This is a genomic window from Palleronia salina, assembly GCF_900141995.1.
GTDB classification, from domain to species: domain Bacteria; phylum Pseudomonadota; class Alphaproteobacteria; order Rhodobacterales; family Rhodobacteraceae; genus Palleronia; species Palleronia salina.
The window spans coordinates 1-56,406 of record NZ_FQZA01000009.1 but is presented as its reverse complement, the minus strand read 5'-3'; the positions used below and the strand labels follow the sequence as shown (position 1 = coordinate 56,406).

Genomic DNA, 56,406 nt, shown 5'->3' with positions numbered 1-56,406 from the left:
GGCTCCTTCATCATCCAGTGCGCCAGACGCCGCAGCAGCTCCAGCTGGGGGCCGCCGCCGTCGAAGCCGCGCGACCAGAGCCACGCGTGGTCCGAACCCAGAAGCGCCACGCGCCCCTCGCCCACGCGGTCGAGCACCAGGAGCGGCCCGCCATCCATGCCGGTCATGGCCACCTGCCCACCCGTGGGATCCAGCTCGATCTGGCGCAGCCAGCGGCCCCATTCGGGCTCGGCCCCGCCGCCGGTCAGGCCCTGGGTCACCGGGTGACGGCGGCCCAGCTCGGTCAGTTCGGGCAGGAACGGCTCCTCGATCACGCGCGAGGTCGGCGCGGCGGGCAGGATCTCGCCCAGCGGCGAACGATAGAGCGACGCGGCGGTGGCGAAGTCCGGGCCCGCCGCGATCAGCACGGCGCCACCGTCCTCGACATAGCGGCGGATGTTGTCGAGGTAGAGCGCGGGCAGGATCCCGCGCCGCTGGTAGCGGTCGAAGATGATCAGGTCGAACTCGTCCACCTTGTCCAGGAACAGCTCGCGGGTCGGGAAGGCGATCAGCGACAGCTCGTCCACCGGGACGCCGTCCTGCTTCTCGGGCGGGCGCAGGATGGTGAAATGCACGAGGTCCACGCTGCTGTCGGATTTCAGCAGGTTGCGCCACGTCCGCTCGCCCGGATGCGGCTCGCCCGACACCAGGAGCACGCGCAGCCGGTCACGCACGCCGTTTATCTGCACCACCGCCTCGTTGTTGCGGTCGGTGAGCTCGCCCTCCCCGGTGGCCACGCGGAACTGGATCACGTTGCGCCCGCCATGGGGCAGCGTCACCGGCAGTTCCAGGTCCTCGCCGGTGGGCACGGTGAATTCCACCGGCTCGCCCCCGTCGATCGCGATCTCGAGCGGCACGAGACCCTCTTCGCCCGCGGGCACCGCGCCCTGGTTCTCGACCCGCAGGCGCAGCAGGACCTCTTCGTCGAGGATGGCGAAGGCCGGCGCCGACAGCACGGCCAGCCGCCGGTCCCAGTCGTCCTCCTGCCCCGTCAGCAGCAGGTGCAGCGGCGCGGGCAGGTCCGGCTCGCGGTCGATGTCGTGCAGCCGTCCGTCGCTGATCAGGATGGCGCCGGCCAGCCGCGCGCGCGGCTCCTCGGCCACGGCCTCGGACAGCGCGGTCATGAGCAGCGTGCCGCTGTCGCCCGGCCCGTCGCCCAGCCGCACCACGCGCAGTTCGGTATCGGGCAGCGCGGCGACCTCGGCCTCGATCCGCTCCAGCGCCGCGGCGCTCTGGTCGGGGCGGTCCGACAGGTCCTGCGACGCGCTTTCATCCACCACGGCCACGATGATGTCGCTCAGCGGCCGGCGATCCTCGCGTTGAAACGACGGGCCCGCCAGCGCGGCCAGCACGGCAAGACCGGCCAGCCCGCGCAGCCACCAGCCCGACAGCCCGCGCCACAGCGACAGGGCCACCAGCACCGCGACCAGCCCGCCCAGCACCGCCAGCACCACCCAGGGCACCATGGGGTCGAATACGATCTCTCCGCTCAATTCCGCCTGCCCTTCATCTTTCCAAAAATACCTTTCGGGGGTCCGGGGGCAGACAGCCCCCGGGCGTGGCTACTGACCCAGCCGGTCCAGCAGCGCGGGCACGTGGACCTGGTCGGATTTATAGTTGCCGGTCAGCACGTGCATGATCAGGTTCACGCCGAAGCGCAGGGCGATCTCGCGCTGGCGTTCGCCGGCAAAGCCACGCCCCACCGGGAACAGGCGCTGGCCGCTGTCGTCGATGGCCCAGGCCGCCGCCCAGTCGTTCCCGCCGATCACCACCGGTGTCACGTTGTCGTTGAGGTTGCGGAACGGCATCCCCTCGACCGCCTGCGCGTCGGGCGGCGATGCCTCGACCCAGATGTCGCGCCCGGCGTAGCGGCCCGGGAAATCCTGCAGCAGGTAGAAGGTGCGCGTCAGCACGTGGTCGTCCGGCACCGGCTCCAACGGGGGGATGTCCAGCGGCCGGGCCAGTTCCTGCAGCTTGCGGCCCGCCGGCGTCGCCGCGCCGAAACCCGCTACGTTGGCGTCGCGCGTGTCGAACAGGATCAGCCCGCCCCCGCGCAGGTAGGTGTTCAGCTTGGCATAGGCCGCGTCCGAGGGCTGCGGCTGGTCGGCCGTCACCGGCCAGTAGAGGAACGGGAAGAAGGCCAGCTCGTCGGTCTCGAGGTTCACGCCCATGGGCTCCGCCGGCTCGATCGAGGTGCGGGCGAACAGCGTGCGCGACAGGCCCTCCAGGCCCGCGCGCGCCAGCTCGTCCAGGTCGGAATTGCCGGTCAGCACGTGGGCCAGCACGACTTCGGAGGTCGCTTCGATGGCGAAGTCCCCCAGCGGTTCGCGCTCGGGGGCCGTGCCGTCCTGCGCGCGCGCCTCGCCCACGGGTAGCAACAGCGCCAGGACCACGGCCGCGGCGCTCGCCCGCGGGCCGGTCAGCCGCCCGGCCAGCCACAGCGCGGCCAGTACGTCCAGCGCCAACAGGCCCAGCGCGGCGGCCAGCAGCCAACCCGACAGGTCCCGCTCCTGCGCGACGGCCAGCCCGTCCACGGCCACGTTCGCGGGCCAGCTGGCGGCGGCCAGTTCGGTCTCGGGGCCGATGACGTTCAGCGCGACACGGCGATCCTCGCCCGCGTAAAGGCCGGGCGGCGTCGCGGGCCCCGGCACGCCGCGGGCCAGGTCGGCGCCGGCGACCCCCGGCATCGTGCCCGCCTCGTCCACCTGTCCGAAGGCGGTGACCGCTTCGCTCAGGCTCCAGACCGTGCCCTCCAGCGCGCTGGCATCGGGCCGCGCAGCGCGTGTGCTGACGGCCAGACGCTCCAGCATCGAGACGAACAGGCCGGACAGCGGCAGGCTCGACCACTCGGCATTGGCGGTGACATGGAACAGCACGACCTGCCCGTCGCCCAGCCGCTTGCGGGTGACCAGCGGCGTGCCGTCGGTCAGCGACGCGATGGTGCGTTCGCTCAGGTCCGGGTCGGGCTGGGCCACGACCTGCGCCGTGACGGTGACGTCCCCGGGGATCTCGAGCCCGTTGAAGGGCGAGTCCTCGCCGAAGGGGCGCAGGGATTTGGGCTCGCCCCAGCTCATGGCGCCGCCGACGCTGCGCCCGCCCGCGCGCAGGCGCACCGGCATCAGGGGATCCTCGGTTTCGCGGCTCAGGTCGCTGCCGGCCACGCGCGGCCCGGCGAACCGCAGCAGCAGCCCGCCGCCCTCGACCCAGTCACGCATCTCGTCGGCCTGCGCCTGCGGCAGCGTGGCCACGTCGGCCAGCACGATCACGTCGGGATTGGCCAGCAGGATATCCGACAGGGTGCCCTCCACCAGGTCGGCCACCGGCTCCAGCGCCTGTTCCAGGTAATGGGTCGGCGACAGCAGTTGCAGCCCCTCGCGGTCGTCGCGCCCGGCGATCAGCGCCACCTCGCGCCGCTTCAGGCTGTCATCGGTCAGCGCCACCGCCCCGGCCGAGCGCACGCCGTCGATGGCGAATTGCGTCACGCGGTTGCGCAGCTCGGGCGGCAGGCTCAGCGCCAGGGTGGCCTCGTCCTCGCCCGGGCCGAAGGCCAGCGGTTCGCGCGCCAGCTCGCGTTCGATCCCGCTGGGATCCAGCCCGCGCGCGGTGATCGTCACCTCGGCCCCGCGCCCGGTGGCCGCCCGGCGCGCGGTGACGGCGATGGCCCCATCCTCGAAAGCCGGCGGCGCCAGCCCGTAGATCGGGGACGGCGATTCGAAGACGCGGACCTCCCCGCGATCCTGCAACGCCTCCAGAACGTCGCCACGCCACGGCTGCGCGGTCCCGTCCGACAGCCAGATGGTGTCGAAATCACCGTCGAGGGACGCGGCCCAGTCGGCGGCGCCCTCGGCCTGCCACGGTTGCGGCGCGAGCCCCGGAAGGGTCTGTGCCCAGTCCGATGCCGCGCGGAACGGCAGGTCGCCCTCGGGCCGGTCGGTCAGCGTGACCAGCGCCACGGGGCGGTTGTCGCGCCCGGCCTCGTCCAGCGCGCGTTCGACCCGCGCCACCCGGCGCGGCCAGTCGCGCGCGTCGGCCCAGCTGCCATCCATCAGCACCAGGAGCGGGCCACTGCCGCCGCTGCGATCCTCGGGGTTCAGCACGGGGCCGGCGAAGCCGACGATCAGGGCGGCCACCGCGAGCGCGCGCAGCAGAAGCAGCCACCACGGCGTCTTGTCGGCCTGGTGTTCGTCGTCGCGCAGGCCCAGCAGCAGCGCGACCCCCGGGAACCGCCGGCGCACCGGCGCGGGCGGCACCGCGCGCAGCAGCAGCCACAGGATCGGCAGAGCCACCAGCCCCAGCAGCAGCCAGGGCGCGGTGAACCCTATGGGCCCCACGATCCACATCAGTGATCACGCTCCAGCGCGCCGTAGATCCACAGAAGGGCGGATTGCGGCGGCGTGTCCGTGTGATGGACCGTGTATTGCCAGCCCGTGGTCCGGCACAGTTGCAAAAGGCGGTCCTTCCGCTCGGCCAGCCGGTCGAGGTAGCGATTGCGCAGCTCGCCCGCCTTCAGGGTCTCGTGGCTGAGCGTGCCGCCCATGGATTCGAAGATCGTGCGCCCGTCGAAGGGGAACGCCTCCTCCTGCGGGTCGAGCACCTGCACCAGCACGCCCGAGATCCCGCGATCCGCGGCCTCGAGCAGCGCGCCCTCGACCGGGGTCACGTCGCCCAGGAAGTCCGACAGGAACAGCGCGCGCGACCGCGACGGCATCTCGCGCGCCAGCGGCGCACCGTAATCGGGCGGTTGGGCCGCCGCGTCGCCCGCGCCCAGCGCCTGGGCCAGCCGCAGCAGCTGCAGCGACCCGGTGCGCGGCGGCAGGTCGTGGTCGCACAGCCCCACCCGCTCGCCCCCGTGGCCCAGCAGGATCGCGGTGGCCAGCGCCAGTTCGGCCGCGCGGTCGGACTTGGGGGCCTGACCCTTCGAGGCGAAGCTCATGGACGCCGACTGGTCCACCCACAACATCACCGACTGCGCCGCTTGCCATTCCTTTTCGCGGACGAAATGCCCATCCGACCGGGCCGAGCGGCGCCAGTCCACGCTGCGCGCCGCGTCGCCGGGAATGGCGGGGCGGTATTGCCAGAACTCGTCGCCCTGCCCCGGGCGCCGCCGCCCGTGGCTGCCCAGCATGACCGTCCGCGCCAGGTGCTGGGCACCCGCCAGCAGCGCCGGCAGCGGGCCGGCCAGCGTCTCGGCGCGGGATCTGAGGGCGGCGGGATCGCTCACGCGGCCTGGGCCCGGGTCTTGGCATCCACGACCTGCGCGATGATGTGCGGCAGCGTCTCGCCGCGCGCCCGGGCGGCAAAGCTCAGCGCCATGCGGTGGGTCAGGACCGGCACGGCCATGTCGGCCACGTCCTCGGCATTGGGCGCAAGGCGCCCGTCCAGCAGCGCGGCGGCGCGGACCGTCAGCATCAGCGCCTGCGCCGCGCGCGGACCGGGGCCCCAGCCCACGTGGTCGCGCACCGGCTGCGGCGCGCTGTCGTCGCCGGGGCGGCAGGCGCGGACGAGGTCGAGGATCATCTCGACCACCGCGTCGCCCACGGGCATCCTGCGCAGCAGTTTCTGCGCGGCGATCAGCTCCTCGGCGGTGAAGACGCCGTGGGCCACGTCCTCTTCGGCGCCGGTGGTGGCGATCAGGATGTCACGCTCGGTGTCGCGGTCGGGATAGGGCACGTCGATCTGCACCAGGAACCGGTCCAGCTGCGCCTCGGGCAGCGGATAGGTGCCCTCCTGCTCGATGGGGTTCTGGGTCGCCAGAACGTGGAAGGGCTTGTCCAGCGGATGCGCCTGACCGGCCACCGTCACCGCCTTTTCCTGCATCGCCTGGAGCAGCGCCGACTGGGTCCGCGGGCTTGCGCGGTTGATCTCGTCGGCCATGAGCAGCTGGCAGAAGATCGGGCCCTCGATGAACTTGAAGGCGCGGCTGCCGTCGGCGCCGGTCTCCAGCACTTCCGAGCCCAGGATGTCGGCTGGCATGAGGTCGGGGGTGAACTGGACGCGCGACCCGTTGAGCCCCATCACGGTGCTGAGCGTGTCCACCAGGCGCGTCTTGCCCAGTCCCGGCAGACCGATCAACAGGCCGTGGCCACCGCAAAGCAGCGTGGTCAGCACGAGATCGACCACGCGGGTCTGTCCGATGAACCGCCGGGTGATGCTGCTGCGCGCCTCGGCCAGCTTCCCGCCCAATGCGTCGATTTCGTCCAGAATGGGATCCGCCATGACAATCCTACCTCGCCCGCTATGCTCAATCCATGATGTAGATCGAACGCGGCAGGCACAAATGTCAAAAGGCTCCCCTGATGGAAATGTGAGTGCGGCTTCCGACGCTTTGGCCGACGCTGCCCGAAAAGCGGGCGCGCGCGGACTGCCGCCGGTCGACAAGTGGGATCCGCCCTATCGCGGCGAAATGGACCTGGTGATCCGGCGCGACGGCACCTGGATTCACGAAGGCACGCCCATCCAACGGACCAAGCTGGTGCGGCTGTTCTCGACCATCCTCAAACGCGAGGGCGACGACTATTTCCTTGTCACGCCGGTGGAAAAACTGGGCATCAAGGTCGAGGACGCGCCCTTCGTCGCGGTCGACGTGGCCGAGGTCGATGGCGGGCTGCATTTCACCACCAACGTGGGCGACACGGTATGCGCGGACGCCGATCACCCGATCCGTGTGACCCGCGACCCCGACACGAGCGAGCCTTCGCCCTATGTGCTGATCCGTCGCAACCTCGAGGCGCTGATCGACCGCAAGAGCTTCTACCGGCTGGTCGACATGGGCGAGACCGCCACGCACGAGGGCGAGGAATGGTTCGGCGTGCATTCGGCCGGTGTCTTCTTCCCGATCATCCCGGCGGCCGAACTGCCCTGAGCCGAACGTTCAGCCGTCGTGTCCGGTCAGCCGCGAGGCCTCTTCGTCGATGGCCTGTTGAAGCACCCGGCGATAGTGCAATCGCCGGAAGTAGGACGACGCCTGGTCGGTCTGCGGCCGACGCGGGATGAACATGCGCGTGCCGTCGGCCCAGCCCACTCGGAAGGACCGGCTGGCTGCCACCAGAAGGTTCGAATGGCCCGAGTTGCACAGGACCGTCAGGCGCAATTCCACCACCTGTCCGTCCTGATCGGCCAAGGCCAGGTGATCCAGCGCTCGTTTAACGATCGTACCGAAATTCCCGGCATCCAGGTAACTGCCTGAATTAAGGGGGCCCTGGTTTGTCGCATCCCCGGGGCTTTCCACGTCATCCGCGCTCAGCTCGTCCCGGTCGGTGACGAAGCTGCGATATTGGGTGTCGTCCACCCAGACATCGGCGATCAGCGCCGTCAGGTAGATCGGCTCGGCGCCCATGTTCGACACGAAGCACCGCGCGCTGTCCCCCGTACCGGCCGTGCGGCTGATCAGGACGATGGGCCGCCGCTGGCGCAGGTAGCCCATGGCGAAGATCTGCAGGTAGACGATCCAGATAAGCGCCATGAGCGCCGAGAGCGCCAGGCTCAGGATCTCGCTGTTTTCGGATATCCAGTTCATGCCGCCCAACTCGGGCGGGGGCGCGACGGTTTCACGCAGGTCGCGGCGTCAGTCCTGCTGCGGCTCGACCGTGGCGTGGGCGATGCCGAACTGGTCGTGCAACTCCGCCTTTACCGCTCGCGCCGTCGCCACCGGATCGGACCCCGCGATCAGCACGACGCGGGCCTCGACGCTCGTCTTGCCCTCGTCGATCTGCCACAGGTGCAGGTGGCTGATCCGCGCGACCCCCTCGACCTCGTCGATGGCCTCGCGCACGGCCCAGGTCTCGACCTCGGGCGGCGTGCCCAGCATCAGCAGGCGAATGGCCGGGCCGATCTCGGCCACGCCGTGCCACAGGATGTAGGCGGCGATGCCCAGCGTTACGATCGGGTCCACCAACCGCCAGTCGTAGAGCAGCACGAGTGTGCCCGCGACGATCACCCCGACCGACCCCAGCGCGTCGGCCAGATTGTGCAGGAACGCCGCGCGGATATTCATCGACCCTTTCGCCATGGCGTAGGTCAGGAACGCCGTGACCAGGTCGACCACCAGCGCGATCGCCGCGAGGATCACCACGATCCAGCCATCGATGGGCTGCGGGTCGAACAGGCGTCCGATCCCCTCGTAGATCAGGAAAAGACCCAGCACGATCAGCGTGGTCAGGTTGACCAGCGCCGCGACCACCTCGGCCCGGCCATAGCCGAAGGTCATCTGGTCGTCGGCGGGCCTTCGGGCGATGCGGCGCGCCACCAGCGCGATGATCAGGCTCAGCGCGTCCGACAGGTTGTGCAGCGCGTCCGCGATCAGCGCGAGCGACCCGGACAGAAGCCCCCCGACCACCTGCGCGACCGTCAGGACGATGTTGACCCCGACGGCCAGCGCGACGCGTCGGTCGCCATCGGGTCCCGCGTGATGGACGTGGTCGTGGGGCATGGCACAGCCCTAGCAGGGAACGCGCGGCGAGGGCCACCCGCCGCGCGCCGGGATCACGCCGCCTTGGTGCCGCGCGCCGGGTAATCCTCTTCCTGGATGAAATCGACCTTGTCGAGCAGCTCGGCCAGGTCGGGCCGCGCGAAGGGCGAATTCGATACCGAGGCCAGGTAAAGCTTGCCGTCCGGGCGCACCCAGAAGACGGCCGGCTCGGCGAAGACGTCGGCCTCGGCGTCCTTGATGGCCCTGGAGACATACAGCCCCCAGTCAGCCGCCTGCGCCTCGGTCAGGCCATAGCCCATGGGGATCGGGTCGAGGCCCCAGTTCTCGTGCGCCTCGCGCGCGCGGTCTTCCGTGTCCATCGAGACGTGGATCGTCTCGACGCCCTTGGCAAGGAAGTCGTCGTAAAGCTCGCGCACCTGCGACAGGTACTTCTTGCACATGGGGCAATGCAGCCCGCGATAGACGATGATCTGCGTGAACGCCTTGGGCGACTGGTCTTCCAGCTTCCAGCGGGTGCCGATGATCAGCGGAATGTCGAGCGCGGGGGCTTTCTGTGCGGCTTCGGGTGTCTGGGGCATCGGGTGTCCTTTCGGTCGTCTCAGTGTTTGTGCGACCAAGGCCCGCGCCCGAGATGCGGTTCCTGCGGTGTTTTCGCCCACCTTGCCGCTCAGCGCCGCGTGGGTCGCGGTCCCGCTCTTTTGCCGCCCGGCCCCGACAGGCCGAGATCGGCCGGGTCGACCTCGCGCCACTGGCCCGGCTCGAGACCGTCCACCAAGACATTGCCGATGCGCCAGCGCACCAGCCGCAGGCAGGGAAAGCCCACCGCGGCGCACATCCGGCGCACCTGCCGGTTGCGCCCCTCGCGCAGGTCAAGCCGCAGCCAGCTGTCGGGGACGGTCTTGCGCACCCGCACCGGCGGGTCGCGTTCCCACAGCGCGGGCGGGTCGATGGCCTCGGCCCCCGCGGGGCGCGTCGGCCCGTCCTTCAACTCCACGCCGATGCGAAGCTGCGCCAGCGCGCCGGCGCTGATGCGCCCCTCGACCAGCGCGAGATAGCTTTTCTCGACCCGGGCCGAGGTGATGCGCGCCTGCAGCCGCCCGTCATCGGTCAGCAGAAGCAGCCCCTCGCTGTCGCGGTCCAGCCGCCCGGCCGCATAGACGCCCTTGGGCAGGTCCAGGCCCGACAGCCCCTGCCAGCGTCCCTCGTCGGTGAACTGGCTCAGCCGGTTCATGGGCTTGTTGAGCGCGATCAGCATGAAGGCGCTCAATCCGCGCCGAACGGGACGGCACGGCGGGGCCCGAAGGCCGCCACCCACGCGCAAAGGCCGGTCGCCACCCCCAGCGCGCCGAACAAAGCCACGATCGGAATTGGCCCGATCAGCGCACCCGCTAGGGCGCCCAGCACGCCGCCGCCCGCGCCCGCCTGCCACCACGTCGCTGTCGCACGGCGCCGCGCCGCCAGCCAGGCGGCGAGCAGCGCGATACCGGTCAACGGCAGCGAAAGAAGGAACGCGGCGCCGAGAACGGTGGGCAGGATCCGCCCCCATTCGGGCGGCTCGGGCGACAGGGCCGCGGCCGCCGCCACGATCAGCAACAGCGCGCAGAAGGCTCCGGCCGTGCAGGCAAAGATGCAGCCACGGATGACCGCAGCCGCGTGCATCAATGCGCCTCGGCCCAGGTGGCGCCCTGCCCCGCGTCGACCTCCAGCGGCACGGACAGGTCCACGGCGGGCAGCGACGCGCCCTCCATCACCTCGCGCGCGGCCTTCACCAGGTCGTCCTCGGCGCCCTGGTCCACCTCGAACAGCAGTTCGTCGTGGACCTGCAGCAGCATGGTCGCCGGAAGGTCCGCGATCGCGTCCTCCATGCGGATCATGGCGCGGCGGATCACATCGGCGGCCGTGCCCTGGATCGGCGCGTTGATCGCCGCGCGCTTGGCAAAGCCCGCGCCGGGGCCCTTGGCGTTGATCTCGGGCGTGTTGATCCGGCGGCCGAACAGCGTCTGGACGAAGCCGTGTTCCTTGGCGAACTTCACCGTCTCGTCCATGTAGTCGCGGATGCCGGGGAACCGCTCGAAATAGCGGTCGATGAAGCCCTGCGCCTCGTCGCGCGGGATGCGCAGGTTGCGCGCCAGGCCGAAGCCCGAGATGCCGTAGATCACGCCGAAATTGATCGCCTTGGCCTGGCGGCGGATCTCGGGCGTCATCTGGTCCAGCGGCACGTTGAACATCTCGGACGCGGTCAGCGCGTGGATGTCCTGCCCGTCCTTGAAGGCCTGCTTGAGCTCGCCGATCCCGGCGATGTGGGCCAGGATGCGCAGCTCGATCTGGCTGTAGTCCAGCGCCACCAGCGTGCGCCCCTCGGGCGCGACGAAGGCCTCGCGGATGCGGCGGCCTTCCTCGGTGCGGATGGGAATGTTCTGCAGGTTCGGCTCGGTCGAGGCGAGACGCCCGGTATTCGCCCCCGCGATGGAATAGGACGTGTGCACCCGGCCCGTTTCCGGGTCGATATGGTCCTGCAGCGCGTCGGTGTAGGTGCTTTTCAGCTTGCTCACCTGCCGCCAGTCCAGCACCAGCCCAGGCAATTCGTGCTCGGTCGCCAGGTCTTCCAGGATATCGGCGCCGGTCTGGTAGGCGCCGGTCTTGGTCTTCTTGCCGCCCGGCAACCCCAGCTTGTCGAACAGGATCTCGCCCAGCTGCTTGGGGCTCGAGACCTTGAAATCCTCGCCCGCCAGTTCGCGGATCTGGTCCTCGAGCCCCGCCATCTTCTGTTCGAACGCGCCCGACATGCGGCTCAGCACGTTGCGGTCGACCTTCACCCCGGCCATTTCCATCCGCGCCAGAACGGGGATCAGCGGCCGCTCCAACGTCTCGTAGACCGTGGTCACGTGACTGCGGTGCAGCTGCGGCTTGAACAGGTGCCACAGCCGCAGCGTGACATCTGCGTCCTCGGCGGCGTAGTTCACCGCCTTGGCGATCTCGACCTTGTCGAAGGTGACCTGGCTCTTGCCCGTGCCGATCAGCTCCTTGATCGGGATCGGGCTGTGGCCGAGGTAGCGTTCGCTCAGCGTGTCCATGCCGTGGCCGTGCAGGCCGCCGTTCATCGCGTAGGACATGAGCATGGTGTCATCCACCGGCGCCACCTGCACGCCCAGCCGCGCCAGCACCTTGCAGTCGTACTTGGCGTTCTGGAGGATCTTCAGGACCGACGGATCCTCGAACAGCGGCTTCAGCAGCCCCATGGCCTCGTCGAACGGGATCTGACCGTCCGAAAGCGCGTCGGTGGCGAACAGGTCGGCCTCGGCGTTTTCCTTGTGGCCCAGCGGGATATAGCACGCCTCGCCCGGCTCGATGCACAGCGACACGCCCACCAGCAGCGCCTGCATCTCGTTCAGGGACGTCGTCTCGGTGTCGATGGCGACGTAGCCGCGGGCATGGGCGCGCGCGATCCAGTCCTTCAGCGCGTCGGTGTCCTTCACCCAGGTGTAGCTTTCGGGAAAGGCGACCTGTTCGGCCTCCTCGCGGGGGGCCGCGCCATCGTCGGTCTGGTCGCGGATCACGGGCGCCTCGATGCCCAGAGCGTCGGACACGCGCTTGGTCATCGTCCGGAATTCCATCTGCGTCAGGAAATCGAGGAGCTCCTGCGTCACCGGCTCGCGCACCTCGAGACTGTCGAGATCGTAATCCAGCGCCATGTCGCAATCGAGCTGGACCAGCTGTTTCGACAGGCGGATCTGGTCGGCCTTCTCGATCAGCGTCTGGCGCCGCTTGGGCTGCGGCACTTCATGCGCCCGTTCAAGAAGTTCGTCCAGGCTACCGAATTCATTGATCAAAGTGGCAGCCGTCTTGATGCCGATCCCGGGTGCGCCGGGCACGTTGTCGGTGCTGTCACCGGCCAGCGCCTGCACGTCGACCACCCGGTCCGGGCCGACGCCGAACTTGGCGCGCACGCCCTCGTCGTCGATGCGGGTGTTCTTCATGGCGTCGAACATCTCGACCCCGCCGCCCACCAGCTGCATCAGGTCCTTGTCCGAGCTGATGATGGTGCAGCGCCCCCCGGCCTCGCGCGCGCGGCAGGCCAGGGTCGCGATGATGTCGTCGGCCTCGAATCCCTCCTGCTCGAGACAGGCGAGGTTGAAGGCGCGCGTGGCCTCGCGCGTCAGCGGAATCTGCGGGCGCAGGTCTTCGGGCATCTCGTCCCGGTTGGCCTTGTAGGCGTCGTAAAGGTCGTTGCGGAACGTGTGGCTGCCCTTGTCGAATACCACCGCCGCGTGGGTGGGGGCGTCGGGGCCTTTGTTGTCCTCGATCATCTTCCAGATCATGTTCACGAAGCCCGATACGGCCCCGATGGGCATCCCGTCCGACTTGCGCGTCAGCGGCGGCAGCGCGTGGTAGGCGCGGAAGATGAAGGCCGAGCCGTCGACCAGATGCAGATGATGTCCCTTGCCGAAGGCCATGGCGTTCTCCGTCGCTGCTGGCCCGTGTCATCGCGCGGGCGCGCGGCGGAGTCCAGCGTCAGCCGCCGAAGAGACCGTCGAACAGCCCCGAGAAGAACCCGCCGATCCCCGTGAGAAGATCGCCGACCGGTCCGAAGATGTCGCCCACCGCCTCGACGATCGAGATCAGCAGCGCCACGCAGGCCATGAGCACCGCCAGCCACCAGATGAACTGGAAGGTGATGGCCGACAGGCCAAGCCCCGTCGCCATGGCGGCCAGCCGCGTCGACCCTCTGCGCGAGACCGAGATAGCCGCAAGCCCGATGGCCAGCGCCCCGATCACCGGCCCGGCCAGCCCCAGCACCCGGTCGATGTCCCAGCCGCGCGGGACGGGCGCGGGCTGCGGCGCACCGGTCACGGCCCGCCAGGCCGACGCGCGGATGTCGCCCGCGATCTCACCGATGCTCACACCCACCGGCTGCTGCGGGGCGAACGGTCCGCCGAAGATGTGGATCATCGCGACCAGCAACGCCGTCGCGCCCATCAAGACCGCCAGCATCCCCAGGCGCATGTCGCCCGCCGGCCTGAAACCCTGTGCCATGCGCATATCCTCCGAAAATCCGGAGGCGAAATTACCCGTCGATTGGGTCGAAACTGCGGCGCGCGGCGGGGCCGTCGCACAGGCGTTCGCGCAACTGTGGCCCGGGGACACGGTCGGGCCGTTCGGGGTCCCCAAGGGGCAGCCGCCAGTAGTCGCGCAGATCCCGCCAGTCGTCGGGATCGATCCGGCGCGACTGGCAGAAGGCGATCGGCTCGGGCGCGCCCAGGTCGCCGCCGCGCAGGTCGATGCTGTGCCCGACCTTGCGGCTCAACCCCTCGATCCGGAAGGTCAGCGGCTGCGGGTAAAGGTACGGCGCCCCGCCCTCGGGCGTGATTTCGAGAACGTAGGTGCCGACCGGGACCAGAACGCGGAAGAAGGCGCCGCCCTCGACCCGCGCGGTATAGGCCACGTCCCAGCTGTCGGGTTCGCGCAGCGCGATCATCAGGTCACGCCCCGGGTCAGACTTGATCGCCAGCGGAAAGACGAGCGGCAGGCCGCTGTAGTTGCGCAGGATCCCGTATTTCGGCTCGGCCGCCACCGCCGGTGCCAGCAGGCACAGGCACAGCAGGGCCAGGCGGATCAATGGTCGTCCGCGCCCTCGGCCAGCACGAAGCGCTTGTCGCAATAGCCGCACTCGACCCAGCCGCGTTCCTCGGGGATCTGGAGCCAGACCCGGGGATGGGTCATCTCGCCGTCGCAGCTGACGCGGCGCGTGGTCACGGTTTCGGTCTCGGGCGCGTCGAATGCGCCGGTGGGCGGCAGGTCGCCTTCGAGGTCGACGGGTTTCTCGGACATGGGTCCCCTTGCGCAAGCAGCTTGCCCCGCCGTGTCGCGGGGCCTAGGTCTGTGCCGATGATAAACATCGCGCCACCGCCGACAAGGGGAGCCGGACTGCAATGACCGACAACGCCATCGAGATTTCGGGGCTGTCCAAGACCTATGCCGGTGCGGGCTCCGAGCCGCCGAAGCAGGCGCTGAAGAACATCGACCTGACGATCCCGCGCGGATCCATCTTCGGGCTGCTGGGGCCGAACGGTGCGGGCAAGTCGACCCTGATCAACATCCTCGCCGGTCTTGTCGTGAAATCGGAAGGCAGCGTGAAGATCTGGGGCTTCGACCAGGACGTGAACCCCCGTCAGAGCCGCGCCGCCATCGGCGTCATGCCGCAGGAACTGAACCTCGACCCGTTCTTCACCCCGCGCGGCAGCCTCGACGTGCAGGCAGGCCTTTACGGCGTGCCCCGGTCGGAGCGCCGGACCGACGAGATCCTCGACATGATCGGGCTTGCCGACAAGGGCGAGGCCTATGCCCGCAACCTGTCGGGGGGCATGCGCCGCCGGCTGCTGCTGGGCAAGGCGCTGGTCCACTCGCCGCGCATCCTGGTGCTGGACGAACCCACGGCCGGCGTCGATATCGAGCTGCGCCAGATGCTGTGGCGCAACGTGCGCAAGCTGAACGAGGACGGGATGACGATCATCCTGACCACCCATTACCTCGAAGAGGCCGAGGAAATGTGCGACGAGATCGCCATCATCAACCAGGGCGAGATGCTGATCCGCGACACCACCGCCCGGCTCATCAGCCTCATCGACACCAAGACCCTGGTCATCAAGCCCGACGACACGCCGCCCGCTGATATCCCCCTTCCCCCGGACGCCGAGCTCGAACGGCGCAGCGGCGGGATCCTGGCCATCAACTACGCCAAGACCAAGACATCGCCGGGCGACATCCTGGCCGCGCTGCGCGACGCGGGCGTGACCATCGCCGACGTGTCGATCGAGGAGCCGCATCTCGAGGACGTGTTCCTGGACCTGACGCGAAACGCGCAGACCCGCGCGGCCTGAGCACGGGGACCGAGGAAAGGGGAACGGAACATCGGCTCGCCATTCGCAGTTTGGATCAGCCAAGGGCCGGAACGGCCCACCACTGCCGCAGGAATTGCCCGATGTTCGTCACCCCCTCGATCCGCCAGGCCCCCTCCACCGAAGATCACGTCTTCGCCTTCCATATCATGGGCGAAATCACGTCCGACGAGATGGAGGCCATGGGTGCCTACATGAACGAGCAGTTCGAGCACCACGACAACGTGTCGATGCTGCTGATCTTCGACCGCTTCGAAGGGTCCGAGGCAGGCGCGGGCCTGAACTGGGAAAGCCTGAAGGCGCAGCTCAAATCCGTGACCAAGGTCGACCGCTATGCCGTTGTCGGCGCGCCCTCGACCCCGTCGCGCCTGGTCGAGGTCTTTGGCAAGGTCCTGCCCCTGAAGGCGCAAAGCTTCGACCGGGGCGACGAGGACGCGGCGTGGCAGTTCGTGGGCGCGCGCCCGGCCTGACAGGCCGAACCGCGCCCGCCCCTGCCGACCGGCAGTCCCGCGGGCGCGCCTTTGGCGATCAGGCCTTCGCCAGCATCCGGCCCAGCGGCCGCCCCGCCAGGATGTGCAGGTGATAATGCGGCACCTCCTGCACCCCGTGCGCGCCCGCGTTCGAGATGGTGCGATACCCCTCGCCCGCGTCGCCCGGGCTGATCCCCGCCTCGGCCACGATCCGCGCCGACACCCGCATGAAATCGACCAGCTCGGCGTCGCTGGCATTGGCGGCGAAGTCGTCGTGGCAGACATAGGCGCCCTTCGGGATCACCAGCACGTGCACCGGCGCCTGCGGCTGGATGTCGTTGAAGGCCAGCGTGTGCTCGGTCTCGAGCACGGTGTCGTTGGGGATCTCGCCGCGCAGGATCTTGGCGAAGATGTTCTGGTCGTCGTAGGCGAAGGGCATCTGCGGCTCCGTTCTTGATGGATTGGGTGCAGCTTTCCGGATCCCCGGGCGGGGATCAATCGGCAAACAGGTGATCGGTTTCGGCAAGCGCGCGGGCGGTGTTTTCGTCCACGGACAGGAAGCCGGCCAGCGCGGCCGCGTTGGATGGCGTCGGATGATCCTCGCGCAGGCGTGACAGGTGCTCGAAGCCGCCGCCCTGTATGGCGTCGCTTTCGAACTGGAAGTCGGCGCGGATCGTCGGCAAGAGCCTGGCCAGGGTGGCTTCGGGGCTCGAGGGTCCGGCCAGCCCGACACGGCGGGCGTGACCCACGAGGTAGTCGTCGGAGAAGCCGCACTCGATTTCGAGGATGCGGGTGCGGGCGCTGTCGCTTTCGAAGTCGCGCAGGAAGTCCAGCGCCGAGGGATCCAGGCAGATCAGCAGCCGGTCGGACTTGTGATAATCGAACAATAGCCGGATCAGCGCCCGGCGGTGCCGCGCGCGCTTCTGCATGCTGTTCTCGATCCCGCCCAGGTCGGGAAGCGGGCAGCTATCTTCGTGGAACAGATACTCGATGCAGGGGATTTCGGTCCGATCGCGGATCGCGCCCAGCAGGCGCTTCGCCACGTGCCATTTCTTGCACACGACGATCAGCAATTCCCGGTCGCGCCCCATGGACGCCTCGCGCTCCCAGAACCGCGGGGCGAAGCGGCGCCCGTGCCGGCCCCGGTTCGTCAGGAAGTGGTACAGGCTTCGCCCCTCGTTCGAGATATGGAACTCGGTCCCGCGACTGATATAGAGCTTTCCCAGCAACGACTTCAGATCGGTCGCGCCCGGGCTGATCTTGCGCGCGAACAGGTAGTCCTGCGCGCAGAGCAGGTCGAAATGGTCGTTATAGAACGACACCGGCATCCCGTAATCGGAAAAGATCAGGAAGGTCGGGGTGCGGTTGCGCAGCTCGACCCGGGGCACGAGGTGACACACCAGCGTCTGGAAGAATGTCTCGTCCGGGATCCAGGTGGTCCGGAAAAACCGCACGATATCGGGACGCTGGTCGATGAAGTCCAGCACGCGTTGCAGGCTCGAGCGGCGCAGGCACCACCATTGCGACCCGATCATGATCAGCAAGTCGGCCGGTGTCCGGCGGGTCAGCCGCAGCCGTTCCTGAAGACGAAAGGATGCGTAGAACAGCCGCTTCTGGGACCGCTCGTTGAACAGGTGGCGATAGACCAGCCGTTCGTCCTTGAAGCCGGTCTTGATCCAGTCCGAGGTGAAGAAATCGTTGTGTTCGATATAGTCGCAATCGTCGCGGTCGAGAAACGCGCGACAATACTCGGCCGACTTGATGGGCATGCAATCGCCGGACAGCATGTAGAAATGCGTCGCCCGCGGGAATGCCTCCATGGCGCTGCGGGCGGCCAGGATCGTCGCGGCCACGAGGCTCCATTCGCCCCAGCCGCATTTCACCCGTCGCGGGGTCAAGGCCACCCGCGGGTTGTCGGCCAGTTCCGACGCGATGGTGGCGTGGTCGGCGTCGGACGCACGGCCGTCGAAATGGATCGCGACGAAATCGCCGGCGGCGGTGATCCGTCGCGCCTGGGCCACGATGGCGGGCGCATCTTTATGGCAAAGTAGCAGATATGCGATATTCGCCATCGGCCCGCCCCAATCTGGTCTCGGTCTTCTCTTTGGGTTTGATAGCCCGGTTGGGCAGTGCAATAACAGTCTTGAACGGCGCAATCGGCAACTGCGGTCGCGATTGAACGCGCGAGGCGTCGCGGGGGATGGCGAGAGAATGGGATTTCCGGGAACCTGGATGACCTCCAGCGAGAGCATGGTCTACCGTGTCGTGCCGAAATGTGCCTGCTCGACCATCGGTCAGATCATGTTTTATTCCGACCACGGTGAATTCTTCGACGGCGACATCCACGACGCCAAATCGGGAATGCACAAGTGGGGCATCGACGAAAGCCAGCCCGAGATCACCCGCAACGTGAAGGCCCATGACAGCCTGACATTCACCTGCGTGCGCAATCCCTACACCCGCGTGCTGTCCAGCTTCTTCGACAAGATCTGCGGCATACAGCGCAACGGCCGGCGCTATCGGGGGAACCTCGTGCCGCTGCTGATCCAGAAATACGGGATCGAGGTCGGCGGCGACGACGGCAAGCAGGAATTCGACCAGATCGCGTCGTTCCGTCGGTTCCTGCTGTTCGTCCGCGACACCATCCGGTTCCGCAAACCCATGGATCCCGACATCCACTGGTCCGCCGTGGCGGGCCACGTGGGCACGCTGGTCGCCAATGGCGGGCGCTACGACCAGATCTTCTGGACCGAGGATTTCAATACCGGCATGCAGCGGGTGCTGGACGCGGTCGAGACGCCGCATCCGGTCGAGCTTTCACAGATCCCGCGGTTCAACGAATCCGAAGGCCACGGCCCCAAGCGCGCGCACCCGGTCGAGGCCTATTTCGATGACCTGTCGATGCACCTGATGTGGGAAATCTACCACCGTGACTTCAAGCTGTTCCGCTATGATTTCGACAACCCGGCCAACAAGATGCCGGTGGGCGAGATCGACCTGGACGAGGTCCACGCCAAGCTGGGCGACTGACCGCGGACGATCCCGGATCGCCGGGGCATGTTCATCCGGGGTGGTCTTCCGACAGGACCCCCGAATGACCTCGCCCGACGGCAACCGCGAGCGGTCTCAGACCAGCCCCGCCTCGCGGAACAGCGCCATGACGTTGGCCTGCGGGCGCGGGCCCACGTGGCCGATCACCTCGGCCGCCGCGATCACGCCCATGCGACCGCAGGTCTCGGCCGGCAGGCCCAGCGCGTAGCCGTAGATGAACCCGGCGGCGAACTGGTCGCCCGCACCCGTGGCATCCACCGGCGTCACGCGATGCACCGGCACCTCGACCCGTTCGCCGTTCCGGATCACGACGACGGGATCGCCCGAGCGGGTGCAGACCACGGTGTCGCAGGCTTCGGCCGCCTGCGCCAGCGCGTGCCCAAGGTCGCATTCGTAAAGCGTCGTCCACTCGGCCTCGTTGCCGATGACGTAGTCGAGCTCCCCCGAGATCAGCGCCTTGAAGTCCGACCGGTGGCGGTCGGCGCAGAACGGGTCGCTCAGGGTCAGGCCCGCGCGGCCGCCGGCGGCGCGGATCAGCTGCGCGGCGCGCCGGAACGCCGTCTTCCCCTCGTCCTTGTCGAACAGGTATCCTTCCAGGAACAGGATGCCGCCGCCGTCGAAGGTCGCCTCGGGCACGTCGTCCTGCGACAGGTCGGCGCCCGCGCCCAGATAGGTGTTCATCGACCGCTCGCCGTCGGGCGACACGAAGATCATGCTGCGTGAGGTCGGCAGCTCGGCGTTCTCGACCGGCGCGTTCGGGAAGGCGATGCCGTCGTCGCGCATCCCCTGGGCATAGGACCGGCCCAGCCCGTCGTCGCGCACCTTGCCGATGAAGGCGGCCTCCATCCCCAGCCGACCCAGCCCCGCGATCGTGTTCGCGACCGACCCGCCGGGCGTCTGGACGCGGTCGGACATGGCGGCATACAGCAGCTCGGCCCGCTCGCGCTCGACCAGCTGCATGATGCCCTTCTCGATTCCCATGTTCTCGAGGAACGAGTCGTCGGCGTGGCTGATGACGTCGACGATGGCGTTGCCGATGCCGATGATGCGGGGGGTGTCGGTGGTCATTCGGTCTTCTCCTCGAAGGGGCACAGGTCACGGATCAGGCAGGCGGGGCACTTGGGCTTGCGCGCCACGCAGACGTACCGGCCGTGCAGGATCATCCAGTGATGGGCGTGAAGTTGATAGGGCGCGGGCACGTTGTCCTCGATGGCGCGCTCGACGGCGACGACATCCTTGCCCGGCGCGATGCCGGTACGGTTGCCCAAGCGGAAGATATGGGTGTCGACGGCCTGGGCGGGATGCTTCCACCACATGTTCAGCACCACGTTGGCGGTCTTGCGGCCCACGCCCGGAAGGCTTTCCAGCGCGGCGCGCGAACACGGCACCTCGCCGCCATACTCGTCCACGAGGATGCGGCTCATCTTCAGGACGTTCTTGGCCTTGTTGCGATAGAGGCCAATCGTCTTGATGTGCTCGATCAGGCCGTCCTCGCCCAGGTCCAGCATCTGCTGCGGCGTCGTCACCTTGGCGAAGAGCGCGCGGGTGGCCTTGTTGACGCCCGCGTCGGTGGCCTGCGCGCTCAGCGCGACGGCCACGACAAGGGTGTAGGCATTCACGTGTTCCAGTTCGCCCTCGGGCGTGGGTTCGGCCGCGGCGAAGCGGGCGAAGATCTCGTCGATCACGTGATATGGCAGCGGCTTGCGCATGGCGGGTTTCATGCCCCACGCGCCGCGCTGCCGCAACCGGCGATTGGCGGCGGCTCAGCAGGCCTGGCTGTAGCGTCCCGGCCCGGTCTCGGCGGCGCTGTCGATCCGGTGGGCCACCAGCCGGGCAAAACGGATGTCCTCCAGTTCCAGCACGCCGTCCTTGTCCAGCCGTCCGGCCCCGGGCAGCGCGTCCAGCGCGGCGTGCGCCCGCGCGATCATGTCCGGGGCCAGATCACCCGTCAGCCCCGGAAGATCGGCCCGGCCGTCGCACATCAGCGCCGCGATCACGCGCCCCATGGCGCGGGCGGCAGGCCCGACGGCGATCCCGCGGGCGCCGGGAAGCTGCCCCTGTTCCACCACCTGCGCCCACAGCGCCGTCGCGGGCGCGTTCTGGACGAAGCCCTGCGGCAACTGCGAGATCGCCGAGGGCCCCAGCCCCACCAGTGGCAGGTCGGCATCCACGGTGTAGCCCTGGAAATTCCGCCGCAACGCGCCCTGCGCCGCGGCCAGCGCCATCGAATCGCCCGGGCGGGCGAAATGGTCGATCCCGATCGGCACGTAGCCTTCCGCGATCAGGCGGCTGCGCGCCGTGTCGGCCAGCAAAAGCCTCTCGCGCGGCCCCGGCAGGGCCGTCGCGTCGATCAGCTTCTGCCGCTTCGCCGCCCAGGGCACGTGGGCATAGCCGTAGAGCGCGATCCGGTCCGGCATGAAGCCCAGCGTCGTATCCAGCGTCGCCAGAAGCCGCGCGGGCGTCTGGTGCGGCAGGCCGTAAAGCAGGTCCACGTTCAGCGACCCGATACCGCCCCCCCGGATCAGGTCGACCGCGCGCGCGGTCTCCTCGGCCGATTGCAGCCGCCCGATGGCGCGCTGCACGAGCGGGTCGAAATCCTGCACCCCGATCGAGGCCCGGCTGAGACCCAGCCGCAGCAGGGCATCGCGTCGCGCCGGCCCGAAATCGCAGGGATCGATCTCGACCGAGACCTCGGCGCCCGATGCAAAACAGAATCCTTCCCCCAGCAATGCGCCAAGCCGGTCGAGCTGATCGGCCGACAGGATCGTCGGCGTGCCCCCGCCCAGGTGCAGGCTGGCCACCTCGACATTGTAGGGCAGCGCGGCGCGGGTCAGCGCGATCTCGTCCGCCAGCGTGTCGAGATACCGCTCGAGCGGTGCCTGCGCCTGCGTCCCCTGCGACCGGCAGGCGCAGAACCAGCACAGCCGGCGGCAGAACGGCACGTGGAGATAGAGCGCGATCCGCGCGCCCGGTCGGATCTCGCCGAGCCAGCGCGTCTTCGCGGCGCTGCCCACTTCCGGTCCGAACCGGTCCGCGGGCGGGTACGAGGTATAGCGCGGGACGCGCGCCGTCAGGAGGGCGGTGGTGAGCGGATCATCTGTCATGTCGCGATCCTGCCGCCCGCGACGCCGCGATGGCATTGATCCAAGTCAAGCGGACGCATAATCTGGCGCCATGACAGCCCATGATCCCGTTATCGCCTGCGGCAATTGCCCGATCCGCCACAACGCCATCTGCGCCGAGTGCGAGGCGGACGAGCTTTCGATGCTGGAGCGCGCCAAAAGCTACAAGACCGTCCCGGTCGGCACGCCCCTCGCCCGTGCGGGCGAGCCGCTGTCGCATTTCTCGTCGTTGGTGAAGGGCTGCGCGGCCATGTCCCGCACGCTCGAGGACGGGCGCCGCCAGACCGTGGGGCTTCTGCTGCCGTCGGATTTCATCGGCCGCCCGGGGCGCGCCACGTCGCCCTTCGACGTCACCGCCCTGAGCGAGGTGACCCTGTGCCGGTTCGAGCGCACGGCCTTCGAGCGAATCGTCCGCGACACGCCCCACGTGGCCTCGCGGCTTCTGACCATGACCCTGGACGAGCTCGACGCCGCGCGCGACTGGGCCGTGGTGCTGGGCCGGATGACCGCGCGTGAGAAGCTGGCCGCCTTTCTTCTGAACCTGGCACAGCGCCAGCGCTCGATTCGCGGCATGGCGCGGCCATCGGGCAAGATCCTGGTCGCGCTGCCCATGTCGCGCGAGCAGATGGGCGATCACCTGGGCCTGACGATCGAGACCATCAGCCGCCAGATCACCGCCCTGCGCAAGGACGGCCTGATCGAGGTGCCCAGCCGCCAGGACATCCGCATCCTGGACTACGACGCGCTGGCCTTCGAGGCCGGCGATGACGGGGACGGCGCGCCCATCGCCTGACATTTTGCCGCGGGCCTCGTCGGCCCCGACGCCAAACGCATGGCGCCCGGCGCGCCCCAGGGGTCCTTGCCGAAGCGGCCGATAGCCCGATTTTTCAAAGAAAACCCGCCAGAATTTCGGATCGAAATTCCTGACACCCCGTCGGGACGCGCCCCGCCGGGGCGCGATCCATCCCTTGATCCATGTCAATGTTGCGCCGTCGCGGATGTGCGACCTCCCGCCTGAACGGTCCCCTTTCGCGGGACGACCGGCATTCAGGGGACGCCATGCAGTATTTTCGCCTCACCGCCTACGCGCTTGTCGCCATCTTCGCCGCCGTGGCGGCCGACTGGGGACGCGACCTGGCCTATTCTGTCCATGCCGTGCTGATCATGCTGATCGCCGGCGGCCTGTTCCTGTGGGAACTGCGGTCGGTGGACGATCCGCCCCCCCTGGCCGACCAGGGCAGCTACATGGACGGCCCCATCCGCGCGGGCGTCATCGCCACCGCCTTCTGGGGCCTGGCGGGGTTCCTGGTGGGGACCTTCATCGCGTTCCAGCTGGCCTTCCCGGTGCTGAATTTCGACTGGTCGGAAGGCTACGCCAATTTCGGTCGCCTGCGCCCGCTGCACACCTCGGCGGTGATCTTCGCCTTCGGGGGCAACGCGCTGATCGCCACGTCCTTCTACGTGGTCCAGCGTACCAGCGCCGCGCGGCTCTGGGGCGGGAACACGGCGTGGTTCGTCTTCTGGGGCTACCAGCTCTTCATCGTGCTGGCCGCCACCGGCTACCTGCTGGGATCCACGCAATCCAAGGAATACGCCGAGCCCGAGTGGTACGTGGACATCTGGCTGACCATCGTCTGGGTGGCCTACCTGGCGGTGTTCCTGGGCACGATCATCAAGCGGCGCGAGCGGCACATCTACGTCGCCAACTGGTTCTTCCTGGCCTTCATCGTGACCGTGGCCATGCTGCACGTGGTCAACAACCTCAGCATCCCGGTCAGCATCTGGGGCTCGAAATCCGTGCAGGTCTTCGCCGGCGTGCAGGACGCGATGGTGCAGTGGTGGTACGGCCATAACGCCGTGGGCTTCTTCCTGACCGCGGGCTTCCTGGGCATGATGTACTACTTCGTGCCCAAGCAGGCCGGGCGCCCGATCTACAGCTACAAGCTGTCGATCATCCACTTCTGGGCGCTGATCTTCCTGTATATCTGGGCCGGTCCGCACCACCTGCACTATACCGCGCTGCCCGACTGGGCCTCGACGCTGGGCATGGTGTTCTCGATCATCCTGTGGATGCCCAGCTGGGGCGGCATGATCAACGGCCTGATGACGCTGGAAGGCGCCTGGGACAAGATCCGCACCGACCCGATCATCCGGATGTTCGTGGCCAGCCTCGCCTTCTACGGCATGTCCACCTTCGAAGGCCCGATGATGTCGATCCGCGCGGTCAACAGCCTCAGCCACTATACCGACTGGACCATCGGCCACGTGCATTCCGGCGCCCTGGGCTGGAACGGGCTGATCACCTTCGCCTGCATCTACTTCCTCACGCCCAAGCTCTGGGGCCGCAAGCAGATGCACTCGATGGCGGCGATCAACCTGCACTTCTGGCTCGCCACGATCGGCATCGTCTTCTACGCGGCGTCCATGTGGGTCACCGGGATCATGGAAGGCCTGATGTGGCGCGAGGTCGACGCGAACGGCTTCCTCGTGAACTCCTTCGCCGACACCGTGGCGGCCAAGTTTCCCATGTACCTGGTGCGGGGCCTGGGCGGCGTTCTCTACCTGACCGGCGCGCTGGTGATGGTGTGGAACATGTGGATGACCATCCGCCAGCCGCAAGCCACCCCCGTCACCACCACCGTTCCCGCGGAGTGATCCCATGACCGACGACAACAAGAAAATCCCGAACCCCGAGGACGACCCCAAGGTCACCCAGCCCGGCGATGGGGGCATCCCCAACGAGCTTCCGCATCACTCGAGCTTCATCCAGAAGCACGCGATCCTCGAACGCAAAGCCACGCTGCTGCTGGTCGCCTCCTTCGCGGTGGTCACCATCGGGGGCCTGGTCGAGATCGCGCCGCTCTTCTGGCTGGAGAACACCATCGAGGAGGTCGAGGGCGTGCGCCCCTACTCGCCGCTGGAGCTCGCGGGCCGCGACATCTACCTGCGCGAGGGGTGCTATGTCTGCCACAGCCAGATGATCCGCCCCATGCGCGACGAGGTCGAGCGCTATGGCCACTACTCGTTGGCCGCCGAGTCCATGTTCGACCACCCGTTCCAGTGGGGCTCGAAACGCACCGGGCCGGACCTGGCCCGGGTGGGCGGTCGCTATTCCGACGCGTGGCACGTGGACCACTTCATCGACCCGCAGACGGTCGTGCCCGAAAGCGTGATGCCCAAGTACGACTACCTGCTGCGCACGCCCCTGGACGGCGCCCATATCGACGAGGTGATGGAGACCCACAGCATCGTGGGCGTGCCCTATACCGAGGAGATGATCGCCGAGGCCAAGGCCGACTTCCGCGTGCAGGTCGACCCGTTCGGCGACATCGACGGGCTGCTGGAACGCTATCCCGGCGCGCAGGTCCGCAATTTCGACGGCCAGGATCAGCTGACCGAGATGGATGCCCTCATCGCCTACCTGCAGATGCTGGGCACGCTGGTCGATTTCTCGACCTTCACCGCAGACGCCAGCCGGTAAGGAGACCGCCATGCAGGACACCTATTCCCTTCTGCGCGAATTCGCGGACAGCTGGGCGCTCCTGGCGCTGACGCTGATCTTCCTCGGGGTCATCGGCTGGGCCTTCCGGCCCGGCTCGCGCCCCCTCCACGACGACGCGGCGATGACGCCCTTCCGCAACGACGCCGCGACGGTGCCGGTTGCGCGCGCGCCCTCTGGCCCCGCCGCTCCGCGCATCGCGGGCTGCGCCAACGCCTGCCCCGACTGCACCTGCGCCAAGACCCTCGAGGCCCTGAAATGAGCAACAAACGCATCGATCCCGTCACCGGGACGGAAACCACCGGCCACCAGTGGGACGGTATCGAGGAACTGAACAACCCGCTGCCGCGGTGGTGGCTCTGGACCTTCTACGCCACCATCCTGTTCGGGGTGATCTACGTGATCCTGTTCCCCGCCTGGCCCATGGTGACGTCGGCCACCGGCGGCCTGCTGGGCTGGTCCACGCGCGGCGACGTGGCGGCCGAGATCCAGGCCGTCGACGACGCCCAGGCCCCCATGCGCAACCGCCTGGTCGAGACCGACCTGGCCGCGCTGGGCGACCACCCCGAGGTCCAGGACTTTGCCCGGGACGCGGGCGCGGCGGTGTTCCGCACCAACTGTTCCCAGTGCCACGGCGCGGGCGCGGCGGGCGGGATCGGCTATCCCAACCTGCTGGACGACGCGTGGCTCTGGGGCGGCGACATCGACACCATCGCCACCACCATCCGCCACGGCATTCGCAACGAGGACGACCCCGACGCGCGCTGGTCGCAGATGCCCGCCTTCGGCGAGATCCTGAGCGAAGAGGAAATCGCCACGCTGACCGCCCATGTCATGTCCCTGCCCGACGGCACCGACCCGCTGGCTGGCCCGGGGGGCGAGCTTTTCGACATGAACTGCACCTCGTGCCACGGGATGGACGGCAAGGGCGACCAGTCGCTGGGCGCGCCCAACCTGACCGACGCCATCTGGCTCTACGGCGGCAGCGAGGACCAGATCGCCCACTCGATCTCGCGCGGGCCGTTCGGGGTGATGCCCGCTTGGGGCAAGTTCCTGAGCGAGGCCGAGCTGAAGGCCGTGGCGGCCTATGTCCACGGGCTGGGCGGGGGCACCGAGGAGGACCCCGCGACGAACTAGGGGCTTGCGCGCACGTCCAGCGCAGGCGGGCGTGCCCCCTGGGGGCGGCGGGAAGTGGAGAGCCCGCCGCCCATTTTTTTGTCCGGCGCCGGCGCGCGGCCGCGGCGGCGCGTGCATGGCGCATCCCGGCGGCCCCGCGCGACAGGGCGCCGCAGGCGGATGCTCCGGTCGCGCCAATTCCTTTGATCCACATCAAGGCGAAGGCCGGCGCGAGGCGCCATTGAGGGGCCGATATGAAGGACTCTCCACACATGTCCCACAAAGACACCTCGCTTTACGCTGCCCGCGTGCCGATCTTCCCGCGCCGGGTGAACGGCAAGTTTCGCCGCCTGAAATGGGCGATCATGGCGGTGACGCTGGCCATCTACTACATCACCCCCTGGCTGCGCTGGGACCGGGGGCCGAACCTGCCCGACCAGGCGGTGCTGATCGACCTGGCCAATCGCCGCTTCTATTTCTTCTGGATCGAGATCTGGCCCCACGAATTCTACTTCGTCGCGGGCCTGCTGGTCATGGCGGGGCTGGGGCTGTTCCTGTTCACCGCGGCCCTGGGGCGGGTCTGGTGCGGCTACGCCTGCCCGCAGACGGTGTGGACCGACCTGTTCCTGGTGGTCGAACGCTGGATCCAAGGCGACCGCAACGCCCGGATGAAGCTGCACAACGCCCCCTGGACAGGGCGCAAGCTGCGGCTGAAGGGCACGACCTGGGCCGCGTGGCTGCTGATCTCGGTCGCCACGGGTGGCGCGTGGGTGTTCTATTTCGCCGACGCACCCACGCTGGCACGGGACCTCTTCACGCTGCAGGCCCCGCCGGTGGCGTGGTTCACCATCGCCATCCTGACCGCCACGACCTTCACCTTCGGCGGCTTCATGCGCGAACAGGTCTGCATCTACATGTGCCCTTGGCCGCGCATCCAGGGCGCGATGATGGATGACGGCACGCTGACCGTGGCCTATCGCGACTGGCGGGGCGAGCCGCGCGGCAAGGGGCTCAAGCGGCGCGAGATGGCCGAGGAGCTGCGCGTGACCGGCCCGCAGCTGGGCGGGCGCGCGCCGCTGATCCCCATGCCCGGCGTGCCCGACACGACCACCACGCCGCGCCTGTCGGTGCCCGACCGGCTGGCCCAGCCCGGCGACTGCATCGACTGCAACGCCTGCGTGAACGTCTGCCCCATGGGCATCGACATCCGCGACGGCCAGCAACTGGCCTGCATCACCTGCGCGCTGTGCATCGACGCCTGCGACCAGGTGATGGAGAAGGTCGGCCGCCCGCGCGGGCTGATCGACTACGTCGCGCTCAGCGATGCCCCGCGCGAGGCGGCGGGCGGCGCGCCCGTCTCGGCGTGGCGCCACATCCTGCGCCCGCGCAACATCGTCTATTTCGCGCTTTGGTCGCTGGTGGGCGTCGCGCTGGTCTTTGCCCTGTTCGTCCGCCCCGAGATCGAGATGACGGTCGCGCCGGTGCGCAACCCCACCTTCGTGACCCTGTCCGACGCCAGCGTGCGCAACGCCTACGACGTGCGGGTGCTGAACAAGAACGGCGAAGAGAGATCGTTCCTGCTGTCCCCGTCGCTCGACACCACCGTCGCGCTGTCGGTCGAGGGCGCGCCGGGCCAGATCGTCACCGTGCCCGCCGACACGCAGGAACGGGTCCGCGTCTACCTGACCGCCCCGCCCGACGCCCCCGCAGCGAACCGCGACCGCACCGACCTGCGGCTTTGGGTGCAGGACCTCTCCAGCGGCGAGCGCGCCCATGTGGACACCAACTTCAACGGAAAGGACACGCCATGACCGAACTGAAAGGGCGCCACGTGGCCGCCATGTTCGTGGGCGGCTTCGGCATCATCATCTCGGTCAACCTGGCGCTGGCGGTGAATGCCGTGCGCAGCTTCCCGGGGCTGGAGGTCGCCAATTCCTACGTCGCCAGCCAGTCCTTCGAGGACCGGCGCGACGCGCAGGACGCCCTGGGATGGGAGGCGCAGGCCGCCTATCGCAAGGGGATGCTGCACCTGTCCATCTTGGACGCGGCCGGTACCCCCGCCCCGGTGCGCGACCTTTCGGTGCATGTGGGCCGCCCGACCGAGCAACGCGACGATGCGGCCCTCGAGCTCGACGCGGCAGGCACCGCGCGGGCCGTCCTCGCGCCGGGGATCTGGCGGCTCGACATCGCGGCCAGCGCGCCCGACGGCACGCCCTATCGCCACGCGCTGCGGATCCGGGTCAACCCATGAGCGTCGCCGCCTGCCCCGCCTGCGCGGGTGCGGTCCCCGGGCCGCGCGCCGCCACGCCGGACGCCACCCACCTGCTGCACCTGCCCGACATCCATTGCGGCGGCTGCATCTCCAGCGTCGAGCGGGCGCTGACCGCCCTGCCCGACGTGCTGTCGGCGCGGGTGAACCTGACGCAGAAGCGGGTCTCGGTCGCCGCGCCGGGCCTGTCGTCGCAGGTGCTGATCGACACGCTGGCGCGGGCGGGCCACCGGGCGCAACCGCTGGACAGGGGCCGCCTCGGCCCCCGCGACGCGGAACTGCGCCGCCTGCTGACCCGCATCGGGGTGGCGGGCTTCGCGATGATGAACGTGATGCTCATGTCGGTGGCCGTCTGGTCCGGCGCCACGGGGGCCACGGCGCAGGTGTTCCACCTGGTCTCGGCCATGATCGCCATTCCCGCCGTCGCCTACGCCGCGCAGCCGTTCTTCGGCTCGGCCCTGTCGGCGCTGCGCGCGGGGCGGCTGAACATGGACGTGCCGATCTCGCTGGCCATCGTGCTGGCCTCGGGGGCGTCGCTGGCGCAGGCCTTCGGGCTGTCGGACCGGGCGGGCTGGTTCGACGCGGCGCTGGCGCTGACATTCTTCCTCCTGGTGGGCCGCTACCTGGAACGCGCGGGCCGCGGCGCCGCCCGATCCGCCGCGGCCGAGCTGGCCGCGCTCGAGGCGCCGCAGGCCCTGCTGGTCACGGCCGACGGCACGCGGGTCGTGGCCGCCGACAGCCTGGTGCCCGGCGACCGCATCCGCCTGCTGCCGGGCGACAGGCTGCCCGCCGACGGCACCATCCTGTCCGGCGCGACCGACCTGGACCGATCGGCCCTGACCGGCGAAAGCGCGCCCGCCCCGGCGGGGATCGGCGACGCCGTGCAGGCGGGCGAGATCGCGCTGACCGGCAGCGTCGAGGTCCGCGTCGACCGCGCGGGGCGGGACACCGCGCTCGCCCGCATGGCCGAGATCGTGGCCACCGCCGAGGCGCAGCGCACCCGCTACGCCGGCATCGCCGACCGGGCCGCGCGGCTCTACGCCCCGCTGGTGCACGGGCTGGGCGCGGCGACCTTCGCGGGCTGGCTGCTGGTCACCGGCGACGCGTGGCTGTCGCTGGACGTGGCGATCTCGGTGCTGGTCATCACCTGCCCTTGCGCCCTGGGCCTGGCCGTGCCGGTGGTGTCGACCGTCGCGACCGGGCGGCTGTTCCGCGACGGGATGCTGGTGAAGTCCGACACCGCGCTTGAGCGGCTGTCGCAGATCGACACGGTGGCTTTCGACAAGACCGGCACGCTGACCACGGGCGAGGTGCGGCTGGCGACGGAACTGGCCGACGACGACCTGGCGCTGGCCGCCGGCCTCGCCCGGCACTCGCGCCACCCGCTGGCCCGCGCCATCGTGGCAGCAGCCGACGCCCGCGACATTTCACCCGCCCAAGTGGACGGGCTGACCGAGCACCCGGGCCTGGGTCTCGAAGCCACGCACGGCACCCGCCGCATCCGGCTGGGGCGCCCCGGCTGGGCCGGTCCCGAGAGCGACGGGCCCTCTGCCTTCCTCGACACCGGCGACGGCGCCCCCCGCCCGCTGGAAACGGCCGAGCGGATCGCGCCCGAGACCGAGGCGACCGTCACCGCCCTGCGCGCGCGCGGCATGGACATGGCGCTTCTGTCAGGAGACGGCCCCCGCGCCGTCGCGCGCATCGCGGGCGCGCTGGGCATCGCGGCGGCGCAGGCGCGGCTGACGCCCGAGGGCAAGGTCGACTGGATCGCGGACCGCCGCGCCGCCGGGCACAGGGTGCTGATGGTGGGCGACGGGCTGAACGACACCGGCGGGCTGGCGGTGGCCGACGCCGCGATCAGCCCGGGAAGCGGGCTCGACGCCGCGCGCTCGGCCGCCGACGTGGTGCTGCTGCGCGGCGGGCTGGGCGGCGTGACCGATGCGCTCTGGACCGCGCGCGGGGCCATGGCGCGGATGCGCCAGAATATCGGGCTGGCCGTCGCCTATAACGTGGTGTCGGTGCCGCTGGCGGTGCTGGGCTATGCCTCGCCACTGGTGGCGGCATTGGCCATGTCCCTGTCGTCGATCACGGTGACCCTGAACGCGGTGAGACGGTTCAAATGAACGTTCTGACGATCCTGATTCCCGTCTCGACCGGGCTGGGCCTGCTGGGCCTCGGGGCCTTTCTCTGGACGCTGCGCGCCGGCCAGTACGAGGATCCGGCCGGCGACCAGGCCCGCGCCCTGTCGGACGAGCATGACGACCACCCGGCGCCATAGGCACGCGGGTCTTCGTAGAAAAATCAGCGCGGGGGCGGATCATGCGCAGCACGATCCGCCCCCGCCCGTTTGTCAGCCCTTAGTCAAGGGCGGCGTCGCAGCGGCCGCAGACATCGTCATGCGCGTGGGTGCCCACGTCCGGCAGCACTTTCCAGCACCGCGCGCATTTCTGTCCCTCGGCCCGGTCGAAGACCACGCCCACGCCCGGCACGTCGTCCAGCGTGAAGGCGCCTTCGGGCGCGGGGTCGGACGACAGGGTGATCTGCGACGTGATGCACAGGTCCGCGAAGGTTTCGGCGTCGCGGATGGTGGCCGCGTGCTCGCCCGACAGGTGCACAACCGGCGCGGCCTCGAGGCTCGAACCGATGACCTTGTCCCGCCGCGCCTGCTCCAGCGCGCCCAGAACCACGCGGCGCGCGCCGCGCACGATGCGCGACCGGTCGGCCAGTGCCGGATCCAGCCACGTCTCGGGCGTCTCGGGCATGTCCAGCAGGTGCACGGACGCGCCCGCCTCGGGGTGCCGCTCCAACCAGACCTCTTCCATGGTGAAGACCAGGATCGGCGCCAGCCACGTGACCAGCCGCTGGTAGATCTCGCCCATCACGGCCTCGCAGGCCACGCGGCGCGGGCTGCCTTCGGCGTCACAATAGAGCGCGTCCTTTCGCACGTCGAAATAGAAGGCCGACAGGTCCAGCGTGGCGAAATCGAACACCGTGCGCCACGCGCGCTGGAAGTCGTAGGCCTTGTAGGCGGCGCGCACCTGTCCGTCGATCTCGGCCAGCCGGTGCAGCATCAGCCGTTCGAGCTCGGGCAGCTCGGCGGGCAATGCGGGCACCTCCTCCGGCAGCGATCCCAGCAGGAACCGCATGGTATTGCGCAGCCGGCGATAGCTGTCGGCGACACCCTTCAGGATCTCGGGCCCGATGCGCTGGTCGGCGGTATAGTCGGTCTGCGCCACCCACAGCCGCAAAATGTCGGCGCCGTATTGCTTCACCACCTCTTCGGGCACGATGGTGTTGCCCAGCGACTTGGACATCTTGTTGCCCTTCTCGTCGAGCGTGAAGCCATGGGTCACGACCGCGCGGTAGGGCGCGCGGCCGATGGTGCCGCAGGCCTGCAACAGCGACGAATGGAACCAGCCGCGATGCTGGTCGGTGCCTTCCATGTAGACGTCGGCGATGCCGTCCGCCGTCCCGTCGGGCCGGTCGCGCAGCACGAAGGCGTGGGTGCTGCCCGAGTCGAACCACACGTCCAGGATGTCGAACACCTGCTCGTACTGCTCGGGGTCGGCCGCGTCGCCGATGAACCGTTCCTTCGCGCCCGGCGCGTACCAGGCATCGGCGCCCTCGGCCTCGAAGGCGGCGAGGATGCGGGCGTTCACGTCGGCGTCGCGCAGCAGGAACGCCGGATCGTCGGGCTGGGTGTCCTTCTTCACGAAACAGGTCATGGGCACGCCCCAGGCGCGCTGGCGGCTCAGCACCCAGTCGGGCCGGCTTTCGATCATGGAATACAGCCGGTTGCGCCCGCGCTTGGGTGTCCATTCCACCAGCTGGTCGATCGAGGCCAGCGCCCGCTCGCGGATCGTCCGGCCATAGTCGTCGTGACCGTCGCCCACGGGCCGGTCGATGGCCACGAACCATTGCGGACGGTTCAGGCGGATCACCGGGGCCTTCGACCGCCACGAATGCGCGTCGCTGATGGTCAGGCGCGACCGGGCCAGAAGGCGCGCGCTCTCGACCAGCTTGCCGATCACCGCCTTGTTGGCGCCGCCCGGCTTGCCGTTCTGCCTGATGATCTGCTCGCCCCCGAAGAACGGCAGGTCGGCGCGGTAGCTCGAGTCGTCCAGCACGTTGTAGGTCATGGGCAGCCCGTGCTTGCGCCCGATCTGGAAGTCGTCGTCACCGTGGCTGGGCGCGGTGTGCACGAAGCCGGTGCCGGCGTCGTCGGTGACGTGGTCACCGGGCAGCAGCGGCACGTCGAAATCCCACTCGCCCTCCGCGCCCGCGGCTCCGCGCAGCGGGTGGGCACAGACCAGCGCCTTGATCTCGTCGGTCTGCACGTCGCGGAGGCGGCGATACTGCCCCTCTTCCAGCCGCGCGGCCGACAGGGTCTGCTCGGCCAGCGCATCGGCCAGCAGGTACAGGTCTCCCACATTCGCCCAGCACTCGTCCGGGGTGCCGGTGACCTCGTAGAGGCCATAGCCGATCTCGGGGCCGAAGCAGATCGCGCGGTTCTGCGGGATGGTCCAGGGCGTGGTCGTCCAGATCACCACCGACGCCGATTCCAGCTGCGCCTGCCGCTTGTCCACCGCGGCGCGGATCGCCTCGCGCTCTTCCAGGGGCGCTTCTTCCGCGGCGACGGCCGCTTCGCTGTCCAGCGCGTCGGACTGGGCGCTGACCACCGGGAACTTGACCCAGATCGCGTCGACCTGGCGGTCTTGGTATTCCACCTCGGCCTCGGCCAGCGCGGTCTTTTCCACGGGCGACCACATGACCGGCTTCGAGCCCTGGTAGAGCGTGCCGTTCATCAGGAACTTCTGGAACTCGCCCGCGATCACCGCCTCGGCGTGGTAATCCATGGTGAGGTAGGGCTCGGCCCAGTTGCCGGTGATGCCCAGGCGCTGGAACTCGTCACGCTGGATGTCCACCCACTCGGCGGCGAAGTCGCGGCACTCCTTGCGGAACTCGACCACGTCGACGGCATCCTTGTCGCGGCCCTTGGCGCGGTATTTCTCCTCGATCTTCCACTCGATGGGCAGGCCGTGGCAGTCCCAGCCGGGGATATAGCGCGCGTCGAAGCCCATCATCTGGTGCGACCGGACGATCATGTCCTTGATCGTCTTGTTCAGCCCGTGACCGATATGCAGGTGCCCGTTCGCATAGGGCGGGCCGTCATGCAGGGTGAAAGGCGTCCGCCCGTCCTTCTCGCGCAGGCGGTCGTAGACGCCGATCTCCTGCCAGCGGGCCAGCCACTCGGGCTCGCGCTTGGGCAGGCCCGCCCGCATGGGAAAGTCGGTCTGCGGCAGGTTCAGCGTGTCTTTGTATTCGGGCGTGGTCTTGGTGTCGGTGGTGTCGGCGCACATGGGATCGGTCCCCGCAAGTGGATGGTCTGGGCAGGATTGGAATGAGGGCGGCGCGCCAGTCGGTCATGCGCCTTGTCCCGGCAGCCTGAGACGATCAGGCGACCGGGCGGATAATTCGTATGATGCGAAAGATCCGGGCCATCTTGCGCCCGCTTATAGGCACGATGGCGCCGGGCGGCAAGAACGCTCAGGCGGTCTCGGGCGCCGCCTCGTTTCGCACGCTCAGGTCCGACGAGCCGAGGAAATGGCCCCAGGTCTTCATCCGGTCGATATTGTCGCAGATCACCTTCACGGCCACCAGGAACGGCACCGCCATCAGCGCCCCCGCGATGCCCCAGAGCCAGCCCCAGAAGACGACCGTCACGAAGACCGAGACGGTGTTCAGCTCCAGCCGTCGGCCAAGGATCGCGGGCGTGATGATCTGCCCTTCCAGCGACGTGGCCGCGAGGTAGAGAAGCGGCGGCGTGATCGCCGCGCCCAGCGTCGGGAACGCGAGAAGCGAGAAGACCGAAACCAGGAAGACGCCCGCCATCGCGCCGATGAAGGGCAGGAAGTTGAAGGCGAAGGCCACGATCCCCCAGACATAGGCGTTGTCCAGCCCCGACGCCCACATCAGCCCCCAGATGATCAGGCCGAGCCCCGCATTGATCAGCGTGATGGTCAGCAGGTAGCGCGAGATCGCCTTCTCCACGCCCATCATGATCCGGTAGGCGCGCTTCTTGTCGGACATGCTGGGCAGCGCCTCGACGATCTTCACGCGGAACATGTCGCCCGAGGCCAGCAGGAACAGCGCCAGCACCAGCGTCACGGCGAAGGTGGTGCCGACCGAGGCCGCGTTGCTGACGGCCGAGTCAAGCAGGCCGGGGCTTTCGATGGAAACCTTCTGAACCCTTTCGCCACCGCCGTTGGATTCGGCCATCTCCTCGACCTCTTCGCTGGCCTCCTTGACCTTCTCCACCGACTCGGTCAGCCCCCGCAGCTTCAGTTGAAGCTCGCGCCCCATCTCGGGCGCCTCGGCCAGCCATCGGCTGACGGGACCCGACGCCGCGTAGCCCGCGGCGCTCAGCCCCACGCCGATGGTCACGATCAGAAGGACCGCCGTCACCGGCGCGGGCACGCCGATGCGCCCCGCTGTGCGCACGATGGGGCTGAGCGTCAGGGCCAGCATGAGACCGAGGATGATCGGCAGCAGCACGTCGCGGGAGAAGTAGCAGGCCACGACCACCGCCACGAAGGCCAGCAGGATCAACGCGCGCCGGATGCGGTTCAGCTGGCTCAGCACCTCGATCCGCCAGCTCGGGTCGCTCATCTGGTCAGGGTCGATCTGATCGACCGGGGGAAGGGCCATGGGCGACACCACGCGAATGTGAATTTGGTTCCAGCGTCAACTTGCGACCAACGGACGCGGTTCCCTCAGCGGCTCCGCAATCCGTCCACGTGCGACCAGACCGCGCTGATCACGACCGACCCCTCGCCCACCGACGAGGCCACCCGCTTGACCGACCCCGCGCGCACGTCGCCCACGGCGAAGATGCCGGGCGTCGAGGTCTCGAAGGCGGTGCGCCCGCCGGTCGCGGGGCCGGTCACCACGTATCCCGCGCGGTCGAGCTCGACCAGGCCGCGCAGCCAGCCGGTATTGGGCGCGGCGCCCACCATGACGAACACCGCCCCGGTCTCGAGCTGCCAGTCGCGCCCCTCCAGCTTGTCGCGCAGGGTTATCGCTTCCAGCTGGTCCCTGCCGTGCAGCGCCGTCATCTCGGTGCGGTAATGCAGGGTGATGGCCGGGTCGGCCTCGAGCCGCCGGGCCAGGTAGTCCGACATGCTGGCCGCAAGGCTGTCGCCGCGGATCAGGACATGCACATGCGACACGCTGCGCGACAGGTACATGGCGGCCTGCCCCGCCGAGTTGCCGCCGCCGACCACCACCACCGGGCGGCCCCGGCACCAGCGCGCCTCGACATCGGTGGCGGCGTAGTAGATCCCGGCGCCCTCGAACGATTCCAGCCGGTCCAGCGGCAGGCGGCGGTACTGCACCCCCGCCGCCACCACGACCGCGCGCGCCGTGACGCCGCCCCCGTCGTTCAGTGTCGCGCGGAACAGGCCGTCCGCGCCCTTCTCCAGCGCCGTCACCCGCGCGGGCATGGCGAAGCGGGTGCCGAATTTCATCGCCTGAACCTCGCCGCGCCAGACCAGGTCGCCGCCCGAGATGCCGGTGGGAAAGCCCATGTAGTTCTCGATCCGGCTGGAGGTGCCCGCCTGCCCGCCCACGGCGGTATCCTCGACCACCACGGCGCTCAGCCCCTCGGCGCCCGCGTAGACCGCCGCCGCCACGCCCGCCGGGCCGCCGCCCACGATCAGCACGTCCAGAACCTCGTCCGCGTCGATCTGCAATTCCAGCCCCAGCACGCGGGCGAGTTTCGCGGGGCTCGGATCCTCGATCACCACGTCGCGCCCGAAGATCACCGCCGGGCGATCCGTCGCGATGGCGCAGAGCTCCGCCTCGGCCGTAGCCCGCGCGCTGCCCAGCGGCAGGTCCTCGAACGGGATGCGGTTGCGGCTGGCGAAGGCGGCGATATCGCGGATGGTGCGGTCCACGTCCGAGCCGATCAGCTTCAGCGCGCTGTCGCCGGTCTCGATCTGGCGGCGCCGCCGTGCGGCCAGCACGGTGATGACGATGTCGCTCATCTCGGGGATCTGCCGCATGAGCGCCAGCATCTCGGCCCGCGGCACGGCGAGGGCGGTGGTCGGCGCGCAGGCCCGCAAGGTCATCGACGCCACCGCCCCGGTCAGGAACGCGATCTCGCCCACGAACTGCGTGGGACCCAGCGTGTGCGGCAGGTGCCGCGCGTCGGTCCAGGGATTCACCACCTCGACCTCGCCCTCGGTCAGGAAGATGAACTCCTCCTGGACCTCGCCCGCACGAAGGACCGTCTGGCCCGCCTCGTACCGGATCTCGCGCCCCGCCTTGCGCAGGGCGGCCACGTGGCTGTCGTGCAGCGGCGTGCGCTGCATCTCGGCCAGGTCACGCGCCAGGCTCTCCACCCGCGTCCTCCTTCCGACCCGGGAACAGGCCCGACAGGGCCCGCCCCACCAACCGCGTCACCTGCGGGCGCGGCGCGGCGGCGAAGGGCAGCGGGCGGCAGACCTCGATGGCCGCCACGCCCACTCGCGCCGTCAGCGCGCCGTTCACCACGCCCTCGCCGAAGCGGCGGCTCACGCGGCTCAGCACCGATCCCCCGGCGACCGAGCTGATCAGGTCGTCGCCGACCGCCACGGCGCCCGTGGCCACCAGGTGCGTCATCACCGCCCGGGTCAGCCGCCAGCTGCCCAGCGTTCCGGCCCGCCCGCCATAGATCTCGGCGATGCGGCGGATCATGCGCAGGTTGGCGGTCAGCGCGGCGGCCACGTCGGCCAGCGCCAGTGGCACCACGGCGGTGACGGTGGCCACCTGCCGCGCCGCCGCCTCGACCTCGATCCGCGCGGCGGCGTCCAGCGGTGCCAGCAGCTCGGTCTCGGCCAGGGCGAACAGCGCGTCGGCGTCGAACACCTCGCCGCGCCGCTCCTCCACCCGCGCCACGTGCCAGCTCAGCGCATCGCGATCCCGGTAAAGCGCCACGATCCGGTCCAGCACCACCCGGGCCCGCGCCGTCGTGCCCTCGGCCAGGGCGGCCTCGGCCTCGGATTGCAGCCGTCCCATGCGTGCCAGCCGCGCCAGCGCCGCCAGTTCCCGCAACGCGATCAGGACCGCGACCAGCGCCAGCCCCCCGGTCAGCACCAGCGCCACCCAGCCCAGCACGGCATTGCGCGCCAGCAGCGCGTCGATGGCCGCCCAGGCGGTCAGGGACAGGGTGAAGACGAACAGCGCGCCCGCCAGCCGCCAGAACCACCGCCCCAGGGCCGAACGCTCGCGCGCGGCCAGCGCGGCGGCGGTGCGCATAGCGCGCCCGTCGGGCCGGTCGTCCCGGCCGCCCGTCTCGGGCACCGGCGGCGCCAGCGCGGGCGAGGCCGCGGGCCCATCGCCCGGCTCCTCGATCAGGACGGGTCCGCGCCGTTCAGCCATGGAACGCCCCCGATCGCGCCGCGCCCCGCACATCACTGGTCCCCAAATACTCTTGCGCCGCCGTCGGAACGGGCGCGACGCCGGGCGGATGAAACGCGCTCACAACCGGTCCCCGATCAGGAACTCCGCCGCCCGGTCCAGGCGGATATGCGGTGGCCCCTCGCCGGGCTTCAGGCTCAGGGGCTGGGGGGCGAAGCGCATGATGGCGTAATCCTCGTCCAGCCAGGCGGGCGCCCCCTGCCGCGCGGGGGTCAGAAGATGCGCGGGATCCTCGGGCAGATGGCCGGGATGAAACGCCGCGCGGCGGCCATCCTCCAGCAACACGCCGCGCACCACGTCGAGCTCGCGCCCGTCATGGGTCACCGTATCCTCGGTGGTGGCGCGCAAGGCGGCGATGGACATGGCGGCGGTTGTCGCGCCGGCGTAATCCGCGCGCCGCTTGGCGTCCGACAACAGCGCCTCCATGATCGCGGTCAGCTTGGCGTGCTGGCTGTGGTGCAGGTGATCGGCCTTGGTGGCGGCGAAGAGGATCCGCTCGATCCGGCGGCCAAGGAAGATCTGACTCAGGAAGTTGTTCTGCCCCGGGCGGAAGGCGCCCAGGATATCGCCCATGGCGCGGCGCATGTCCTCGACCGCCTGCGGACCCGCATGGATCGCGCCCAGCGCGTCGACCAGAACGACCTGCCGGTCCAGCCGGGCGAAATGGTCGCGGAAGAACGGCTTCACCACCTCGCGCTTGTAGGCTTCGTATCGCCGCGCGAACTCGCGCCCCAGCGAGCCGCGCCCGTGCTCGCCGGGCGGCAGGGGCGCGAAGGTCAGGACGGGGCTGCCCGCCAGGTCGCCGGGCAGCAGGAACCGCCCCGGCGTACAGTCCGAATACCCGTCCTCGCGCGCCGCGCGCAGGTAGCCGGTGAAGGCCGCAGACAGCGCCTGCGCCTGCGGCTCGTCCAGCTTGGCGGCCGGGTCCGCCCCGGCCAGCGCCGCGCGAAAGGCCTCGGCCTGCGGGCGGTTCTCGAGCCGCTCGAGCGTCTCGCGCGACCATTGCGCGAAATCCTTCTCGATCAGCCCCAGGTCCAGCAGCCATTCGCCGGGATAGTCCACGATATCCAGGTGCAGCGTGCGCGGCCCGCGCAGGCCCGCCACCAGGCCGGTGGGCTGCACCTTCAGCGACAACCGCAGCTCGGAAATGGCGCGGGTGCTGTCGGGCCAGTGCGGCGCGGGGCCGGTCAGCGCGGCCAGGTGCGTCTCGTAGTCGAAGCGCGGCAGGGTGTCGTCGGGCTGGGGCTGAAGATAGGCCGCGCGGATCGCGCCCTGCGCCGCCGCGCGCAGCTGCCCCATGCGCGCCCGGTTCATCAGGTTCGCCACCAGCGAGGTGATGAAGACGGTCTTGCCCGCGCGGCTGAGCCCGGTCACGCCCAGCCGGATGGTGGGTTCGAGGAACGCGCCCGACACCGCGCTGCCCGCGCGCTCGACGCGCCGTGCGACTTCGTCCGCGATGTCACCGATGATCAAGCTGCACGCCCCCGCCTTTGCCAATCCACAACATAGGCAGCACCCCCCGCGCCTTCCAGCCCGCGCCGGTCTCGGACCAAGACGCCGACGCCCCCCCCTCGCCTGCGCCTCTCTTTCCCCGTTCACCGCTCGAAGCCGGCAATCTCGCCGCCCCGCCCGCCATTCGAGGCGCCCGGGCATTGCGACGGCGCCGGATGCGTGGGACCATCCACGTCATCCGCGATGAAAGGCCCCCGGCATGGCAAGCGACACCCCGAAGCGTGGGCAAGGTTTCGATCTCAAGAGCGGGACGACGGATGCCGATGCCGTCTCCGGCTATTACGACGCCTGGGCGTCCACCTATGACGAGACGCTGGACTCCTGGGACTACCGGGCGCCGGCGATCGCCGCGGAACGGCTCGCCCGGCACGTGCAGGCCGGTGACGCCATCCTGGATGCGGGATGCGGGACCGGGCTCTTCGGGCGCGCCATGGCCCGCCACGGGGCGTTCCGCATGGTCGGGCTCGACATCTCGTCGGCCAGCCTGGAGCGGGCCGGACAGCGCGATCTATACGACCGGCTGATCCAGCATGACCTTCAGCGGCTGCCCCTGCCCATCGACGACGACGCCATGGCCGGCGCCGCGTCTGTCGGGGTCCTCACCTATATCGAGAACGGCGCCGGTTTGCTGCGCGACCTGTGCCGATGCGTGCGTCCCGGCGGCGTCATCACCTTCACGCAGCGCACCGACCGATGGGAAGAGCGCGCCTTCGCGACGATCGTCGAGGCGATCGCCGAAGACGGCGCGTGGCGCGTGCTCGAGATCAGCGAGCCGCTCGACTATCTGCCCGGCAACCAGGATTTCGGCCACGACATCAAGGTGATCCATACCCTCTGCCGGGTGACGTGACGGGGCCGCGCGGCCGATCCGACGGGACATGCGGCGAGACCTGTTTCAAGCCTCCCCAGACCGGGTGATGAGCGCGATGGAGTCGCGCAGCCGCAGCGTGAACGACAGCGCCCAGCCCACCAGGACGTAGACCAGGAACCCCGCCAGCGCGAGAAGGATGGCCAAGCCCATCCAGAGCAGCTGCATGAGGAAAAAGCCGAAATCGCGCGCCATCGCCCGGGCGTCGCGCATCAATTCGGCCCGCCCCGCCGACAGCTTGTGGCCCAATGCGGTGACGTCTTCACCGATGCGCGTGATCTCGCCAAGCTCGGCCCTCACGGCGTCGATGTCCTTGCGGGCCAGGGTCTTGATCTGGCCCTCGAGCGCCTTGAGATTGGCCAGCGGCTGGACGAAGGGCTTTTCCATGGTCGTGATCAGCTGCGTGCCGATGCCCTTGAAGAAATCTCCAAGCTTCAGGTCCAGGTGCGGCACCAGCTTCTTCAGCATTCGGCCGATCCCCAGGTCCATCTTTCCGAAGATCCCGAAATCGAGCGAGAACATCCCCGATATCTTGTCGACCTCCTTGCCGACGGCGGTCTTCACCGTCTGCACGGCCTCGTGCTCGACATCGACGATACCCTCGCTGATCGCGTGATAGCTGCTGCGGACCTCGCTGCCGATGACGCGCATCTCGTTGCTCACGTCCCGCACCAGCCGCTGCTCGAGCGCGTAGACATCCATGGCGATGCGGCGGAATTGCCGGCTTTCGTCGTGGACGAAATCCCGGATCACGTCGAACTCGCGCTCTGCGGCGGTGACCAGTTCCTGCTCCTCCAGCTCCAGCGTGTGGATTTCAGGGGCGCTGCGCCCGATGAAGACCATCACGGCGACCCCCAGCAGGCCCACCAGCAAAAGCGGCATCAGGGTGTGAAACAGCAACAGGTGGCCCAGCGCGCGGTCCGTCAGGCGCCGGGTGAACCCCGTTCCCCAGCGTATCTCGGCCAGGTGCCACAGCGACAGCACCAGCCACGTGGCCAAGCCCAGGGGGATCAGGAGAATCCAGAAGGTCTTGCCCGATTGGTTGGTCACCATCGCCTTGCGGTCCCGCACCACGTGGGAAAGCGTCTGGCGGGCCTCGGTCAGTTCGTAGAGTTCCTGCGGACTGCGGCCGGGGGGCGTCGTCAGCGCGCGATACCGGCGATTGTTTTTGACAAGGTCGCGCACGTCGTCCAGCAACGCGAAATCGCGCGGCCCCGACCGCTCCAGCCCCGCGGTCTGGAGTGCGGTCATCCGGTCCTCGAAGGCGCCCGTTTCCGCGACGGCAACGTAGATCTCGGCGTAGAGCCGGTAGTCGAAGGCAAAAAGCGTGCGGACGCTGAAGCCGTAGGGCGCCAGGTGCCGTTTCAGATCCTCGGCCGTCGTGCTGCCCCTGCGCAGCATCCGGGTCTGCACGCTGTCCATGATGAACTGGCCGCGTTGGATCACCGACTCGATCTGGGCCATCTCGTCGGGCGTGACCGGATCCCCCAGGTTGGCGAGATCCTCGTTCGCCTTGGCCACCCGGTGGTCGGACGCGGCGATGCCCGACACCACGTGCCAGGCCGACAGACCGGCCGTGATCGACAGCATCCCGGCCATCATCCCGACGAACAAGGCCGGCGCCAGCAGCCAGGACCGCCAGAACAGGAACGCGAGGACCAGCCAGGTCAGCGCGAGGATCCCGAACAGCAGGTGAACCGCGCTGACGGTGCTGAGAAAGGCCATCTCCGCCACCGACGGGTAGTCCCCGTCGTTGAAGGCCTGCAACCGCATCCGGACCAGGAATAACGCGACGGTCCAGGCCACGAGGACCAGTCCGACGCGCAGGAGCGACTGGCGCCACCCCTCGAAAGGGCCGCGCCCGTGCCGCAGCATCCCCCACACTTGCCTCGCCACGGGAATGCCCACCAGGACAAGGACACCGATCAGCCAAAGCAGCGTGGCCACGTCCGGGTCGAATTCCGCATCCGGCCGCGGCTCGGGATCGGCGCCCTGGGCCATGAGCGGCGCGGCCACGAGGCATGACAGGGCCGTCCAGGCGGGAAGAGCTTGCCGGACCGCCCTCATTCCGCGTCCTCGAATGCGGGCAGATCCGTGCCCGCCCGGGCCATGCGGATACTACTGCTCTTGTAGCCGCTGCGCTTGTTCTTCCAGTCGTGGTAGCCCAGCCAGCACCCGAAAAGCGTTGCGATCAGGACCACGGAAAACCCGATGAAGAAGAACGTGTTCGGGGGGGCGTCCTCGGCTAACAGCGTCCACAGGATATGGGCGAAGATCAGGCCGATCCCCAGCAGGACCGTGCCGCGTTTCATCACCGCGATCTTCGAGCGGTCGTTGTCCTCGGCGATCCCGAACCCTTCGAGCAGCGCCCAGACGCCCAGGCCGATCAACGCCAGGATCCCTCCGGCCAGGATGGTCCCCTCGGCGTCCGGCGTCGACCAGAACAGCGATAGCGGCGGCAGCAGCGCGGCGACCAGCGTGGCGATGGCCAGCAGAAAGGTCAGCGCAAGGGGACCGAAGGTCGTCGCCCCCCGGCCCTCCTCGTCCGACGACCCGGAATACAGAACCTTGCCCTGCCAGCCGACCAACAGGGCCATCAGCACGCCGTAGATCGGCCAGATCCCGACCGTGAACGCGTTGGCCCGGCTGTCCAGGCCGATCAGCAAGGCGGCGACATAGCTCAGGCCCGAGACCACCGCGATGGCGGCGCCGACCCGCAAGTAGAACGTCGCCTGTTCAAGCTCGTGTGGCGTGACGCCCGCGTCGTCCCGGTGCCTGGAGCGAAACGCCCAGGCCAGCAGCGCGAGCGTGCCCGAGGCGATGGCGACCAGCATCAGGATGACGACCGACGGCGCCGTGTTGACGGTGCCGAAACCGATGATCGAGAGCACGGCGAGAAAGTTGAGAAAGTCCGCGGCAGCCTTGCCGGTAAAACCCTTGGTCATGAGAAAATCCCGAATTTGCCAATGAAATTTCGCCGGAACGCCTCGGCGGAACACAACTTTCCGTAGCGTCAACATCCCGCAAACAACGGTCAATTGTTTTGCGGCCCGAAACGCGCGTGGCGATTGAAATGCCGGCAAACGCCCGGGCCCGGGCCGTTGCGGCCCGGCAATTCTGGATCAAAATGCAAATATTTTAGGCAACGCGGCGCCGTAGCCTCACCCGGCGGTATTGCGGAGTGCCGGCGCGGGCGCCGGACATCTTCGGCGGCGCGGGGCGGACCGGTCGGCCCGTTCCCCTTGAGCCGGTCACGCGGCGAGGATTGCGAAGCCGTTCGGCTCGATTCGTGCGCCGCCTGCCTCGGGCTGCAACCCTTCCGAAACAAGCTCCGGGCCGACATCCCCGTCCCACCGCGCGGGCGCGTCCGACAGGTTGAACACGCACAGCGTGCCCGCGCCCCGGCGATAGGCCAGCACACCCTCGGGCGCGTCGAGAAACGCCATATCGCCGTCGCGCAATTCGTCGCGATCCGCCCGCAGGGCCAGCATGCGCTTGTAGAACGCCAACACGCTGCCGGGGTCATCCGCCTGCGTGTCCACCGCCCGCGCGGCCTGCGGCGGCTTCATCGGCAGCCACGTCGACCCGGCGTCCGAGAATCCGGCATTTTTCGCCCCGGACTCCCACGGCATCGGCGTGCGGCAGCCGTCGCGGCCCGGATTGTCGGGGAAGAAGGTCTTGCCCTCGGGGTCCACCAGCTCGTCATAGGTCAGCTCGGTTTGCGGCAGGCCCAGCTCTTCGCCCTGGTACAGGCACACCGACCCCCGGATCGACAGCAACAGCGCGCAGGTCATCCTGGCGAAGCGGTCCGCATCGCTCCAATGCGCGCCCCAGCGCGAGACGTGGCGCGGCACGTCGTGGCTGGAAAACGCCCAGTTGGGGCACCCCTCATAGCCGTCGCGGAACATCGCCGTCAGCTGGTCGCGGAAGAACGCGGCGCCGTAGGGCTTGTGCATCAGCGCCGTGTGATAGGCCTGATGCAGCCGCCCCGGGCCGGTGTAGTCGTGCAGCCGCTCGATCGGGTGGTGCGCCTCGCCGATCTCGCCGATCAGGGTGCGCGCGTCGTATTCGTCGGTCAGCGCCCGCACCCGCTCGATGAAGGCCAGGTTCTCGGGCCGGTTCTTCGAATGGATCGGGTACTGCATCTCGAAGGTCTTGTAGTCCGGCTCGGTCTTCTCGCGGATGTCGGGCGGGTTGTCGCGCAGCCGGTCGTCGTGGACATAGTGGTTCACCGCGTCCAGTCGGAAGCCGTCCACCCCCTTGTCCAGCCAGAAGCGCAGCGTCTCCAGCGCCCAGTCCTGCACCTCGGGATTGTGGAAGTTCAGGTCGGGCTGCTCTTTCAGGAACTGGTGGAAATAGTACTGCCTCCGCCGCACGTCCCAGGTCCAGGCCGGGCCGCCGAAGATCGACTGCCAGTTGTTGGGCGGGCTGCCCTCGGGCTTGGCATCGGCCCAGACGTACCAGTCGGCCTTCGGGTTCGCGCGCGACGCCCGGCTTTCGGTGAAGAACGGGTGGCGGTCGGACGAATGGCTCAGCACCTGGTCGATGATGACCTTCAGGCCCAGGTCGTGCGCGCGGGCGACCAGCGCCTCGAAATCGGCCATGGTGCCGAAGGTCGGGTCGATATCGCGGTGGTCGCTCACGTCGTAGCCCATGTCGGCCATGGGCGAGGTGAAGATCGGCGACAGCCAAATCGCGTCGACGCCCAGATCGGCCACGTGCGGCAGCCGGCGGATGATCCCCTTCAGGTCGCCCATCCCGTCGCCATCGTCGTCCTGGAAGCTGCGCGGATAGATCTGGTAGGTGACCGAGTTGCGCCACCAATCCTGCGAATGCGCCATGATTTCACCTTTCCGAAACGTTTCGGTCTTGGTGAAAGTTGACCCGAAACGTTTCGCGTCGCAAGTCATTTCGGCACAGGAAGCGGAGGAAGCCGTGCCGACCCTCAAGGATGTCGCCCGCCACGTGGGCCTGTCGGTGACCCAGGTCAGCCGCGCCCTGAACGACCACGCCGATGTCAGCGCCGAGACCAAGACCCGCGTGCGGCAGGGCGCGCTCGAGATCGGCTATCGCCCCAACCTTGCGGCCCGCACCCTGAAATCCGGGCGCTCGGGCAGCGTGGCCATGATCGTGCCCGGCCGGTCCGAGACGGTCGAGGTCGAGTTGCTGATGGAATCGGTGATGGGCCTGTCGGCGGAGTTCTCGCGCCGCGGCCTGCGGTTCCTGCTGCACGTGCTGGGACCCGGAGACGACCCGGTCGCCGCGCTCGAAACGCTGGTCCACGGCGGCGGCATCGACGGGTTCGTGCTGACCGACCCGGTGCTGAACGATCCCCGCGTCGCCAGCCTGACCGCAAGCGGCACGCCCTTCGTGCTGCACGGGCGCGACCGCGCCGATGCCGCCTACCCTTTCGTCGATATCGACAACCGCGCCGTGGGCCACGCGCTGGCCTCGACACTCACGACACGCGGCGCGCGGCGCATCGCGCTGGTGGGCGGCCCCGAGGATCGGCCCTACACGCTGTTCCGCCGCGAAGGCATCGACGCGGCGCTGGCCACGGCCGGCGCGCGGCTGGTGGCCGACCTGCCCGGCCCGATGACCGAGGCGCGCGGCCGTGCCGCCGCCGACAGCCTGCCGCCGGACGGAATCGACGGGGTGATCGCGGGCAACATGATGCTGGCCGCGGGCCTGCGCGCGGCCCTGCCCGACATCCCGCTGGCGGTGCATGACGACCGGCTGTTCGCCTTCGATCCCGCGCGCCTGTCCGGCCCCCTCATGCGCACCGAGGCGCCGCTGGACGCCGCCTGGGCACCGCTCTGCGACGCGCTGGTGCAAGCGATCGACGGCGAAATTCCGCAGGTCATCCTGCCCTTCCAGACCCACGGCTGAACGCGTCCCTTGACAGGTCGAGCGCTAACATGCTTTTTATCCGAAACGTTTCGGATACCCTGGGAGGATACCATGAAGACCCGTTTCGCGCTTTTGGCGACCACGACCCTGCTTGCCACGCCGCTCGCCGCGCAGGACCTGATCCAGCCCATCGGCGAAGGGCCGTTCAGCTGGGACGCCTTTGATGCCTTCGCGGACGAATACCAGTTCGACGGCGAAACGCTGGTCGTGCTGGGGGCCTCCACCGGGGCCGACAAGGACAAGCTCGACAACTTGTTCGCCTATTTCGAGGAAGCGACCGGCGCGACCGTGCAGCTTTCGGGCTCGGAAAGCTTCGAGCAGGACATCGTCATCGCGGCCCAGTCCGACACCCTGCCCGACATCGCCATGTTCCCGCAGCCGGGCCTTGCCGCCGACATGGCCCGGCGCGGCGTCGTGCGCCCGCTGGATGCATCCAACCGCCAATGGTTCGCGGACAACTTCGCCGCCGGGTCGTCCTGGGCCGATCTCGTGACCTTCGAAGGCCCCGACGGGTCGGAGAACATCTACGGCACGATCTTCGGCGCCGACGTCAAAAGCCTGGTGTGGTATTCGCCCGAGAATTTCGACGAGGCCGGCTACGACATCCCCGAAAGCATGGAAGAGCTGAAGGCGCTGACCCGGCAGATCGTCAACGACGGCGGCACGCCGTGGTGCATCGGCCTCGGCTCGGGCGCGGCCACGGGCTGGCCCGCCACCGACTGGGTCGAGGAATTCGTCCTGCGCACCCAGCCGCCCGAGGTCTATGACCAGTGGGTGACGAACGAGATCCCGTTCGACGATCCGCGCATCGTGGCCGCCATCGAGGAATACGGCTGGTTCGCCCGCAACGACGACTTCGTGCCGCAGGACGCCGCCGCCGTCGCGACCTCGGACTTCCGCGACAGCCCCGCCGGCCTCTTCTCGTTCCCGCCCGAATGCTACATGCACCGGCAGGCCAGCTTCATCCCGAACTTCTTCCCCGAGGAAGTCGAGGTCGGGACGGACGTGGATTTCTTCTACTTCCCTGCCTACGCGGACCGTGACCTGGGCCAGCCGATCCTCGGCTCGGGGGGCGTCATCTCGGTCACCTCGGACCGCGAGATCGCGCAGGCCTTCATCGAGTTCCTGAAACTGCCCACGGCGCACGAGATCCAGATCAGCCAGGGCCAGTTCCTGACCCCGCACCTGGGCGCCAATACCGACGCCTACGCCAACGACACGCAGGCCGCGCAGGGCGAGATCCTGACCAACGCGACCACCTTCCGCTTCGACGGGTCGGACCTGATGCCGGGCGAGATCGGCACCTCGGCCTTCTGGCAGGGCATGGTCGACTACCAGACCGGCGCCTCGGCCGAGGATGTCGCGGCCGAGATCCAGAACCGCTGGTCGCAGATCCGCTGAGCCGGGCGATAGTCGAGCCCCCCGGGCGCGCCGCATCCCCTTGCGGCGCGCCTTTCGCCCGGGCGGCGCGGCCCTGCCCCGCTTGCCCCGCGCGCGCGGCGCGAATAGATGCACCGCCATGCCCCGCTTTGCCCTCAAGGTCGACTACCACGGCGCGCCCTTCGCGGGCTGGCAGCGGCAGGCCGACCAGCCCTCGGTCCAGGGCGCGATCGAGGCCGCGCTGGCCCGGCTGGAACCCGGCCCCCACACCATCGCCGCCGCCGGTCGCACCGATGCGGGCGTGCACGCGCGCGGACAGGTCGCCCACGCGGACCTCTCGCGCGACTGGGATTCTTTCCGGCTGTCCGAGGCGCTGAACTACCACCTGAAGCCTCAGCCGGTCGCCATCACCGCCTGCGCCCGCGTGGAGGACGACTGGCACGCCCGGTTTTCGGCCACGTGGCGGCAATACCTGTTTCGCATCGTCAGCCGCCGCGCGCCCCTGGTCCACGACGCGGGGCTTGCATGGCAGGTGAAACAGCCGCTGGATGCGGGCGCCATGCAGGCCGGCGCGCGGCATCTTCTGGGGCGGCACGACTTCACCACCTTCCGCGCCGCGCTCTGCCAGGCCAAGTCGCCGGTCAAGACGCTCGACCGGCTGGATGTGGAAGAGATCGCGAGCCCGGACCAGACCGAGATCCGGCTCCACGTCCGCGCCCGCAGCTTCCTGCACAACCAGGTCCGCAGCTTCGCGGGCACGCTCGAGCGGGTGGGCAGCGGCGCCTGGGCGCCTGACGACGTGAAGGCGGCGCTCGAGGCGTGCGACCGCACGCGCTGCGGCCCGGTGGCGCCGCCCCAGGGGCTCTATCTCGTGGGGGTCGGGTATCCGTCGGACCCGTTCGACCGCTCGACCACGTAGGCGCCCTGCGCCGTGAAGCGGCGCATCATCAGCACCCCCGCCACCGCCAGACCGGCCGCAAGGCCCAGCCACACGCCGATTCCGCCCAGCCCCAGCGTAAAGCCCAGCAGGTAGGCCACCGGCACGCCCACGACCCAGTAGCTGATGACCGCCAGCAGCATGGGCACTTGCGTGTCCTGCACCCCCCGCAACAGGCCCAGCGCCATGACCTGCAACGCGTCCACCAGCTGGAACAGCGCCGCCGCCGCCAGCATCGCCACGGCCAGCCGCATCACCTGACCGTAGGCCGGGTCGGCGGGGTCGAGGAAGGCCGCGATCATCGGGCGCGGCAGCAGCAGGAACAGCGCCACGCAGACCAGCGCGAAGACCAGCGACACGGCCACCACCGCCCGCGCGCCGCGGCGCAGGTCCGGCCCGTCGCCCCGGCCCAGCGCGTTGCCCGCGCGGATCGTCGCCACGTTCGACAGGCCGATATGCACCATGAACACTGCCGACGTGATGTTCAGCGCGATGCCATGCGCCGCCAGCGGGATCGCCCCCAGCCAGCCCATCATCACCGACGAGGCCGAGAACAGGCTGACCTCGGCCACCGAGGTCAGGCCGATGGGCAGGCCCAGCCGGAACACCCGCGCCAGGATCGCCCGGTCCACCCGCCAGAAATTGGCGAAGACCGCGTAGGACGCCATGGCCCGCGCGGTATAGGCGACCATCACCGCGCAGCTGAGCGCCGTCGACACCAGCGACGCGATGGCCGCGCCCCGGATGCCCAGCTCGGGCGCGCCCCAGTTGCCGAAGATCAGCGCGTAATTCGCCAGCGCGTTCACGACCACCGCGGCGACCGTGGCCCACAGCACGACCTGCGTGCGCTCGATCCCGGCAAGGGTGGATTTCAGCACCATGATCCCCAGCGCGGGCACGATGCTCCAGCCCTGGATCCACAGGTAGTCGGCCGCCATCTGCGACAGCGCGGGCGCCTGCCCCAGCGCGCGCAGGATGGGCCCCGCGCCCAGCAGCAGCGGCAGGCAGGCCAGCGCGAAGCCGCCGGTCAGCCACAGCGCCATGCGCGTGGCGCGCCGCACCACGGTCTCGTCGCCGCGCGCCGCCGCCTCGGCCACCAGGGGCATTACCGCCCAGCCGAAGCCCGAGCCGAAGATCAGCAGGATGAAGAAGAAGGTCGCCGCCAGCACCTGCGCGGCCAGCACCTCGATGTCGTACCGGCCCAGCATCACCGTGTCGGTCAGCTGGATCGCGAACTGCGACAGGTGGCTGCCGATCAGGGGCAGCCCCAGCACGGTGATGCGGCGCAGGTGGGTGGCGTAGTCCATGCGCCCGCCCTACGCCCCGGCACGCGGGGCGGCAAGATGCCGCCCGGCGGCAGGCGGTGCGCCGCCCTAGCCCAGCACGTCGCGCCAGTCGTGCTTGGGCGCGAAGCCCACCATCTCGCGCGCCTTGTCGATGCTGTAGAACGTCTCGTGCTCGCCCATCTCGCGCTTCTGCTCGACACCCTGGTAGAACCGCGCGATCACCTCGTCGCTGGGGATGCCCACGGACGTGTTGGGATTGGCGACGTTGAACACCTCGTATCCCAGCCCGTCGGTCTTCAGGCAGCAATCGACCATGTGGCCCAGGTCGCGCGCGTCGATATAGGCGAAGATGTTGCGCCGGCGCAGGGCGGGGTCGTCCATGAAGGCCGGAAACATCTCGGCGTATTCATGGGGTTCGATCACGTTGTTGATCCGCAGCCCGTAGATATCCGCGCCCGAGCGGTGCTGGAAACAGCGCGCGGTATCCTCGTTGCAGACCTTCGACATGGCATAGCTGTCGCCCGGCACCGTCGGGTGCGCCTCGTCCACGGGGATGTAGTCGGGCTTGCGCTCGCCATCGGCGAAACAGATGCCATAGGTCGTTTCCGACGACGCGAAGATCACCTTGCGGATGCCCAGGCCGAGCGCCGCCTCGATCACGTTGTAGGTGCCCATCGTGTTGGTGCGGAAGGTCTCGTTATCCGTGGTGATCATGATCCGCGGGACGGCGGCGAAATGCACCACGGCATCGTAGGCCGGCACGCCGCGCGGCAGCTCCAGGTCGCCCCAGCTCGACGGTTGGGTCAGCGCGCCCCAGACCTGGCCCGGGTCGGTCAGGTCGGCCTGCAGGTTGTGCACGCCCTCGGCCTCCAGCGGCTCGAGATCCAGGTTGGTGACGTAATGGCCCTGCTCGATCAGGTAGGGGACGACATGCCGCCCCGCCTTGCCGCTGCCGCCGGTGAACAGAATACGCATGATGCTTCTCCATGATGTGTTGCGGGGGCAGCTAGTCCGGCGGGCGCGGCTTGGCCACCGCCACCGGCATCGGGCGCGCCGCCGGGGGCCGGTTCAAAACGTCCCTTGCAGTCCCGACCGCGCGGCCCGATCAAGCGCGGATGCACCACCTTCGATCCGCCCGTATCGCCGCGACCTCGGCCTTCTGCATGAACGGTCTCCTGTTCGGTCTCTGGGCCGCGCGCATTCCCGCCTTCGTCGAGCGCTTCGGCCTCGATCACGACGCGCTCGGCCTGCTGCTTCTGTGCATCGCGGGCGGTGCCATCGTGGCCTTTCCGCTGGCCGGGCGGGCCTCGGACAGGATGGGCGCCAAGCGGCTGACGCGGCTGCTGATCCCGGTCCAGATCTGCACGCTCCTGGCGCTGCCGCTGATGCCGTCGCTCTGGCTGCTGGCCCCCGCGCTGTTTCTCTTCGGCGCGGCCTATGGCGCCACCGATGTGGCCATGAACGGCTGGGCGACCGAGATCGAGCGCGCGGGCGGCCGGCCCATCCTCAGCTCGTTCCATGCCGCGTGGTCTCTGGCGTCGGGCGCGGGCGCCGCCAGCGGTCTCGTCTTCGCCGGGGGGCCGGTCCTGCTGCATTTCGCCGTAGTCGGGCTGCCCGCAGCGGCCCTGGGCTGGTGGCTGACCCGCGTGCCGTGGCAATCGGACCTCAGCGATGACGGCCCAGCTTTCGCCCTGCCGAAGGGCGGCCTCGTGACGGTGGGGATCGTCGCCCTCGCCGCGGCGCTGGGCGAAGGCGCGGTCGCCGACTGGTCGGCGGTGTACCTGATCGAGGCGCTGTCCCAGACCGAACGGGCCGCGCCGCTGGGCTATGCCTGTTTCGCCGCCGCCATGGTGACGGTCCGCCTGGCCGGCGACGGGCTGGTGGCGCGCTTCGGCCCGACCGCCATGACCCGCGCCAGCGGCGTGCTTGCCGTGACCGGGGCAAGCCTGGTCGCCCTGGCGCCGGGCCTTGGCCTTGCCCTGCCCGGCTTCGTGCTGTTCGGCCTGGGCCTCGGCGTCATTTTCCCGCTGGCATTTTCGCGCGCCGCCGCCTCGCGGTCGATGCCCGCGGGCCAGGCGATCGCGGCGGTGGCGACGCTGGGATATGGCGGCATCCTGATCGGACCGCCCCTGATCGGGCTGGTGGCCGCGGCAACGAGCCTCAGAATCGGCATGGCGCTTCTGGCCGTGCTGGCGCTGCTGATCGTGGCGCTGGCCAGGGCGATGGCGCCGCCCCCCGCGCCCTGAGCCGGCGCGCGGGGTGGCGGCGCCCGCGTCGCGCGGTCAGTCCAGCTCGTCCAGCATCCCGGCGAGCATGTCGATCTCCTCGGCGTCCAGCGGCATCAGCGGACGCGGCAGCGGGGCCGCGCACAAGCCGCGCAGCCCGACGATGGCGTGGGCCACGCGCAGGCTGCCCCGCCGCGCCATCAGCCCGAACAGCGGCGCGAGCGCAGTCTCCTGCGCCTCAACCGCCTCCGCATCGCCCGCCTGCGCCGCGCGCACCAGGGCCAGCGCCGGGCCCGGCAGGCTGCCCGCAAGGCTCGAATGCCAAGCGTCCGCGCCCGCCAGCATCGCCCGACCGCACCCGGCCATGCCGCTGGCCCCCAGCGCCGCGTCGCCCAGCCCGTCGCGCATCCGCGACAGCTCGGCCGCGGGGTCGTCGCGCGGCACCGGCACCTTCACTGCCGCCACGCCGGGCAGTTGGGTCAGCCGCGACAGCAGCTCGGACGTGAACCGGAAATGGGTCGTGCCGGGGATGTCGTAGACGCACAGCGGCAAGTCCCCCGCCAGCGACACGGCGCGGAAATGGGCGTGCACCTCGGCCTCGGTCAGCGGCTGGTAGGACACGGGCGCCAGCAACAGACCGTCCGCCCCCGCCCGCGCCGCGTCGCGCGCCAGGTCCTCGGCCCAGTCGGTGCGCATGGCGCCCACACCCACGACCAGCGGCACGCGGCCGTCGAGCGCCTCGACCGCCGCCGCCAGAACCCGCTTGCGGGCGGGCAGGTCCAGGTAGGCATAGTTGCCGGTGCTGCCCAGCAGGCCCACTGCATCCACGCCCGCATCGACCAGCGGCGCAAGCACGCGGCCCAGCGCATCGAGGTCGGGCGCGCCGTCGGCATCCATCGGGGTCACGGGATAGGCCAGCAGGCCGTGAAAGGGAGTCATGCGCGCAGCATTGCGCCCGCCGCCGGGAAACGGCAAGCGCGATCAGGCGGCCTGGTCGTCGCGTCCCATCAGCCGCACCACGTCGTCCAGCGTCACGCGCCGCACGACGGGGATCTCCGGCCGGGCCTCGTCGTTCTCGCGGTCGCGGCGGGCGCGGGCACGCGCCAGCAGGGCGCGGATATGGGTCTGCTTTTCCATGGCGCCACCCTGCCCCGCAAACATGGCGCCATCGGGGCCGCAGCGCGGCATTGCCCCGGCGCGGGCTTGGTGCGATGCTACGATCCAATCAAGAAAAGCAAGGTGAGCAGCATGTCCGAAGACCTTCTGAAGGGGAACGCCGCCCCCGCCTACGACGCCTCGTCGATCGAGGTGCTCGAGGGGCTCGAACCCGTGCGCAAGCGCCCGGGCATGTATATCGGCGGCACCGATGAACGCGCGCTGCACCACCTGGTGGCCGAGGTGCTGGACAACTCCATGGACGAGGCCGTCGCCGGTCACGCCAACCGCATCGAGGTCGAGCTTCACGCCGATCACTCGGTCACCATCCGCGACAACGGCCGCGGCATTCCCACCGACCCGCACCCCAAGTTCCCCGACAAGAGCGCGCTGGAGGTCATCCTGTGCACGCTCCACGCGGGCGGCAAGTTCTCGGGCAAGGCCTACCAGACCTCCGGCGGCCTGCACGGCGTGGGCATCTCGGTGGTCAACGCGCTGTCCGATCACGTCCGGGTCGAGGTCGCCCGCGACCGCAAGCTGGTGGCGCAGGAATTCACCCGCGGCAAGCCCGTGGGCCCGGTGGCCGACGCCGGCGCCGCGCCCAACCGCAAGGGCACCTCCGTCACCTTCCACCCCGATGCCGAGATCTTCGGCGCGCTGAAATTCAAGCCCGCCCGTCTGATGAAGATGGTCCGCTCCAAGGCCTACCTGTTCTCGGGCGTCGAGATCCGCTGGAAGACCGCGATCGAGGATGGCGACACCCCGAAGGAAGCCACGTTCCACTTCCCCGGCGGGCTGGCCGATTACCTGAAGGAAACGCTGGGCGGCGCGGCCACCTATGCCGACGCGCCCTTCGCCGGCAATGTCGATTTCCGCGATGCCCCCGGCAAGGTGGAATGGGCCATCAACTGGACCCCCGCGCGCGACGGCTTCGTGCAATCCTACTGCAACACCGTCCCCACCCCCGAGGGCGGCACGCACGAGGCCGGGTTCTGGGCCGCCATCCTCAAGGGCATCAAGGCCCACGGCGAACGGTCGGGCATGAAGAAGGCCAAGGACATCACGCGCGAGGATCTGACGGCGGGCGGCTGCGCGCTGGTCTCGTGCTTCATCGCCGAGCCGGAATTCGTCGGCCAGACCAAGGACCGGCTCGCCACCTCCGCCGCCCAGGGCCTGGTGGAAAAGGCCGTGCGCGACCATTTCGACAACTGGCTGGCGTCGGACACCAAGGCCGCCGGCGCCATCCTCGACTACCTGATCCTGCGGGCCGAGGAACGGATGCGCCGCCGCGCCGAAAAGGAGACGCAGCGCAAGTCCGCCACCAAGAAGCTGCGCCTGCCCGGCAAGCTGGTCGATTGCTCGACCTCGGCCCGCGACGGCACCGAGCTCTTCATCGTCGAGGGCGACAGTGCGGGCGGCTCGGCCAAGATGGCGCGCGAGCGCAAGACCCAGGCGCTGCTGCCGCTCAGGGGCAAGATCCTGAACGTGCTGGGCGCGGCGTCGTCCAAGCTGGGCTCCAATGCCGAGATCAACGACCTCTGCCAGGCGCTCGGCGTGGGCATGGGCACCAAGTTCAACCTCGACGACCTGCGCTACGACAAGATCATCATCATGACCGACGCCGACGTGGACGGCGCCCATATCGCGTCGCTGCTGATGACGTTCTTCTACACCCAGATGCGCCCGCTGATCGACGCGGGCCACCTCTACCTCGCCTGCCCCCCGCTCTTCCGCCTGACGCAGGGGGCCAAGCGCGTCTACTGCCTGGATGAGGCCGAGAAGGAGGCGTGGCTGCAAAAGGGCCTGGGCGGCAAGGGCAAGATCGACGTCAGCCGCTTCAAGGGCCTGGGCGAGATGGACGCCAAGGACCTGAAGGACACCACCATGGACCCGAAGTCCCGCAAGCTGATCCGCGTGAAGATCGTCGACGAGGTCACGGGCGAGACCGGAGACCTGGTGGAACGGTTGATGGGGAAAAAGCCGGAACTGCGGTTCGAGTATATCCAGCAGAACGCGCAGTTCGTGGAGGAGTTGGATGTGTAAAGATGCATTTCTTTTATTTTGATGAAGCTGGCTGTACCGGCGCTGATCTTAACAATGCGGAACAGCGGGTCTTTGTGTTAGGGGGCTTGTCAACCAAGGATCAAGGCTGGCACAAGACTGTTGATTCTTTTCGTTCGATATTACAGAGCGCGATTGGAGATCTGCCGCCGGGATTTGAACTTCACTCGACTGACCTCTTGAACCGCAAGAACGCCTTTCAACACCTATCTTTAATGAAGTGAGTATCCTGGTTGATCGTATTCTGGAAATTCTGATTGATCGCAAACATCCGGCTCACTTCGTGGCACTTGATAAGGATGCCCTCCGAGAGGCAGACCTTTTGGACGCTGAACACTCTATAATTAATTTAAAGATTCCTTATCAGATTGCCTTTAATTATCTAGGCTCAGGACCCATTGATCTGAGCGGAAGGGCGTGATTCACCGCCAGAAAACTGAGCGGTGACATGTCTGATCTCTTCTGGCTCAGCGATGCGCAGATGGCGCGTCTGGAGCCCTACTTCCCGAAGTCCCATGGCAAGCCCCGCGTCGATGATCGACGCGTCCTGAGCGGGATTATCTTCATCAATCGCAATGGCTTGCGCTGGCGAGATGCACCGAAGGAATATGGCCCGCACAAGACGCTCTACAACCGCTGGAAGCGTTGGAGCGACAAAGGCATCTTCGCGAAGATGATGGCGGGGCTGGCTGCCGAGCACGGCGAGAAGAAGACTGTGATGAT

At 69.1% G+C, this 56,406-nt stretch carries 51 protein-coding genes (1 of these 51 only partly in view); 21 read left to right on the top strand and 30 right to left on the bottom strand.

Going from position 1 to position 56,406, the window contains the following annotated elements; translation table 11 throughout:
- The 4 genes from BUB76_RS12705 to BUB76_RS12690 form a co-directional block, all read right to left on the bottom strand.
- Positions 1–1,532 carry the 5' portion of a hypothetical protein gene (locus BUB76_RS12705; protein WP_073129171.1) on the bottom strand. The gene continues 523 nt to the left of window position 1, outside the view, so 1,532 of the gene's 2,055 nt are visible here — the first part of the coding sequence; it begins with the start codon at positions 1,530–1,532; its stop codon lies beyond the left edge, outside the window.
- Positions 1,533–1,601: 69 nt separating this feature from the next.
- Positions 1,602–4,379, bottom strand: a complete 2,778-nt coding sequence (locus BUB76_RS12700; RefSeq protein ID WP_073129170.1) for a DUF4159 domain-containing protein — start codon at positions 4,377–4,379, stop codon at positions 1,602–1,604.
- The gene (locus BUB76_RS12695) at positions 4,379–5,260 is read right to left on the bottom strand and encodes a DUF58 domain-containing protein (protein WP_073129169.1); all 882 of its coding nucleotides are present in this window, start codon (positions 5,258–5,260) and stop codon (positions 4,379–4,381) included. The genes BUB76_RS12700 and BUB76_RS12695 overlap by 1 nt, the downstream gene beginning before the upstream one ends.
- On the bottom strand, positions 5,257–6,255 hold the full coding sequence (locus BUB76_RS12690; RefSeq protein ID WP_073129168.1) for an AAA family ATPase: 999 nt from the start codon (positions 6,253–6,255) through the stop codon (positions 5,257–5,259). The genes BUB76_RS12695 and BUB76_RS12690 overlap by 4 nt, the downstream gene beginning before the upstream one ends.
- Before the next feature lie 61 nt (positions 6,256–6,316).
- On the opposite strand from BUB76_RS12690, the gene BUB76_RS12685 reads away from it, so the two are divergent.
- Positions 6,317–6,901 (top strand): DUF1285 domain-containing protein, encoded by a 585-nt coding sequence (locus BUB76_RS12685; protein WP_073129167.1) that lies wholly within the window; start codon positions 6,317–6,319, stop codon positions 6,899–6,901.
- Between the two features lie 9 nt (positions 6,902–6,910).
- Here BUB76_RS12685 and BUB76_RS12680 read toward each other — a convergent pair whose 3' ends face one another.
- From BUB76_RS12680 to BUB76_RS12640, 9 genes are all read right to left on the bottom strand, one after another.
- Complete coding sequence (locus tag BUB76_RS12680; protein WP_073129166.1) at positions 6,911–7,555, bottom strand: hypothetical protein; 645 nt, start codon at positions 7,553–7,555, stop codon at positions 6,911–6,913.
- A gap of 48 nt (positions 7,556–7,603) precedes the next feature.
- Positions 7,604–8,467: a cation diffusion facilitator family transporter gene (locus BUB76_RS12675; protein WP_073129165.1), complete on the bottom strand. Its 864-nt coding sequence runs from the start codon at positions 8,465–8,467 to the stop codon at positions 7,604–7,606.
- 53 nt (positions 8,468–8,520) lie between these two features.
- Positions 8,521–9,045, bottom strand: coding sequence for a redoxin domain-containing protein (locus BUB76_RS12670; protein WP_073129164.1), 525 nt, complete (start codon positions 9,043–9,045; stop codon positions 8,521–8,523).
- A gap of 89 nt (positions 9,046–9,134) precedes the next feature.
- A complete protein-coding gene (locus tag BUB76_RS12665; protein ID WP_073129163.1) occupies positions 9,135–9,722 on the bottom strand; it encodes a pseudouridine synthase in 588 nt (195 codons plus the stop codon).
- Positions 9,723–9,730: 8 nt separating this feature from the next.
- Entirely contained in the window at positions 9,731–10,126 is a 396-nt protein-coding gene (locus tag BUB76_RS12660) for a hypothetical protein (protein ID WP_073129162.1), read from the bottom strand.
- Positions 10,126–12,921 (bottom strand): DNA polymerase I, encoded by a 2,796-nt coding sequence (polA, locus tag BUB76_RS12655; RefSeq protein ID WP_073129161.1) that lies wholly within the window; start codon positions 12,919–12,921, stop codon positions 10,126–10,128. The genes BUB76_RS12660 and polA overlap by 1 nt, the downstream gene beginning before the upstream one ends.
- A 58-nt stretch (positions 12,922–12,979) precedes the next feature.
- Entirely contained in the window at positions 12,980–13,501 is a 522-nt protein-coding gene (locus tag BUB76_RS12650; protein ID WP_073129160.1) for a hypothetical protein, read from the bottom strand.
- A 31-nt stretch (positions 13,502–13,532) separates the two neighbouring features.
- A complete protein-coding gene (locus BUB76_RS12645) occupies positions 13,533–14,084 on the bottom strand; it encodes a hypothetical protein (protein ID WP_073129159.1) in 552 nt (183 codons plus the stop codon).
- The gene (locus BUB76_RS12640; protein WP_373280056.1) at positions 14,081–14,263 is read right to left on the bottom strand and encodes a zinc-finger domain-containing protein; all 183 of its coding nucleotides are present in this window, start codon (positions 14,261–14,263) and stop codon (positions 14,081–14,083) included. Before BUB76_RS12640 ends, BUB76_RS12645 begins: the two co-directional genes overlap by 4 nt.
- A 134-nt stretch (positions 14,264–14,397) precedes the next feature.
- Here BUB76_RS12640 and BUB76_RS12635 point away from each other — a divergent pair, with 134 nt between their 5' ends.
- Positions 14,398–15,345, top strand: a complete 948-nt coding sequence (locus BUB76_RS12635; protein WP_073129157.1) for an ABC transporter ATP-binding protein — start codon at positions 14,398–14,400, stop codon at positions 15,343–15,345.
- Between the two features lie 101 nt (positions 15,346–15,446).
- Positions 15,447–15,833 carry a SpoIIAA family protein gene (locus tag BUB76_RS12630; protein ID WP_073129156.1) on the top strand — a complete coding sequence of 129 codons (387 nt, stop codon included), beginning with the start codon at positions 15,447–15,449 and terminating at the stop codon, positions 15,831–15,833.
- Between the two features lie 58 nt (positions 15,834–15,891).
- On the opposite strand, the gene BUB76_RS12625 is transcribed toward BUB76_RS12630, so the two are convergent.
- Together BUB76_RS12625 and BUB76_RS12620 are read right to left on the bottom strand one after the other, a co-directional pair.
- Positions 15,892–16,272 carry a histidine triad nucleotide-binding protein gene (locus tag BUB76_RS12625; RefSeq protein WP_073129155.1) on the bottom strand — a complete coding sequence of 127 codons (381 nt, stop codon included), beginning with the start codon at positions 16,270–16,272 and terminating at the stop codon, positions 15,892–15,894.
- Positions 16,273–16,327: 55 nt separating this feature from the next.
- Positions 16,328–17,905, bottom strand: coding sequence for a DUF5928 domain-containing protein (locus BUB76_RS12620; RefSeq protein WP_073129154.1), 1,578 nt, complete (start codon positions 17,903–17,905; stop codon positions 16,328–16,330).
- A gap of 139 nt (positions 17,906–18,044) precedes the next feature.
- Here BUB76_RS12620 and BUB76_RS12615 point away from each other — a divergent pair, with 139 nt between their 5' ends.
- Positions 18,045–18,863, top strand: a complete 819-nt coding sequence (locus BUB76_RS12615; RefSeq protein ID WP_073129153.1) for a sulfotransferase family protein — start codon at positions 18,045–18,047, stop codon at positions 18,861–18,863.
- Positions 18,864–18,959: 96 nt separating this feature from the next.
- On the opposite strand, the gene BUB76_RS12610 is transcribed toward BUB76_RS12615, so the two are convergent.
- From BUB76_RS12610 to hemN, 3 genes are read right to left on the bottom strand one after another with little or no spacing between them, the layout of a single operon-like run.
- Positions 18,960–19,952, bottom strand: coding sequence for an adenosine kinase (locus tag BUB76_RS12610; protein WP_073129152.1), 993 nt, complete (start codon positions 19,950–19,952; stop codon positions 18,960–18,962).
- Positions 19,949–20,593: an endonuclease III gene (gene nth, locus BUB76_RS12605; RefSeq protein ID WP_073129151.1), complete on the bottom strand. Its 645-nt coding sequence runs from the start codon at positions 20,591–20,593 to the stop codon at positions 19,949–19,951. The genes BUB76_RS12610 and nth overlap by 4 nt, the downstream gene beginning before the upstream one ends.
- 54 nt (positions 20,594–20,647) lie before the next feature.
- The gene (hemN, locus tag BUB76_RS12600; protein ID WP_073129150.1) at positions 20,648–21,988 is read right to left on the bottom strand and encodes an oxygen-independent coproporphyrinogen III oxidase; all 1,341 of its coding nucleotides are present in this window, start codon (positions 21,986–21,988) and stop codon (positions 20,648–20,650) included.
- Between the two features lie 70 nt (positions 21,989–22,058).
- Here hemN and fnrL point away from each other — a divergent pair, with 70 nt between their 5' ends.
- The 9 genes from fnrL (at position 22,059) to ccoS (ending at position 31,168) form a co-directional block, all read left to right on the top strand.
- Positions 22,059–22,799, top strand: a complete 741-nt coding sequence (gene fnrL, locus BUB76_RS12595) for a transcriptional regulator FnrL (protein WP_073129149.1) — start codon at positions 22,059–22,061, stop codon at positions 22,797–22,799.
- 266 nt (positions 22,800–23,065) lie between these two features.
- Positions 23,066–24,661, top strand: coding sequence for a cytochrome-c oxidase, cbb3-type subunit I (gene ccoN, locus BUB76_RS12590; RefSeq protein ID WP_073129148.1), 1,596 nt, complete (start codon positions 23,066–23,068; stop codon positions 24,659–24,661).
- A gap of 4 nt (positions 24,662–24,665) precedes the next feature.
- On the top strand, positions 24,666–25,487 hold the full coding sequence (gene ccoO, locus BUB76_RS12585; RefSeq protein ID WP_084140650.1) for a cytochrome-c oxidase, cbb3-type subunit II: 822 nt from the start codon (positions 24,666–24,668) through the stop codon (positions 25,485–25,487).
- A gap of 10 nt (positions 25,488–25,497) precedes the next feature.
- Entirely contained in the window at positions 25,498–25,767 is a 270-nt protein-coding gene (locus BUB76_RS17415; RefSeq protein ID WP_084140649.1) for a cbb3-type cytochrome c oxidase subunit 3, read from the top strand.
- A complete protein-coding gene (ccoP, locus tag BUB76_RS12575; RefSeq protein WP_073129147.1) occupies positions 25,764–26,642 on the top strand; it encodes a cytochrome-c oxidase, cbb3-type subunit III in 879 nt (292 codons plus the stop codon). Before BUB76_RS17415 ends, ccoP begins: the two co-directional genes overlap by 4 nt.
- A gap of 251 nt (positions 26,643–26,893) precedes the next feature.
- The gene (gene ccoG / locus BUB76_RS12570; protein ID WP_073129146.1) at positions 26,894–28,432 is read left to right on the top strand and encodes a cytochrome c oxidase accessory protein CcoG; all 1,539 of its coding nucleotides are present in this window, start codon (positions 26,894–26,896) and stop codon (positions 28,430–28,432) included.
- A complete protein-coding gene (locus tag BUB76_RS12565; RefSeq protein WP_073129145.1) occupies positions 28,429–28,872 on the top strand; it encodes a FixH family protein in 444 nt (147 codons plus the stop codon). Before ccoG ends, BUB76_RS12565 begins: the two co-directional genes overlap by 4 nt.
- On the top strand, positions 28,869–31,013 hold the full coding sequence (locus BUB76_RS12560; RefSeq protein WP_073129144.1) for a heavy metal translocating P-type ATPase: 2,145 nt from the start codon (positions 28,869–28,871) through the stop codon (positions 31,011–31,013). The genes BUB76_RS12565 and BUB76_RS12560 overlap by 4 nt, the downstream gene beginning before the upstream one ends.
- Complete coding sequence (gene ccoS, locus BUB76_RS12555; protein ID WP_073129143.1) at positions 31,010–31,168, top strand: cbb3-type cytochrome oxidase assembly protein CcoS; 159 nt, start codon at positions 31,010–31,012, stop codon at positions 31,166–31,168. The genes BUB76_RS12560 and ccoS overlap by 4 nt, the downstream gene beginning before the upstream one ends.
- A 79-nt stretch (positions 31,169–31,247) precedes the next feature.
- Here the strand turns inward: ccoS and ileS are convergent, their stop codons facing one another.
- From ileS to BUB76_RS12530, 5 genes are all read right to left on the bottom strand, one after another.
- The gene (gene ileS / locus BUB76_RS12550; RefSeq protein WP_073129142.1) at positions 31,248–34,250 is read right to left on the bottom strand and encodes an isoleucine--tRNA ligase; all 3,003 of its coding nucleotides are present in this window, start codon (positions 34,248–34,250) and stop codon (positions 31,248–31,250) included.
- A 187-nt stretch (positions 34,251–34,437) separates the two neighbouring features.
- Positions 34,438–35,598, bottom strand: a complete 1,161-nt coding sequence (locus BUB76_RS12545) for an AI-2E family transporter (protein ID WP_073129141.1) — start codon at positions 35,596–35,598, stop codon at positions 34,438–34,440.
- Positions 35,599–35,663: 65 nt separating this feature from the next.
- Positions 35,664–37,292, bottom strand: a complete 1,629-nt coding sequence (locus BUB76_RS12540) for an FAD-dependent oxidoreductase (protein WP_073129140.1) — start codon at positions 37,290–37,292, stop codon at positions 35,664–35,666.
- Positions 37,273–38,310, bottom strand: a complete 1,038-nt coding sequence (locus BUB76_RS12535) for a YcjF family protein (protein ID WP_073129244.1) — start codon at positions 38,308–38,310, stop codon at positions 37,273–37,275. The genes BUB76_RS12540 and BUB76_RS12535 overlap by 20 nt, the downstream gene beginning before the upstream one ends.
- A 99-nt stretch (positions 38,311–38,409) precedes the next feature.
- Positions 38,410–39,822 carry a YcjX family GTP-binding protein gene (locus BUB76_RS12530; RefSeq protein ID WP_073129139.1) on the bottom strand — a complete coding sequence of 471 codons (1,413 nt, stop codon included), beginning with the start codon at positions 39,820–39,822 and terminating at the stop codon, positions 38,410–38,412.
- 238 nt (positions 39,823–40,060) lie between these two features.
- Here BUB76_RS12530 and BUB76_RS12525 point away from each other — a divergent pair, with 238 nt between their 5' ends.
- Positions 40,061–40,711, top strand: a complete 651-nt coding sequence (locus BUB76_RS12525) for a class I SAM-dependent DNA methyltransferase (protein WP_073129138.1) — start codon at positions 40,061–40,063, stop codon at positions 40,709–40,711.
- Between the two features lie 45 nt (positions 40,712–40,756).
- On the opposite strand, the gene BUB76_RS12520 is transcribed toward BUB76_RS12525, so the two are convergent.
- The 3 genes from BUB76_RS12520 to BUB76_RS12510 form a co-directional block, all read right to left on the bottom strand.
- Entirely contained in the window at positions 40,757–42,730 is a 1,974-nt protein-coding gene (locus BUB76_RS12520; protein ID WP_073129137.1) for a hypothetical protein, read from the bottom strand.
- A 62-nt stretch (positions 42,731–42,792) separates the two neighbouring features.
- Positions 42,793–43,674, bottom strand: a complete 882-nt coding sequence (locus BUB76_RS12515; protein ID WP_073129136.1) for a hypothetical protein — start codon at positions 43,672–43,674, stop codon at positions 42,793–42,795.
- Positions 43,675–43,980: 306 nt separating this feature from the next.
- Positions 43,981–45,570, bottom strand: a complete 1,590-nt coding sequence (locus BUB76_RS12510; protein ID WP_073129135.1) for an alpha-glucosidase — start codon at positions 45,568–45,570, stop codon at positions 43,981–43,983.
- Positions 45,571–45,664: 94 nt separating this feature from the next.
- Between BUB76_RS12510 and BUB76_RS12505 the strand changes: the two genes are divergently transcribed.
- The 3 genes from BUB76_RS12505 (at position 45,665) to truA (ending at position 48,938) form a co-directional block, all read left to right on the top strand.
- Positions 45,665–46,618: a LacI family DNA-binding transcriptional regulator gene (locus BUB76_RS12505; RefSeq protein WP_073129134.1), complete on the top strand. Its 954-nt coding sequence runs from the start codon at positions 45,665–45,667 to the stop codon at positions 46,616–46,618.
- Positions 46,619–46,690: 72 nt separating this feature from the next.
- Positions 46,691–48,040 carry an ABC transporter substrate-binding protein gene (locus tag BUB76_RS12500; RefSeq protein WP_073129133.1) on the top strand — a complete coding sequence of 450 codons (1,350 nt, stop codon included), beginning with the start codon at positions 46,691–46,693 and terminating at the stop codon, positions 48,038–48,040.
- 118 nt (positions 48,041–48,158) lie between these two features.
- Positions 48,159–48,938 (top strand): tRNA pseudouridine(38-40) synthase TruA, encoded by a 780-nt coding sequence (gene truA, locus BUB76_RS12495; protein WP_073129132.1) that lies wholly within the window; start codon positions 48,159–48,161, stop codon positions 48,936–48,938.
- Here the strand turns inward: truA and BUB76_RS12490 are convergent.
- Both BUB76_RS12490 and BUB76_RS12485 read right to left on the bottom strand, forming a co-directional pair.
- Entirely contained in the window at positions 48,884–50,263 is a 1,380-nt protein-coding gene (locus BUB76_RS12490) for an MATE family efflux transporter (RefSeq protein ID WP_073129131.1), read from the bottom strand. The genes truA and BUB76_RS12490 overlap by 55 nt on opposite strands.
- Before the next feature lie 66 nt (positions 50,264–50,329).
- Positions 50,330–51,217, bottom strand: a complete 888-nt coding sequence (locus tag BUB76_RS12485) for an NAD-dependent epimerase/dehydratase family protein (RefSeq protein ID WP_073129130.1) — start codon at positions 51,215–51,217, stop codon at positions 50,330–50,332.
- 140 nt (positions 51,218–51,357) lie between these two features.
- Between BUB76_RS12485 and BUB76_RS12480 the strand changes: the two genes are divergently transcribed.
- On the top strand, positions 51,358–52,488 hold the full coding sequence (locus BUB76_RS12480) for an MFS transporter (protein WP_073129243.1): 1,131 nt from the start codon (positions 51,358–51,360) through the stop codon (positions 52,486–52,488).
- A 36-nt stretch (positions 52,489–52,524) separates the two neighbouring features.
- Here BUB76_RS12480 and BUB76_RS12475 read toward each other — a convergent pair whose 3' ends face one another.
- The gene (locus tag BUB76_RS12475; RefSeq protein WP_073129129.1) at positions 52,525–53,406 is read right to left on the bottom strand and encodes a dihydrodipicolinate synthase family protein; all 882 of its coding nucleotides are present in this window, start codon (positions 53,404–53,406) and stop codon (positions 52,525–52,527) included.
- A gap of 42 nt (positions 53,407–53,448) precedes the next feature.
- The gene (locus tag BUB76_RS17995; protein ID WP_175550313.1) at positions 53,449–53,604 is read right to left on the bottom strand and encodes a hypothetical protein; all 156 of its coding nucleotides are present in this window, start codon (positions 53,602–53,604) and stop codon (positions 53,449–53,451) included.
- A gap of 111 nt (positions 53,605–53,715) precedes the next feature.
- On the opposite strand from BUB76_RS17995, the gene parE reads away from it, so the two are divergent.
- From parE to BUB76_RS12455, 3 genes are all read left to right on the top strand, one after another.
- Entirely contained in the window at positions 53,716–55,665 is a 1,950-nt protein-coding gene (parE, locus tag BUB76_RS12465) for a DNA topoisomerase IV subunit B (protein ID WP_073129127.1), read from the top strand.
- 2 nt (positions 55,666–55,667) lie between these two features.
- The gene (locus BUB76_RS17690; RefSeq protein WP_073129126.1) at positions 55,668–55,907 is read left to right on the top strand and encodes a DUF3800 domain-containing protein; all 240 of its coding nucleotides are present in this window, start codon (positions 55,668–55,670) and stop codon (positions 55,905–55,907) included.
- 224 nt (positions 55,908–56,131) lie between these two features.
- Positions 56,132–56,406, top strand: a 275-nt coding sequence (locus BUB76_RS12455) for an IS5/IS1182 family transposase (protein WP_073129125.1), incomplete at its 3' end; no start/stop codon positions are given.

What these genes read in the sequence shown, in the direction of transcription:
- nth (WP_073129151.1), bottom strand. Translation starts at nt 20,593, where the DNA reads ATGCGCAAGCCGCTGCCATATCACGTGATCGACGAGATCTTCGCCCGC.
- BUB76_RS12480 (WP_073129243.1), top strand. Translation starts at nt 51,358, where the DNA reads ATGCACCACCTTCGATCCGCCCGTATCGCCGCGACCTCGGCCTTCTGC.
- hemN (WP_073129150.1), bottom strand. Translation starts at nt 21,988, where the DNA reads ATGACAGATGATCCGCTCACCACCGCCCTCCTGACGGCGCGCGTCCCG.
- ccoO (WP_084140650.1), top strand. Translation starts at nt 24,666, where the DNA reads ATGACCGACGACAACAAGAAAATCCCGAACCCCGAGGACGACCCCAAG.
- BUB76_RS12560 (WP_073129144.1), top strand. Translation starts at nt 28,869, where the DNA reads ATGAGCGTCGCCGCCTGCCCCGCCTGCGCGGGTGCGGTCCCCGGGCCG.
- BUB76_RS12520 (WP_073129137.1), bottom strand. Translation starts at nt 42,730, where the DNA reads ATGGCCCAGGGCGCCGATCCCGAGCCGCGGCCGGATGCGGAATTCGAC.
- BUB76_RS12650 (WP_073129160.1), bottom strand. Translation starts at nt 13,501, where the DNA reads ATGGCACAGGGTTTCAGGCCGGCGGGCGACATGCGCCTGGGGATGCTG.
- truA (WP_073129132.1), top strand. Translation starts at nt 48,159, where the DNA reads ATGCCCCGCTTTGCCCTCAAGGTCGACTACCACGGCGCGCCCTTCGCG.
- BUB76_RS12525 (WP_073129138.1), top strand. Translation starts at nt 40,061, where the DNA reads ATGGCAAGCGACACCCCGAAGCGTGGGCAAGGTTTCGATCTCAAGAGC.
- BUB76_RS12500 (WP_073129133.1), top strand. Translation starts at nt 46,691, where the DNA reads ATGAAGACCCGTTTCGCGCTTTTGGCGACCACGACCCTGCTTGCCACG.
- BUB76_RS12635 (WP_073129157.1), top strand. Translation starts at nt 14,398, where the DNA reads ATGACCGACAACGCCATCGAGATTTCGGGGCTGTCCAAGACCTATGCC.
- ccoS (WP_073129143.1), top strand. Translation starts at nt 31,010, where the DNA reads ATGAACGTTCTGACGATCCTGATTCCCGTCTCGACCGGGCTGGGCCTG.
- BUB76_RS12545 (WP_073129141.1), bottom strand. Translation starts at nt 35,598, where the DNA reads ATGGCCCTTCCCCCGGTCGATCAGATCGACCCTGACCAGATGAGCGAC.
- BUB76_RS12475 (WP_073129129.1), bottom strand. Translation starts at nt 53,406, where the DNA reads ATGACTCCCTTTCACGGCCTGCTGGCCTATCCCGTGACCCCGATGGAT.
- BUB76_RS12485 (WP_073129130.1), bottom strand. Translation starts at nt 51,217, where the DNA reads ATGCGTATTCTGTTCACCGGCGGCAGCGGCAAGGCGGGGCGGCATGTC.
- BUB76_RS17415 (WP_084140649.1), top strand. Translation starts at nt 25,498, where the DNA reads ATGCAGGACACCTATTCCCTTCTGCGCGAATTCGCGGACAGCTGGGCG.
- parE (WP_073129127.1), top strand. Translation starts at nt 53,716, where the DNA reads ATGTCCGAAGACCTTCTGAAGGGGAACGCCGCCCCCGCCTACGACGCC.
- BUB76_RS12615 (WP_073129153.1), top strand. Translation starts at nt 18,045, where the DNA reads ATGGGATTTCCGGGAACCTGGATGACCTCCAGCGAGAGCATGGTCTAC.
- BUB76_RS12685 (WP_073129167.1), top strand. Translation starts at nt 6,317, where the DNA reads ATGTCAAAAGGCTCCCCTGATGGAAATGTGAGTGCGGCTTCCGACGCT.
- BUB76_RS12535 (WP_073129244.1), bottom strand. Translation starts at nt 38,310, where the DNA reads ATGGCTGAACGGCGCGGACCCGTCCTGATCGAGGAGCCGGGCGATGGG.
- BUB76_RS12510 (WP_073129135.1), bottom strand. Translation starts at nt 45,570, where the DNA reads ATGGCGCATTCGCAGGATTGGTGGCGCAACTCGGTCACCTACCAGATC.
- BUB76_RS17690 (WP_073129126.1), top strand. Translation starts at nt 55,668, where the DNA reads ATGCATTTCTTTTATTTTGATGAAGCTGGCTGTACCGGCGCTGATCTT.
- BUB76_RS12620 (WP_073129154.1), bottom strand. Translation starts at nt 17,905, where the DNA reads ATGGCGAATATCGCATATCTGCTACTTTGCCATAAAGATGCGCCCGCC.
- ccoN (WP_073129148.1), top strand. Translation starts at nt 23,066, where the DNA reads ATGCAGTATTTTCGCCTCACCGCCTACGCGCTTGTCGCCATCTTCGCC.
- BUB76_RS12625 (WP_073129155.1), bottom strand. Translation starts at nt 16,272, where the DNA reads ATGCCCTTCGCCTACGACGACCAGAACATCTTCGCCAAGATCCTGCGC.
- BUB76_RS12680 (WP_073129166.1), bottom strand. Translation starts at nt 7,555, where the DNA reads ATGAACTGGATATCCGAAAACAGCGAGATCCTGAGCCTGGCGCTCTCG.
- BUB76_RS12700 (WP_073129170.1), bottom strand. Translation starts at nt 4,379, where the DNA reads ATGTGGATCGTGGGGCCCATAGGGTTCACCGCGCCCTGGCTGCTGCTG.
- BUB76_RS12665 (WP_073129163.1), bottom strand. Translation starts at nt 9,722, where the DNA reads ATGCTGATCGCGCTCAACAAGCCCATGAACCGGCTGAGCCAGTTCACC.
- fnrL (WP_073129149.1), top strand. Translation starts at nt 22,059, where the DNA reads ATGACAGCCCATGATCCCGTTATCGCCTGCGGCAATTGCCCGATCCGC.
- BUB76_RS12670 (WP_073129164.1), bottom strand. Translation starts at nt 9,045, where the DNA reads ATGCCCCAGACACCCGAAGCCGCACAGAAAGCCCCCGCGCTCGACATT.
- BUB76_RS12675 (WP_073129165.1), bottom strand. Translation starts at nt 8,467, where the DNA reads ATGCCCCACGACCACGTCCATCACGCGGGACCCGATGGCGACCGACGC.
- ileS (WP_073129142.1), bottom strand. Translation starts at nt 34,250, where the DNA reads ATGTGCGCCGACACCACCGACACCAAGACCACGCCCGAATACAAAGAC.
- BUB76_RS12515 (WP_073129136.1), bottom strand. Translation starts at nt 43,674, where the DNA reads ATGACCAAGGGTTTTACCGGCAAGGCTGCCGCGGACTTTCTCAACTTT.
- ccoG (WP_073129146.1), top strand. Translation starts at nt 26,894, where the DNA reads ATGTCCCACAAAGACACCTCGCTTTACGCTGCCCGCGTGCCGATCTTC.
- BUB76_RS17995 (WP_175550313.1), bottom strand. Translation starts at nt 53,604, where the DNA reads ATGGAAAAGCAGACCCATATCCGCGCCCTGCTGGCGCGTGCCCGCGCC.
- BUB76_RS12610 (WP_073129152.1), bottom strand. Translation starts at nt 19,952, where the DNA reads ATGACCACCGACACCCCCCGCATCATCGGCATCGGCAACGCCATCGTC.
- BUB76_RS12660 (WP_073129162.1), bottom strand. Translation starts at nt 10,126, where the DNA reads ATGCACGCGGCTGCGGTCATCCGTGGCTGCATCTTTGCCTGCACGGCC.
- BUB76_RS12630 (WP_073129156.1), top strand. Translation starts at nt 15,447, where the DNA reads ATGTTCGTCACCCCCTCGATCCGCCAGGCCCCCTCCACCGAAGATCAC.
- BUB76_RS12490 (WP_073129131.1), bottom strand. Translation starts at nt 50,263, where the DNA reads ATGGACTACGCCACCCACCTGCGCCGCATCACCGTGCTGGGGCTGCCC.
- BUB76_RS12690 (WP_073129168.1), bottom strand. Translation starts at nt 6,255, where the DNA reads ATGGCGGATCCCATTCTGGACGAAATCGACGCATTGGGCGGGAAGCTG.
- polA (WP_073129161.1), bottom strand. Translation starts at nt 12,921, where the DNA reads ATGGCCTTCGGCAAGGGACATCATCTGCATCTGGTCGACGGCTCGGCC.
- BUB76_RS12565 (WP_073129145.1), top strand. Translation starts at nt 28,429, where the DNA reads ATGACCGAACTGAAAGGGCGCCACGTGGCCGCCATGTTCGTGGGCGGC.
- ccoP (WP_073129147.1), top strand. Translation starts at nt 25,764, where the DNA reads ATGAGCAACAAACGCATCGATCCCGTCACCGGGACGGAAACCACCGGC.